Annotated in this window: 30 protein-coding genes (1 of these 30 only partly in view); 21 read left to right on the top strand and 9 right to left on the bottom strand. The window is 69.7% G+C overall.

Annotation, left to right across the window (positions count from 1 at the left end):
- Nucleotides 1–57 precede the first annotated feature (57 nt).
- Nucleotides 58–1,356 (bottom strand): ABC transporter substrate-binding protein, encoded by a 1,299-nt coding sequence (locus H9622_RS03240; RefSeq protein WP_191764180.1) that lies wholly within the window; start codon nt 1,354–1,356, stop codon nt 58–60.
- Nucleotides 1,357–1,531: 175 nt separating this feature from the next.
- On the opposite strand from H9622_RS03240, the gene H9622_RS03235 reads away from it, so the two are divergent.
- Complete coding sequence (locus H9622_RS03235; protein ID WP_318247013.1) at nt 1,532–2,557, top strand: LacI family DNA-binding transcriptional regulator; 1,026 nt, start codon at nt 1,532–1,534, stop codon at nt 2,555–2,557.
- Between the two features lie 118 nt (nt 2,558–2,675).
- Here the strand turns inward: H9622_RS03235 and H9622_RS03230 are convergent, their stop codons facing one another.
- Both H9622_RS03230 and H9622_RS03225 read right to left on the bottom strand, forming a co-directional pair.
- The gene (locus tag H9622_RS03230; protein ID WP_191764176.1) at nt 2,676–3,239 is read right to left on the bottom strand and encodes a DnaJ family domain-containing protein; all 564 of its coding nucleotides are present in this window, start codon (nt 3,237–3,239) and stop codon (nt 2,676–2,678) included.
- 78 nt (nt 3,240–3,317) lie between these two features.
- The gene (locus H9622_RS03225) at nt 3,318–4,166 is read right to left on the bottom strand and encodes an NAD-dependent epimerase/dehydratase family protein (protein ID WP_191764174.1); all 849 of its coding nucleotides are present in this window, start codon (nt 4,164–4,166) and stop codon (nt 3,318–3,320) included.
- A 169-nt stretch (nt 4,167–4,335) separates the two neighbouring features.
- Here H9622_RS03225 and H9622_RS03220 point away from each other — a divergent pair, with 169 nt between their 5' ends.
- The 3 genes from H9622_RS03220 (at nt 4,336) to H9622_RS03210 (ending at nt 13,577) form a co-directional block, all read left to right on the top strand.
- Nucleotides 4,336–9,054, top strand: coding sequence for a galactose-binding domain-containing protein (locus tag H9622_RS03220; protein ID WP_225221536.1), 4,719 nt, complete (start codon nt 4,336–4,338; stop codon nt 9,052–9,054).
- 196 nt (nt 9,055–9,250) lie between these two features.
- Complete coding sequence (locus H9622_RS03215) at nt 9,251–11,560, top strand: glycoside hydrolase family 127 protein (protein ID WP_191764172.1); 2,310 nt, start codon at nt 9,251–9,253, stop codon at nt 11,558–11,560.
- A gap of 25 nt (nt 11,561–11,585) precedes the next feature.
- A complete protein-coding gene (locus H9622_RS03210) occupies nt 11,586–13,577 on the top strand; it encodes an Ig-like domain-containing protein (protein ID WP_191764169.1) in 1,992 nt (663 codons plus the stop codon).
- Nucleotides 13,578–13,631: 54 nt separating this feature from the next.
- Here the strand turns inward: H9622_RS03210 and H9622_RS03205 are convergent, their stop codons facing one another.
- The 3 genes from H9622_RS03205 to H9622_RS03195 all read right to left on the bottom strand — a co-directional run bounded on the left by H9622_RS03205 (nt 13,632) and on the right by H9622_RS03195 (nt 21,377).
- The gene (locus H9622_RS03205; RefSeq protein WP_191765579.1) at nt 13,632–14,618 is read right to left on the bottom strand and encodes an oxygenase MpaB family protein; all 987 of its coding nucleotides are present in this window, start codon (nt 14,616–14,618) and stop codon (nt 13,632–13,634) included.
- Nucleotides 14,619–14,753: 135 nt separating this feature from the next.
- Entirely contained in the window at nt 14,754–17,627 is a 2,874-nt protein-coding gene (locus tag H9622_RS03200) for an immunoglobulin-like domain-containing protein (protein ID WP_191764167.1), read from the bottom strand.
- Nucleotides 17,628–17,939: 312 nt separating this feature from the next.
- A complete protein-coding gene (locus H9622_RS03195; RefSeq protein ID WP_191764165.1) occupies nt 17,940–21,377 on the bottom strand; it encodes an immunoglobulin-like domain-containing protein in 3,438 nt (1,145 codons plus the stop codon).
- 220 nt (nt 21,378–21,597) lie between these two features.
- On the opposite strand from H9622_RS03195, the gene H9622_RS03190 reads away from it, so the two are divergent.
- The 4 genes from H9622_RS03190 to H9622_RS03175 all read left to right on the top strand — a co-directional run bounded on the left by H9622_RS03190 (nt 21,598) and on the right by H9622_RS03175 (nt 34,409).
- Nucleotides 21,598–25,104, top strand: coding sequence for a LamG-like jellyroll fold domain-containing protein (locus H9622_RS03190; RefSeq protein ID WP_191764163.1), 3,507 nt, complete (start codon nt 21,598–21,600; stop codon nt 25,102–25,104).
- 17 nt (nt 25,105–25,121) lie between these two features.
- Nucleotides 25,122–28,007 carry an immunoglobulin-like domain-containing protein gene (locus tag H9622_RS03185; RefSeq protein ID WP_191764161.1) on the top strand — a complete coding sequence of 962 codons (2,886 nt, stop codon included), beginning with the start codon at nt 25,122–25,124 and terminating at the stop codon, nt 28,005–28,007.
- Between the two features lie 73 nt (nt 28,008–28,080).
- Complete coding sequence (locus H9622_RS03180; RefSeq protein WP_191764159.1) at nt 28,081–30,999, top strand: immunoglobulin-like domain-containing protein; 2,919 nt, start codon at nt 28,081–28,083, stop codon at nt 30,997–30,999.
- A gap of 14 nt (nt 31,000–31,013) precedes the next feature.
- The gene (locus H9622_RS03175; RefSeq protein ID WP_191764157.1) at nt 31,014–34,409 is read left to right on the top strand and encodes a family 43 glycosylhydrolase; all 3,396 of its coding nucleotides are present in this window, start codon (nt 31,014–31,016) and stop codon (nt 34,407–34,409) included.
- A 486-nt stretch (nt 34,410–34,895) separates the two neighbouring features.
- On the opposite strand, the gene H9622_RS03170 is transcribed toward H9622_RS03175, so the two are convergent.
- Nucleotides 34,896–37,523 carry a LamG-like jellyroll fold domain-containing protein gene (locus H9622_RS03170; RefSeq protein WP_191764155.1) on the bottom strand — a complete coding sequence of 876 codons (2,628 nt, stop codon included), beginning with the start codon at nt 37,521–37,523 and terminating at the stop codon, nt 34,896–34,898.
- A 560-nt stretch (nt 37,524–38,083) separates the two neighbouring features.
- Between H9622_RS03170 and H9622_RS03165 the strand changes: the two genes are divergently transcribed.
- From H9622_RS03165 to H9622_RS03105, 13 genes are all read left to right on the top strand, one after another.
- Complete coding sequence (locus tag H9622_RS03165) at nt 38,084–38,704, top strand: hypothetical protein (protein ID WP_191764152.1); 621 nt, start codon at nt 38,084–38,086, stop codon at nt 38,702–38,704.
- Nucleotides 38,705–38,782: 78 nt separating this feature from the next.
- A complete protein-coding gene (locus tag H9622_RS03160) occupies nt 38,783–39,865 on the top strand; it encodes a DUF916 domain-containing protein (RefSeq protein ID WP_225221535.1) in 1,083 nt (360 codons plus the stop codon).
- On the top strand, nt 39,862–40,281 hold the full coding sequence (locus H9622_RS03155) for an LPXTG cell wall anchor domain-containing protein (protein ID WP_191764148.1): 420 nt from the start codon (nt 39,862–39,864) through the stop codon (nt 40,279–40,281). The genes H9622_RS03160 and H9622_RS03155 overlap by 4 nt, the downstream gene beginning before the upstream one ends.
- Before the next feature lie 8 nt (nt 40,282–40,289).
- Complete coding sequence (locus H9622_RS03150) at nt 40,290–41,309, top strand: LacI family DNA-binding transcriptional regulator (RefSeq protein ID WP_191764146.1); 1,020 nt, start codon at nt 40,290–40,292, stop codon at nt 41,307–41,309.
- A gap of 252 nt (nt 41,310–41,561) precedes the next feature.
- Entirely contained in the window at nt 41,562–42,581 is a 1,020-nt protein-coding gene (locus H9622_RS03145) for a substrate-binding domain-containing protein (protein WP_191764144.1), read from the top strand.
- Nucleotides 42,582–42,697: 116 nt separating this feature from the next.
- Nucleotides 42,698–44,305 carry a sugar ABC transporter ATP-binding protein gene (locus H9622_RS03140; protein WP_191764142.1) on the top strand — a complete coding sequence of 536 codons (1,608 nt, stop codon included), beginning with the start codon at nt 42,698–42,700 and terminating at the stop codon, nt 44,303–44,305.
- The gene (locus H9622_RS03135; protein ID WP_191764140.1) at nt 44,302–45,387 is read left to right on the top strand and encodes an ABC transporter permease; all 1,086 of its coding nucleotides are present in this window, start codon (nt 44,302–44,304) and stop codon (nt 45,385–45,387) included. Before H9622_RS03140 ends, H9622_RS03135 begins: the two co-directional genes overlap by 4 nt.
- The gene (locus H9622_RS03130) at nt 45,384–46,454 is read left to right on the top strand and encodes an ABC transporter permease (protein ID WP_191764138.1); all 1,071 of its coding nucleotides are present in this window, start codon (nt 45,384–45,386) and stop codon (nt 46,452–46,454) included. Before H9622_RS03135 ends, H9622_RS03130 begins: the two co-directional genes overlap by 4 nt.
- On the top strand, nt 46,454–47,170 hold the full coding sequence (locus tag H9622_RS03125) for an L-ribulose-5-phosphate 4-epimerase (RefSeq protein ID WP_191764136.1): 717 nt from the start codon (nt 46,454–46,456) through the stop codon (nt 47,168–47,170). The genes H9622_RS03130 and H9622_RS03125 overlap by 1 nt, the downstream gene beginning before the upstream one ends.
- Complete coding sequence (locus H9622_RS03120) at nt 47,167–48,804, top strand: xylulokinase (protein ID WP_191764134.1); 1,638 nt, start codon at nt 47,167–47,169, stop codon at nt 48,802–48,804. The genes H9622_RS03125 and H9622_RS03120 overlap by 4 nt, the downstream gene beginning before the upstream one ends.
- A 41-nt stretch (nt 48,805–48,845) precedes the next feature.
- A complete protein-coding gene (araA, locus tag H9622_RS03115; protein WP_191764132.1) occupies nt 48,846–50,357 on the top strand; it encodes an L-arabinose isomerase in 1,512 nt (503 codons plus the stop codon).
- A 134-nt stretch (nt 50,358–50,491) separates the two neighbouring features.
- Nucleotides 50,492–53,377, top strand: a complete 2,886-nt coding sequence (locus tag H9622_RS03110; protein WP_225221534.1) for an immunoglobulin-like domain-containing protein — start codon at nt 50,492–50,494, stop codon at nt 53,375–53,377.
- A gap of 94 nt (nt 53,378–53,471) precedes the next feature.
- Nucleotides 53,472–54,416, top strand: a complete 945-nt coding sequence (locus tag H9622_RS03105) for an aldose 1-epimerase family protein (RefSeq protein ID WP_191764128.1) — start codon at nt 53,472–53,474, stop codon at nt 54,414–54,416.
- 70 nt (nt 54,417–54,486) lie between these two features.
- On the opposite strand, the gene H9622_RS03100 is transcribed toward H9622_RS03105, so the two are convergent.
- On the bottom strand, nt 54,487–55,062 hold the full coding sequence (locus H9622_RS03100) for a hypothetical protein (RefSeq protein WP_191764125.1): 576 nt from the start codon (nt 55,060–55,062) through the stop codon (nt 54,487–54,489).
- Between the two features lie 11 nt (nt 55,063–55,073).
- On the bottom strand, nt 55,074–55,090 hold the 3' end of the coding sequence (locus H9622_RS03095; protein ID WP_191764123.1) for a DUF4383 domain-containing protein. The gene runs 403 nt beyond the window's last position; 17 of the gene's 420 nt are visible here — the last part of the coding sequence; its start codon lies beyond the right edge, outside the window — the gene reads right to left on this strand; the stop codon is at nt 55,074–55,076.

Raw genomic sequence — 55,090 nt, 5'->3', positions numbered from 1 at the left:
GCAGAGCCCCGCACCGGGCGACGGCAGCGTCCCCCCCCCCCCCCCCGGCGAGTGGGGTTACTGGCTGAGGATCGCGGTGATCTCGTCGTTGTCGGCGTCGACCGTCTCGCCGTCGCCGAGGACGGCGTTGCGCACCAGCGTGATCCACGGGCTGCCCGGCGCGTTGTACGCCTGCTGGAAGTTCAGCGCGACCGGGGTGTCGCCCATCGCGGCGACTTCGTTGATCGTCACGAGACGCGGGTCTTGCGCCGCGTACTCGTTGTCGGCGAGGTCGGAGCGGGAGACCGCGTTTCCGGCCTTCGCGAGCACCTGGACCTGGGTCTCCTCCGACATCATCCACGAGAGGAAGTTCCACGCCTGGGGCGACAGCTTCGAGTCCTTCGAGATGCCGATGCCGTCGCCGCCGACGAACGTCGACTCGCCGCCGTCGACACCGGGGATGCCTGCGACGCCCGCGTCGAAGTCGAGGGCGGGGAGGAGCGTGGCCGGGTACGGCATGACACCGACCTTGCCCTCCTGGAAGCCGGCCACCCAGGTGGCGCCGGTCTCGTCGGCCGAACCGGGCGCGACAGCGCCGTACGACTCGAGGTCCTGCCAGGTGGAGTAGACCTCCTTGGCCGTGTCGCTGGCGAGCAGCGCCTCGGTGCCGTCCTCGTTCATGACCTCGTCACCCGATGCCCAGATCGAGGGGAACCACGTGAAGACGAGGCATCCGCCGCAGTTCAGACCGGTCGAGGTGCCCGACACGCCGTCCTTGCCGAGGTCCTGGACCGCCTTGGCGGCGTCGGCGAACTCCGCGAGGGACGCAGGGGCCTTCTCGGGGTCGAGACCGGCCTCGGCGAACAGCTCCTTGTTCCACATCAGCATCGACAGGTCGAGCACGAACGGCAGCACGTGCTCGGCGCCTTCGTAGGTGCCGGCGCTCAGGTGGCCCTGGTTGATGGTGTCCTTGTAGTCGAGGCCGTCGATCTGCTCGGTGATGTCGGCGAACAGGCCCTGCTGCACCCAGTTGGGCACGTACACGATGTCGGCGGCGAACAGGTCGGGCAGGCCGCCCGAGCCGGCGGCCGCGCCGACCTTCGCGACGTAGTCGTCGTTGGGGACGACGGTCAGCTCGACCTGGTTCTCATGCGACGCGTTGTAGGCGTCGACGAGCAGGTTCGCCTGTGCTTCCATCGGAGCACGCGTCCACAGCGTCAGCGTCGAGCCGTCATCCACGCCCTCGGCGGGGATCGACTCGGCGGGCGTGGGGGTGTCGCTGCCGCCGGCGCACGCGGTGAGGCCTCCGACGAGGGCTCCCGCAGCGACGAAGGCCGTGGCTGCACGCAGTGCGGCACGGCGTCGGGTGGTGAACATGCAACTGTCTCCTTTAGCTCTTCTTCGAGCGGATGACGCCGACCCCGGGCCGGCACCGCTGCGTTGGTGGGGAATGAAGATCGAAATCTACGAAATCCCTTTCGGCACGCTATCGTGTGTTCTGTCGGAGGGTCAAGTACCCCCTCCGATAACCTTTCCGCAGAAGGAGGTCGACGTGACAACGAGTGACACCGGGTCGCGCGCCGCGACCCTCAGTGACGTGGCCAAGCGTGCGGGAGTCTCCGTCGCCACGGCCTCGAAAGCGCTGAACAACCGCGACGATGTCGCCGTCGCCACGCGGCAGCGCGTGCTGCGTGCGGCCGATGAGCTCGCCTTCACCCCGAACGCCATGGCGAAGGGCCTCCTCGCAGGACGCACCGGCACCGTCGGACTTCTCACGAGCGACCTCGAGGGCCGCTTCATGATCCCGATCCTGATGGGTGCCGAAGACGCTTTCGGTGCGGGGCAGATCAATGTCTTCCTCTGCGACGCCCGCGGCGACGCGATCCGCGAGCAGCACCATCTGAAGGCTCTGCTCAGTCGCCGGGTCGACGGCATCATCGTCGTCGGCCGGCAGACCGACCCTCGGCCGTCGCTCGGCCAGGAACTGCCGGTCCCGGTGGTCTACGCCTACGCGCCGTCCGACGATCCGCGCGACCTCTCCCTCACTCCCGACAACTACTCCGGCGGCAGGCTCGCCGTCGAGCACCTCCTCGCGTGCGGTCGCTCCCGCATCGCCCACATCACGGGCGACCCGGCCTACGCCGCCGCGCAGGATCGACTGGCCGGCGCCCGCGCAGGTCTCGAGGCCGCCGGGCTGTCGCTCGTGGGCGAGCCGATGTTCTCGGAGTGGACCGAGCACTGGGGGAGGGATGCCGCGGCCATGCTGCTCGAGCGTCACCCCGACGTCGACGCGATCTTCTGCGGCTCGGACCAGATCGCGCGCGGCGTGCTCGACACGGCGCGCGACCTCGGCCGCCGGGTGCCCGACGACCTCGCGGTCATCGGCTACGACAACTGGGAAGTGCTGTCGACGAACTCCCGGCCTGAGCTCACGAGCATCGACGCGAACCTGCAGATGCTCGGACGACAGGCGGCGCAGCGCGTGTTCGACGCGATCGACGGCGTCGACATCGGCAGCGGCGAGCACCACTCGCCTGTGCGCCTGGTCATCCGCGGCTCGACCATCCCGCGCCGCTGAGCGCCCGGGCGCACAGAATCGGAGACTTCGGCCGACACGCCGGCGGGGGCGGGCATCGACCGGCGTGCCGCGCGAGATCTCCGATGTTGCGTCGTCGAGGGGAAGAGCGCCTGCCGCGTCAGCGGCCCCGCAGGCGCCAGCGGCGCCGGCGGGTCACGGGCGGCGGGGACGCGGCATCCGTCTCCTCCACCCTCGTCGCGCGTCGCGCGTTCCAGGCCGCCACTTCGTCGTCGACCTCTCGCGTCGAGGTCACCACCGGCGGGCCGCCGAGCAGCTGCCGGCGCGCCTCGACGACGCGGCGATTGAAATCCTCGACGGCTTCGCGCACCTCGGACTCGCTCCGCAACAGGTCGAGGCGCTCCTCGAGCTCCGCGTCCTCCACGCGCAGCATGAGCGCCGGCGGCCCGAGCCCGCTGAGCTGCTCGGACTCGATCTTGCGGCGGATCCACCAATCCGGATCGTGGCTCTCGCCCAGGCCGGGGATCGGCTTGCCCGCGCCGGGGAGGTCGTCGAAGTCGCCCCGGCGGATCGCCTGCTGCAGCGCGGTCTCGACGTAGGCGGCCCGATCGACGGCACGCGCCGCGGACGCGCGCCCCTCATCGGGCTGGGCGGCGGCGTCCGCGTCCTCCGACTGTCGCTCCTGGCGATAGCGGGCGGCGGCCACCCGGGGATCTTCGGTCATCGGCACCTCCGAGTCGCCTTTCGAGCCTACGACGGCAGCGGAGCGGACGGACCGGGAAGGCTCCGAGGCGTCGCGGCGTCAGCCGACGTGGTCGCGCCAGGAGTGCCGCGGGTCGTAGCCGAGCAGGCGCCTGGCCTTCGCGATCGACAGGAGGGTGTCATGCTCGCCGACGTCGCCGGTCACCTCGACGCCGGGGAAGACCTCGGCGATGAGCTCGGCGTTGGGCCGCGACATGACCGTGTCGGCCGCGGCGATGATGAACTGGTCGAAGCCGGCCGGAGCGACCTCGAGCGCGCGCTGCACCGCCTGCGCGCCGTCTCGCGCGTCGATGTAGCCCCACAGGTTCCACTTGCGCAGGAGTGCGTCGGAGTCGAACGAGGGGAACTCGGCGTAGTCCTCGGGCACCATCACGTTCGAGAACCGCAGCGCCGTGATCGAGAGGTCGGGGTGCCACCGGACGAGCTCCACCGCGAGCTGCTCCTCGAGGGTCTTGACGAGCGAGTACACCGACTCGGGACGCGGCGGGTACGCCTCGTCGACCGGGATGTAGGGCGGCGGTGCATCGAAGGGGAGCCCCTGCACGGTCTCGCTGGAGGCGTAGACGATGCGACGGATGCCGAGGCGCACGGCTGCCCAGAACACGTTGAACGTCGCCGCCATGTTGTTGTGGAAGGTGGCGATGTCGGAGCGGATGCCGGGAGCCGGAATGGCGCCGAGGTGAACGACGGCGTCGATGCCGTCGTGGCGGTCGCCCACTCCGCCGAACGCGTCGATCACCTGGCCGTAGTCGGTGAGGTCGACCTGGACGAACGACGGACCCCGCGTACCGACGAGATCCATGCCGATGACGTCGTATCCGGCTTCGCGGAGTTCGCGGGCGACGACGGTTCCGAGCTTGCCGGTCGAGCCGGTGAGAGCGATGCGCATGTGTCCAGCATTGCAGTCCTCGCGGTCGTCGGGCTCGTTTCGAAATCATCGAAAAGGATTGCGGAATTGCACGACGGCTGATTAACTGTGGCCCGACTCGCGGAAACGCGGCATCCCGTCCTGGTGCGACCTGCCGAGTCACCTGGTTCCCCAATGGAGAGGATGGGCGATGTCGCCTGTGAACTGGAGAAGATCCGTAGCCGGAGCGGCGATATGCGCCCTCACGGTCACGACGATGGCGCTGGCGCCGACGGCTGCTTCGGCGGACGTCATCCCCGGCAACGAGTCGGACGTCGGGGTGTACACGAACGGTCAGACCGACTCGATGGACATCGGCGACCCGACGTACCTGAACGTCGACGAGGTCGCGCAGAAGCTGGCTCCCGGCGTCGACTGGACGGCCGGCAGCATGCACGGCCGCATCTTCGACAAGGACCTCGCCGCCGGCGGCACCGACTTCTACCTGGACCGCGTCCTCGGGGTGTCGGGAACGGCGAACAACACCGTGCTGCAGACGCGCGGCCGCTCGCTGTACATGCGCGGCGGAAGCAACTGGGGCGTCATGGGCTTCGCGGGATCGGCGTTCGCCGGCGGCCCGAACAACCTCGGCAACTTCTACACCGTCGCCGTTCCCGGGCAGACGGTCGCGGAGGTCGGCGCCCAGCGGTTCAACGCGCCGAGCCACGCGAAGTCGCGCTTCACGATCGGCACCACGGGTGTCGTCGCCGACCAGCGGAAGTTCATCACGCACGAGAACGCCGCGGTCACGGTCATCACGTTCTCGAACCCGGGCGCCGAGGCACGCACGTTCACCGTTCGCGCGGCCTCGCCGCTGGCGACCGGCGCGGGCGAGGCGGGCGACGAGCTCGTCGGCACGCGCACGCTCACGAGCGGCGCGAACAACGGACTCGTCGACACGCCCTGGTCCACGGTTCGGATCGGCCTGAAGGCGGACGGCTTCACGCGCTCCGGCGCCAACCTCGACCGCGAGATCACCGTCCCCGCGGGCGGATCGGTCGACGTCTCGGTCGTCGGCGCCCTCTACAGCGACGGCATGCCCGCCGGACGCGAAGAGCTTGAGCAGTATGCGGAGCTCGCGCCCGCCGAGGCGTTCGCGGCCGGCGTGACGGAGTTCAACCGCCGCTGGGCCGAGGACATCCCCTACATCGACGTCCCCAGCGACGCGATCGAGAAGGCCATCGTCTACCGCTGGTGGGGCGAGCGCTACAACGTGCTCGACACCAACGAGGCCGGGTACGTGTACCAGTACCCCACCACCATCGAGGGGGTGAATCTGTACCAGAACTCCGTCGTGCTGACGCAGCCGATGCACCTCCAGGACACCAAGTGGATCCGCACCCCGTACCTCCCGTACGGCCAGATCCTCAACGTCGGCGAGCTCTCGGGCTCATCGGCGTTCCTGGACAGCCCCGGGCACACGAGCTGGAACAACCACTACTCGCAGTACATCGGCACGGCAGGGCTCGAGGCCTACAACGTGCACGGCGGCGGCGCCGATGTCGCCGAGCGTTTCGCCCGCTACTTCGAGGGCGACGGCGTGGGCCAGCTGGAGCACTACGACGGCAACGACGATCTGCTCATCGCCTACGACACGAACTACATGCCCGGCAACGACTCCGATGCGATCACGTTCGGCTACCCGCGGGTGAACGCGTCCGCGCCCGGTGCCCGCACTATCGAGCGCCCCGAGTCCGCCTACGTGTGGGGTGCGTTCGACGCGGCGCGCCAGCTCTACGACATCGCCGGCGCCGACGAGCAGAAGGTCACCGAGATGGGCGACACCGCGGACGACATCCGCGACGCCATCCTCGGACGGCTGTGGAGCACCGAGATGCGGTCGTTCCTCGCGGGCACGTCGCACGGGGCGCAGTCGGCTGCCTCCTCCGGCAGCGGAACCAACCCGCTGTCCGAGGCTGAACGTGATCTGATCCCGGCGAAGGAGTCGAACCTGTTCGACATCTACGCCGAGGGCCTGATCCCGACCGAGGACGCCGAGACCTATGTCGACGGCCTGCGGTTCCTCCGCTACGGCGACAACTTCCCGATCTTCCCCTTCTACACGGCGAACCAGTACGACCGCGCCAAGTTCGGGATCGGCGGGTCGAACAACTTCTCCAACATCAACTTCACGGTGCAGTACCGGGCCGTGCGAGAGGCGCTGCGCCACTACGACCCGGAGGGCAAGTACATCACCCCCGAGTACGCTGCCCGCCTGCTCGACTGGATGGCATGGAGCATCTACCCCGGCGGCGATGCGCGGGTGGCGAACCAGGCGGAGTACTACTCCAACTGGAACGCGACGGCGAAGACGTACAACCGCAACAACCCCAACCACGTGATGCTCGGCAACATGAACTACATCTATGTCGAGGACATGGGCGGCATCCAGCCGCGGTCCGACGACAAGGTGGAGCTCTGGCCGATCGATCTGGGCTACGACCACTTCATGGTCAACAACCTGCGCTACCACGGGCACGACCTGACGATCGTGTGGGACGAAGACGGCTCGCACTACGGTCTCGGCGAGGGCTACAGCCTGTTCATCGACGGTGAGCGCAAGGCTGCCGCCGATGCTCTCGGCCGGTTCGTCTACGACCCCGCGTCCAACGAGGTCGTGGAGTCCGACGAGGGGCTGACCGTCGAGGTCGTCTCCGACGCGGGCGCCGACCTGCCGACTGCTGCCGGGACTCCCATCGAGGACGAGCGCGTCGTCGAGTACCTCAAGACGGCCGGCATCGACCTCGAGGAGGACGCCTCCAACCTCGCGGCCGACGCGACCCTGTCGTCGTCGTTCACGCAGTCCGGAGCGCGCCCGACGCCGTGGCGCAATTTCCACACGCCGGGATACTCGACGAGCTCGATGAACTACACGCCGGGTGCGATCAGCGAGACCGAGCGGCCCGTGTCGCTCGACGCGGTGTCGGACGGTCTCACGACCAACGAGCCCTACTGGGGCAACTACGGCACGACGGACGCGAACGGCTACGTGGAGCTCGACTTCGGAGCCCCGAAGCAGTTCGACAACGTCAAGATCTGGTTCGTGAGCGACCGGCAGGCGGGCGGCTACAGCCAGCCGCAGCGGTACTCGGTGCAGGTGCAGAACGGATCGGGTGAATGGGAGACCATCCCCGAGACCTTCAAGTCGCCCAAGATCGTGCAGCCGAAGTTCAACGAGGCGCTGTTCGAGCCGGTGACGGCCAGCAAGGTGCGGGTCGCGTTCGTCAACACGCCCACGAAGTACACCGCGATCTCCGAGATCCAGGTGTTCGACTCTGGGCGCGACGTGCCCGCGGTGGTCAACGACGCCCCCGTCGTCTCGGCCGCGGCGGACCGCTCACGCGACGGCAACCTGTCGACGACCCTCACCGGCACCGCGACGGACGACGGCATCCCCGAGGACGGCACGCTCACGGTCGGATGGTCGACGGTCTCGGCGCCGGCCGGAGCAGGGGTCATCTTCAGCAGCCCGACGAGCCTCACCACCACCGTCACGGGCACCGAGGCAGGCGTCTACGTCTTCCGCCTCACGGCCACGGACGGACAGCTGACGACGCAGCGCGACGTGGAGGTGGAGCTGCGCGAGAAGGCCACGTCGGCCGAGTTCGGCGCTGTGGCGACCATCACCACCAGCGGCACGTCGTCGTGGGAGAACCACCTGCGTGTGAACGAGGCCACGACTCCGGCGAGCTCCTCGCCGGGTGCGGGCAACGGGTGGGGCAACTGGGGTCAGCCGCTGAACGGCACGTCGCCGGCTACCGCGGCGTGGATCCGCTATCAGTGGCCGTCCGAGGTCCGTCTGCAGTCGACGGAGATCTACTGGTACGACGACAACGGCGGAACCCGGATGCCGCGGCCTGACACGTACGTGTTCGAGCACTCCGACGACGGCACCACGTGGACGCCGGTCACCCTGACCGGGTCGTCGACCTACGCCGGCGCGCTCACGCGCAACGCCTACAACCGACTCGACTTCGAGCCGATCGAGGCGAGCCAGCTGCGCATCCGGATCACGGGCGTGCAGGGTTCCGGCGCAGGCACGGGCGTGCTGCGGTGGCGGGTGAACGGCGAGACCGCCTCGTCGGTCGACGCGCCCGTCATCATCCGCACCGTGGTGGGCGAGATCCCCGAGCTGCCCGAGCAACTGGATGTCGTCTACGCGAGCGGTCACCGCGGGTCGGTGCCGTTCACATGGCAGCCGATCACGGCCGAGCAGGTGGCCGAGACCAACGTGGAGCCGTTCGTGGTGTACGGCACGAACAGTGCCAATGGGCTGATCGCCCAGGCGCAGATCTACGTGCGGCCGGAGAACTCGCAGGGCGGCATCTCGATCCAGGGTGCGGAGCAGTTCGAGCAGACCGTCGAGGTCGGCGAGCTGCCGGTGCTCCCGGAGCGGGTCGAGGTGTCGTACAACGACGGCTCTCGCGACAACCGCGCGATCGGGGTCGAGTGGGACTTCGACGAGTCGGTGGTCGAACGACCGGGCGTGTACACGATCCGAGGTGACCTCGTGCTTCCGTCGTATGTGAGCACCGCGGGCACCACGTCGACCACGCTCACCCTCACCGTGGGTGACGGGATCCCGACCGGTCCGGCCATCACCGCGACGGCGACGACGCGATGCATCGCCGGCAAGATCAGCCTCGTGGTCACCGCCACGAACGCCGACGACGAGCCGCTCACGCTTCAGCTGACCTCGGCGTACGGCACGAAGAAGGGCGTCACGGTGCAGCCCGGCAAGTCGGTGAGCCAGGCATTCACCACCCGCGCCATCGGCATCGCGGCGGGCGAGGCGCAGGTCACGGCCACGACGGCCGGTGGAGACACCGCCACCGTGGACGCGGCCTACCCGGCAGCCTCCTGCGGCTGAGGCAACACCCCGGAGGCGGCGTCGCTCGCGACGTCGCCTCCGGGCATGCGCAGAGCGACCTGCGCACCACGGCGCGGGCCGGCGGGCCCGTCCCACACCAGCATTGTTCTCGCTAACTGTTAGCGCTATCGTCAAACGTGATGCGACCGAAAGGCTTTTCGCATCACTTCGATCCGTGTACGAGGAGGTCACGATCATGACACCCGCATCCGAAACCGGAATCTCGCGTCGCAACGTCGTCGTCGGAGGAGGTGTGGCGCTCGCCGGCATGGCCGCCGCCGTCGCGCTCCTCGACCCGACGCAGGCGCGCGCGGCCACGCCGGCGCACAAGAGCGGGGCCGCCTTCCGCATCGCCGGACCGGCGCGCTCGGCACAGGTGGTGCGCGCCGGGCAGACCCACGTGTACCCGGACGCCTGGAGCGTCCGTCCGTTCCCGCTGTCGTCGGTGAAGCTCGGCCAGAGCGTGTTCACCCGCGCCCTCGACCAGCACCTCGTGCTCTACCGCGCGTACTCGGTCGACAAGATCCTCGCGGTCTTCCGTCGCAACGCCGGTCTTCCGACGAACGGCGCGACCCCGCCCGGCGGCTGGGAGGAGTACGGACCCAACCCCGACGCGCAGCGGTGGGGACCCCGCGAGTACACCCGCGGCCAGAACACCGCGGGCGCGGGCGGCTGCCTGCGTGGGCACTACGGCGGCCACTTCCTCAGCGGCGTCTCGATGGCCTACGCCGCGACCGGTGAGCTCGCGCTGCTCAACAAGGTGAACGCGATCGTCGACGGCCTCGAGGACTGCCGCGCGGCGCTCGCCGCGCAGGAGTTCGAGGGCGCGCCGCGCTACTCGCACCCCGGCTTCCTGTCCGCGTACGGCGAGTGGCAGTTCTCGGCCCTCGAGGAGTTCGCCCCCTACGGCGAGATCTGGGCCCCGTACTACACGCTGCACAAGATCCTCGCGGGTCTCCTCGACGCCCACGCGCTCGCCGGCAACGCGAAGGCGCTGCAGCTCGCCGAGGGCATCGGGCACTGGGTGTACAGCCGTCTGTCCACGTGCACGCCCGCCCAGCTCGCGCGCATGTGGGGCTCGTACATCGCCGGTGAGTATGGCGGCATGAACGAGGTACTCGTCGAGCTGTACTGGCGCTCCGCCGACCCGCAGAAGAGCGAGTTCCTCGACGCGGCGAAGCTCTTCACGCTGCACACCCTCGTCGACGCGTGCGCCGCCGGAACCGACACGCTCAACGGCAAGCACGCGAACCAGCACATCCCGCAGTTCCCGGGGTACGTGAAGCTCGCCGCCGAGACCGGCGACGACCACTTCCTCGATGCCACGAAGGGCTTCTTCGACATGGTGGTCCCCGGCCGCGCCTACGCGCACGGCGGCACAGGCGAGGGCGAGCTGTGGGGCCCGGCGAACACGGTCGCGGGCGACATCGGCCCGCGCAACGCCGAGTCGTGTGCGGCCTACAACATGCTCAAGGTCGCGAGCCACCTGTTCTTCAACGAGCAGGACCCGAAGTACATGGACTACTACGAGCGGACGGTGCTGAACCACATCCTCGGCGGCCGGCGCAACCAGGAGTCCACCAACGGTCCCGAGAACCTGTACATGTTCCCGGTGCACCCGGGGGCGCGCAAGGAGTACGGCAACGGCAACATCGGAACCTGCTGCGGCGGCACCGGGCTCGAGAGCCACGTCAAGTACCAGGAAGGGATCTACTTCCGCTCCGCCGACGCGTCCGAGCTCTATGTGAACCTCTACATCGCTTCGACGCTCACGTGGGACGAGACCGGGCTCGAGCTGGAGCAGGTGTCGTCGTACCCCGAGGGCGACACGTCGACGCTCACGATCACGTCGGCGCCGTCGGGTCCGCTGAAGGTGCACCTGCGCATCCCGGTGTGGTCGCGCGGTGTGGAGATCGAGGTCAACGGCACGCCCGCAGGCGTGGCGATCGAGCCCGGCACGTACGCCACGATCGACCGCACATGGGCGGCCGGTGACACGATCACCGTGCGCATCCCGCTCTCGGTGCGCGTGGAGGGGGCGGTCGACCGCGCCGACATCCAGACGCTCCTGTACGGCCCCGTGGTCCTGACGGCGACGAGCTCGTCCACGAGCTACCTGAAGGTGTCGCTCGCCGACCGGCTCGACCTCGGCGGAAACGTGAGCCGCGGCATCTCCAAGACGGCGGCGAACGTGTTCACGATCGGCGGCGTCAGCTACGAGCCGGCCTACAACGGACGGGATGTCGCGTACCACATGTACTTCCAGCGAACCGAGCCGACCGTGACCTTCGCCGGCCAGAACTCGGGGGTCGCGAACCCGCGTCGCGCGGGCAGAACGCTGCTCGACGAAGTGTGGGCACAGGCGCCGTTCGCCGATCGGAGCGCCTTCCTGGACGCCGTCGGGGAGGTGTCGGCGGCGTACGTCGCCGCCGGGCTCCTCACCGCACGCAACCGCCAGAAGATCCTCCTCGCCGCAGGACGTGCGCCGATCGACGGGGGCAACTGACATGACGACGATCGAAGGGACATCCATGCACACGCTCCGCTCCGGCCGCACCGGTCGCCCCGGTGTCAGGAGGATCGCGGTCGCGGTGGCGGCCGCCGTGGCGCTCATCGCCGGCGGTACGGCGATCGCGTTCCCCGCGACCGCCGCCGACGAGCCGTCCAACGTGGCGCTCGCGTCGGGCGACAACGCGCCGACGGTCGAGGTGAGCTACGTGCCTGGCTGGAACTCGGCCGCGGCGCTCAACAACGGCGTCGTCGGGCCGACGAACACGCTGTCCGCGATGTGGGGAACGTGGGGCGCGCCGGGCAATCCGACGCAGGACATCGCCACCTACACGTGGGAGAACCCCGTCACGGTGAGCTCATCGAAGCTCTACCTGTGGCAGAACCACCTCACGCCGGGCGGTGACTCCGGCGTCATGATCCCGGCGGCGTGGAAGGTCGAGTACCGCAACAGCGCGGGCGAGTGGACCCCGGTCACCGGCGCGGATCTGAGCTACCCCCTGCCCGTGCTCGACTCCGCGGCGCCCATCGCCTCGCAGCCGGTGGTGCAGGCGAACTGGGATGCGGTCACCACGACCGCGGTCCGGCTCGTGCTCGACCGCGTCGTCTTCCAGAGCCAGCGCAAGGCCACGAGCGTCATCGAGTGGGAGGTCTGGGGTGTGGACGCCCCGATCGTCGAACCCGAGCCGGAGGACCCGAACGCGTTCATCGACGCGCAGGCGGTCGCCGTGCGCACGGTCACCGGCACAGCGCCCGAGCTGCCCCAGCAGGTCTGGGTCATCGGCGAGAACGGCCCGCTGACGTACGTCGACGTGGAATGGGCGCCGGTCGCGGCATCCGCCTACGCAACCGCCGGTGAATTCGAGGTCGTGGGCGATCCTGCGGGCTACGACGGCCAGACCGTCTCGGCGGCGGTGTACGTCGCCGACGAGTTGTCCGACGAGATCGAGGGCGTGGACTACACCGCCACCATCACGACGCCGGGCGTTGAGCCCGTGCTGCCCGACACGGTGCGCGCGACGTACGGCGACGGCACCGCGAGCAGCGCTGTGGACGTCGAGTGGGATGCCGTCGAGCCCGAGCTGTACGCCGAGGTCGACGCGATCTTCGACATCGAGGGCGCCGTCGCCGGCTACGCTCCCGGGGCGATCGCGACCGTGTTCGTCGTCGAGCCGCTCAGCCAGGCCGAGCCGATCGTCGCGATCGAGTTCGACTCCGCTCCGCAGGGGTCGGGCTGGTACACCACCGCGCCGACCGTCACCGTGACCGCCGAAGAGACGGCCAGCCCGATCGCGAGCGTCGAGTACAGCGTCGACGGCGAGACCTGGACGCCGTACGACGAGCCGTTCACGGTGGATGCCGAGGGTGAGGTCACTGTGAGCGCCCGGGCGACGAGCGAGGATGACGCGGTGGGTGAGGCATCCGAGACCATCAAGGTCGACACGATCGCCCCGACCACCGGCATCGACTGGGTCGTCGTCGACGGCACGTCGGCCACGGTCACGCTCACGCCGTCCGACGCCGAGCCGGGGTCGGGCGTCACCCGCACCGTCTGGTCGGACGGCCCCGATGCCTCGCCGACCGGCGAGACCAACAACATGTACGCCACGTACGAGGAGCCCTTCTCGGTGCAGCTCACCGAGGAGCCGCGCTACGTGCACGTGCAGGCGCAGGATGCGGCGGGCAACGTCGAGCAGCACGTCACAGTCGAGCTGCCCACGCTCGTCGGCGGCGGCCTCGATCTGCAGCCGTCGATCTCGCAGCGCTGCGTCGCGGGCAAGGTGGCCCTCGTCGTCTCGGTGAAGAACGTCGACGACGTCGCGGCCGCCATCACGGTGGAGTCGGCCTACGGGTCGAAGACCTTCCCCGCGGTGAAGGCCGGCGGTACCGCGTCGATCGCGTTCTCGACCCGCACGGTCGGCATCGGCGGGGGCGATGTCGAGGTGACCGGTTCGGCCGCCGACGACACCACGTACGAGGGGAGCACCGCCTACGCGGCGTTCAGCTGCGGCTGATCGCTTCCCGGAACGGCCCGCGGTCTTCGGATCGCGGGCCGTTCCGTATGGGGGTCAGTCTCCCGCGGCGAAGGGCCGGGCGTCCTCGGACGACGGGGCGGGCGGGCCCGCGGCATCCGCTCTCCCGAGCCGGCGCAGCCGACGGCGCGCGAAATCCTGCGCCCGCGGCCCGGAACCCAGTGCGTTCTCGGTGACGGCGAGGATGAGGCGCGTCGCCGTGATGACGGGCAGCCACGTGCGCCGCAGGCCGAGCAGCGCGCGGTAGCGGTGCGGAATGGTGGCCACGGCGCTGGCGAAGAGCACGCGGTAGGCCAGTGACATCGCCCGCGAGTCGCGGAACGGCGGCCGGCGGAGGAAGCGCACGACGTCGTCGACCCGCTCGTCGCGCCGCAGGACGCCGCCCTCGAGCAGGGCGTCGATCCGGCGCCGCAGCTCGGCCTCGGTGCGCGGCGGATCCGCGACGTGCATCAGCCGTCCCGCCGTCGCCCACTCCGCGACGTAGGCGTCCGGGCCGCCGGGGATCGGGCGACCCCAGGTCTCGTGGCACGTGAGGAATGCGTCGGTGAAGGCGAGGTGCACCCACTCGACGAGCTCGGCGTCGGAGGCGGAGTACGACACCTCGTCGCCCTGCCCTGTGACGTAGGTGCCCGACACCCGCTGGTGGAACCGGCCGACCCGTGCCGTCTCGCGCTCGGCCTGGGCCTTCGAGCCGTACGTGAGGCAGATGACCCAGCGCACCGTGCCCGTGAGGCGTCCGATGGGGTCTTCGCGGTAGCGCGACCAGTCGTGCACGCCCGCCAGCGCGCCCGGGTGGAGCGCCTGCATCAGCAGCGCGCGGATGCCGGCGACCATGGTCCCCATGCCGGCATGCACGGTCCATGCGGGGCCGCCGTCCGCGAACCAGCCCGTGTCGTCGCCCTCGGCGAGCTCCCGCACCCACGCCGGCGTGCCGTTCGGGTCGCCCGACAGGGCGGTGAGCAGCCGCGCCCGCAGCCGCTTCAGGGGCCGGCGGGGCAGGGCGGCGGTGCCGCCGGGAGCGATCCTGGTCACACCACCAGCGTGCCATGGGGGAGGGATGCCGCGGCCGGCCTGTCGACGACACGATGAGGCCCCCCGCGCGCTGCGCCGGGGGCCCGATCCGTCACCGCGGCTCAGTGCCGCGGCATCCGCTCACTCTCATCCGCAGGTGCGGACGGCGTATTGCGCGGTCACGGTGCCCGACGTGTCGCCGTCGACGACCGCCACGCTCACCTGGCCGGCGTCGATCGATGCGAGACGCGTCGTGAACGCGTACGACACCGTCTTGCCCGCCGCGATCGTGGCGGACTTCGCACCGTACGGCGTCGAGACCGACACGTCGGCGAGCGAGTCGCCGCCGTTCGCGAGCACGGCCGTGAGGACGACCTTGCCCGCGACGCAGCGCGTCTGCGCGGTGACGGTGACCTCGATCGCGGGCTCCACCGTCACGGTCGCCTCGACCGGCATGCGCGAGTCGTCCTGCGCGACGCCCGACACCGTGAAGGTGCCCGGTGCAGCGTACTTCGACGGGGCGACGGTCTCCCAGATGACGGCGACGGTCTGCTCCGAGCCGTCCGCCTTCGTCAGGTGCGCCTGCGGCAGGACCGGTGCGACACCCGCCCCGGTCGTCGTCTCGATGGCACCGACCGACGAGACCGCGATGTGCGGCGCGTACGCCTCGAGCACCTTCTGGTACTCGGCGCGCGTCACCGGGATCACCGTGCCGTGGCGCGGCTTGCCGCCGTCGGAGTTCTGCGGCAGATTCGCCCGCAGCTTCGCGCCGAGCGGCACCCACGAGTCCCCGTTCGCGAGGTCGTTCGACCCGAACGGGATGTAGTAGTTCGGTCCGCCGTGGTAGTTCGGCTGGTCGATGAAGAGGAACCAGTCGAGGTTGTTCACGTCGCCCTCGTTCGCCGGGAAGACGCTGGGACCCTCGCCGCTCGTGTAGGTGCCGCCGGGCTCGCCGTTGGGGAGGCCCGAGGCGACGCGCTCCTTGATGAGGGTCCACTGGTCGGCCGGTCCCGTGGTGCCCGGCAGCGTGCCCGTGATCTTCGCCAGGAGGTTCGTCGACTTCTCGGCGCGGAGAGTCATCGACGCCTCGTCCTTCGTGAACCGGTAATACGTGCCGTCGACTTCGGCGACCGTCGAGTCGATAAGGCCGCGACCGGTGCCGCGCTGGACGTCGCTCCAGATCTGCGGCTCGGAGAACGTGCGGAAGTCGTCGGTCGTGGCGTACATCATGCGGTTGTAGGTCACGGCCGTGCGGTCCGCGGCGTTCGGCGTCGGGTAGAGGTTGGAGGCCCAGAACACCACGAAGGTGTCGCGCTCCTCATCCCAGTACGCCTCGGGCGCCCACGTGTTGCCGGCGTAGTCGGACGAGACCTTGACGTGCCGCTGCTCGGACCAGTTCACGAGGTCGTCCGACTCCCACACCTCGATGTAGCGCGAGCCCGAGATCTGGGCGGTGTTGAAGCCCCCTGCGAGACCGTCGATCTTGAGGTCGGTCGCCAGCATGTAGAACCGGTCGCCCTCGGGCGCGCGGATGATGAACGGATCGCGCAGACCCTTCGTGCCGAGCTCCGAGGTGAACAGCGGTTCGCCGTCGTTCAGCGTGTTCCACGCCAGCGCGTCGTTGCCCTTCGACGCGGCGAGGCTGACGCGCTCGGCGCCGGCTCCCTCGCCCGTGAAGAAGGCCCACACGTACGCCTCGCTCTCGGCGTCGCCGGCGGGCATCGGCTGCACCTGCACGCGGAACTCGCGCGAGCGCTGCGCCGACCCGTTGGTCGCCGTCGCGGTGAGCACGACCTCCGCAGCCTCCGCGCCCGCTGCGGGACGCTCGACCTCGACGGTGAGCGATGTGTCGACGACGCCGTCGCGGAGGTCGGCGTTGGCGGCGCCCGACGTCACCGCCCAGGCGATCGACGAACCCTCGGCGCCGGTCTGCGGCACCGAGAAGTTGGTGCGGATGTTGTCGGCGTTCGCGATCTCGATGGCGTCGAGGTCGTTCTGCGCCTTGACGTCGTCGGCGAGATCCTGAGGCACGGTGACCGCGTACGTCTGCGTCCGCGAGTCCGAGCCCACGGTGAACGTCGCGGTGAGCGTCACCGTCGCGTCGCCCTCGCCCGCGGCCGGACGCGTCACGTCGGCGGAGCCGCCGGTGACGGAGATCGCAGCGTTGTCGGACGCCCAGGACACCTGCACGCCATAGCTGCTGGTGGGGAGCGTGAAGTCGCTGATCGCCGTCTCGGGCACCTCGATGCCGCTGATCGCGCGGTCAAGCGCTTCGCCGGCGAAGAGCGCCTGCACCTCGGCCTGGTCGAGCGCCTCGCCGTAGACGGCGAAGTCGTCGACCTGGCCGTTCCAGTGGGGGTCGTTGTAGGTCGAGCGACCCAGGTACGCCACCAGCGACGAGCCGAACGAGGCGACGTTGCGCGCGATGGCGGTCTGACCGATCGGCGCGCCGTTGACGTACACACGCAGCTGGCCGTTCGTGCCGTCGATCACGGTGGTGTACAGCGACATGCCGGCGGGTGTGCGGATGCCGGTAGTCGAGGTGTTCGTAGCGCCGGGCCCGACCTCCGTGCCCCAGGGTGCACCGGCGTTCGTCGAGTTGGTGACGACCGACTTCACATATCCGCTGGGGTTCGTCGGGTTGAGCAGCCAGTAGCCGGACGAGTACGACGCGCCCGAGGCGACCGGCGCGCCGATGAACGCCGAGGCGACGTTCGCGGGGCCGGTGCGGTTCGACATCCAGGTCGAGATGGTGAGGTCGCTCTTGCCGACGAGCGGCGCCGACGGGATCTCCACATAGGCGCTGGTGGCACGAGCGCCGCCGGGGAGGCTCAGGACGCCGTCGCTCACCTCGGCGCCGGACTGGCGGACCGTCGCGTTGTGGCCGTTGCCGCTGACGTCGGGGATCGACGTGCCCGAGACGGCGTCGAACGTGTAGTGGATAAGCGGCTGGGCGTCGATCGCGGCGTGCGCCGCGGGCGCGACGGCGCCGGTAAGAGCGAGGGCGACGGCCGTGGCCACGGCGCCGCCTCTCGCGAGGTTTCGGTTTCTCTGGCGCGTTCTCACGCTGATTCCTCGCTTCTCGGCGACGGCGCACAGGCGAGGGATGCCTCGGGGCCGACGTCACCGTCGGTTCGAGGCGTATGTGCGTCATCGCGCAGATCAGACCGTCGGTGTCGACGGCGTCGGGTGCTGTTACCGGAAACATTTCCGGTGGGATTCACGCTACGGTCGCGCTCGCGTGCCTGTCAAGGGGGAACGTTATCGGTAACACCTCGTCGCGACACGCAAGGGGCCGGCCCGCGAACGGACCGGCCCGTCGGGTGTGCGGGATCAGCCGCAGCTGGTCGCCGGGTACGCGATCTGCTGGTCGACCGTGACGGGCTGGCCGCCGACCGTCGCCACCGCCTTGAGCGCCACCGAGCCGCCGGTCACGGTGAGCGTGCGCGTGGTGAACGACGCCGACGCGCTCTTCCCGGCCGCAACCGATCCGAATGCCTTCGTGCCGTACGGGCTGGTCGCCGTCAGCGTGACCGGGAAAGCCTCGCCGTTGGTCACGGTGACCACCTGCACCACCTTGCCCGCGACGCAGCGGGCCGTGACGACCCCCGAGACGTCGAGCTCCGGACCGACCACGGTGACCTTCAGCGACACCGTGCGGTTGGCCGGCGCCACCTCCTCCTCGCGAGTCTGGTTGAGCACCGCCGAGCCGTCGGCGGCGAAGTGCACCGTCTTCACACGCGCGTGGCGGCTCGGGTCGTTCAGGCCGCCGTCGGCGCCCGGGATCCACTCCGAGATCGGCGGGCGTGCGTGGTAGACGATCACCGGGTTGCCGTCGGCGTCGAGCGTGAACGAGTTGTGACCCGGCCCGTTCTGCTGACCGCCGAAGTCATCCGACGTGAGCAGCGGATAGCCGGTCTTGGCCCACGTGGACGGCTTCATGAGGTCGCCGTCGATCGGCGCGCGCAGCATGCCGATCGAGTACGTCTCGTTCACCTCGGAGGCGGAGAAGAACACGAAGACCTCGTCGTCGCTCTTGATGACCGCCGCGCCCTCGTTGATGACCTGGCTCGCGGTCCGCTCCCACGCGTAGTTCGGTGTGGAGAGCAGGATCGAGGGCGTGATCAGCTGGCTCGGGTTGGCCGGGTCGATCTCCGCCATGCGCAGGTCGGAGCTGCCCGGCTTCTCGGCCCACACCATGTAGTGCTTGCCGTTCGCCTCGAAGTACGTCATGTCGAGCGAGAAGCTCGTGAACGCCGACGTGTCGCCGGGTGCCGCCTTGACGTAGCCGAGCTCCTCCCAGTTCGACGCGACCATCGGGTCGCTGTCACCGGGCGCGCGCATGATCGCGGGGCGGATGTTCCACACATCCGTGCTGCGGCTCGACGTGAACAGGATGTACCAGTCCCCGTTGATCTTGTGCAGTTCGGGCGCCCAGAAGTAGCGGTAGGCGCCGGTGGCGATCTTCGAGCCGTTGGAGGTGTTGGGTGCAGCCGCGTTGCGCGACCACAGCAGCACCTGCTCCTGCGCGGTGGTGAGCCCGTTGATCGTGCTCGCGCGGCGCAGCACGATGCGGTCGTAGCCGACGCCGGGGTTGGCCTGCGTCGTCGGGTACGAGCCGGTGAGGTAGTACTCCGCCTCACCCGTGCGCTCGTCGTCGCGGAACACCCACGGGTCGGCTCGCTCGGGCACGAGGATGCCCTTGCTGTCGCCGTAGACCGGCTGGTTCACGGTGCCGGTCACGGTGTACTCGCCGGGCGTCTCGAGGTCCACGCTGCTGGTGTCCCAGTTGACGCCGAGCTGCTTGGACGAGCCGTCGGAGTATCCGAGCTGCACCTTCTCGGGCAGTTCGAGCTCGCCGCCCACCTCGACCTCGACGTCGTCGCCGGCGTCGACGGTGGTGTTCACGATGCGTCCGAGCGACTTCTGCAGGAGCGCGAGCTCCGCGTCGGTGAGGGGGAGAGCGGATGCCTCGATCGCACCCGTCGGCAGACCGGTCAGCGTCGGCGCGGCCGGAGTCGTGATCGACTGCGGTGCGCTGAACGTCGTGAAGTCGGGCGTGGTCACTTCGTAGGCGGCGCCGGCAGGTGTGCGCAGCACGACCCGGTAGGCGCGGATGCCGTTGTCGTACGCGACGTCGGCACGCGCCACCGTGATGCCCTGCGTGTTGGTGGTGGCGAGCTTCTGGCCCGTGAAGGTCACGAGATCCTTCGACGTGTAGACGAAGATGCGGCCGTTGGCGGCGTTGTCCGCGGCGACGAGACCGAAGGTGCCGTCGGGCTTGCGGAAGAGCGTCGGGTTCGCGAACTGAGAGGTGCCCGTGCCGAAGGTCGGGTAGAGCACGCCCTTGTTGTTGTTCAGCGCGACCAGCGGGTCGCCGTCGGCGCCGATCGCGAGGTGGAGCACCTCGGTCTTGGCGGTGCCGCCGGTGCGCACGTACGCGACGGCGCGACCGGCGTCCTGGGCCCTGACCGTCACGGTGTAGGTGCGCTCGGTGGTCAGTCCCTCCCGCGAGAACGTCGCCGTGAGGTCGACGTCGGTCTCGGCGGCCGGGCGCGTGACGCCACCGGTCGCGGAGACGACGCTCGGCGCGGACGACTCCCACGACACATCGATGTCGTCGACGGCGTCGCGCAGCACGATGTCGGCCGTGACGACCTCGATGCCGAGGTCGAAACCGTCAGCGCTGCGCTCGAGGTCGCGCTGCGGGTCGATCGCGGCCACGGTCACCTCGTACGAGCGGGTGAGCGTCTCGCCGCCCAGCGCGAAGGTGGCCGTGAGCGTCACTGCGGCGTCCGGCTGGCCGGCGGCGGGTCGGGTCACCGTGCCGTCGGCGGCGATGACCTCGGGAGTCGACGACGACCAGGTGATGCGCGACTGGTTCGCTCCGGTCGCAGGCAGCGCGAGGTTCGCGATGGTCTCATCCGGCAGTGACACCGCGTCGGCGTCGGCCGCGAGCGCGGCCTGCGTCTGGGCGGGCGTGGTCCGCTCGCTCAGGTGGTAGAGCTCTGCGATCTGAGCGGGGGTATAGGCCGACGCCGAAACGATCACGTCGTCGACACCGCCCTTGTAGAAGACGTCCGGGTAGGAGGAGCGGCCGATGTATCCGACCAGTCCGGTGCCGAACTGCGTCACCGTGCGGCTGGTCGCCACGGTGCCCACGTGTGTGCCGTTGAAATAGCCAGAGATGGAGGTCGGCGTGATGACCGTGGTGTACATGCCCCACGCCGTGCCCGTCGTCGGGCCCGCGACGCCCTGCGCGGCGTTGGTCGGCGAGATGCCGTATTCGGTGCCCCACGGCGCCGTAGGCGCGCTGCCGTTGGTGACGACCGTCTTGAAGCGGCTCTGCGGGTTGCGGGGATTGAGCAGCCAGTACTGCGACGGCGGGTTGGCGGCGGAGCCGAAGAACATCGCTGCGTAGTTGCCCGCCGCGGTCTCGTTGCGCAGCCATGTCGAGATCGTCAGCGTGTCCTTGCCATCGAACAGGTTCGCCGGGAAGCGCACATAGCCGGCGCCGCTGTTCGAGGCGCCGCCCGGAAGGGTCAGCACGCCGTCCGCGACCGTCCCGCCGGTGCCCAGCAGCGTGCCGTTGTTGCCGTTGCCGGTGACGTCGGTCACCGCCCCGGGAGAGCTGAAGTCGTAGTGGAGGATCAGGTTCGGGTCTTCCGGAACCGGATCCGCGTGTGCTGCCGGGGGAGCGAGCACGCCGAGGGCGAGTGCCGCGATCGCGGCCCCCGCCACACCGACGCGTCGCCAGGACTTCGTCGCCATCTCAAACCTCTTCATCGCGGCCTGCGGCCCGCGCGGGTTCGCGGGCATCGTCGGTCACAGTATCGCGTTACCGCTCACATTCCTAGAGTCGATATGCGACACGACATGTGCGTTCTTTGGACATTGACGCGATCAACAGTGGCGCGATTCGTTTAGTTACCGCTAACGTGAGCGATAACACCCGTTCGACGATGTTCGGCCTCACTTGATGGAGAGTGGAATGAGAGTGTCCTCCCGCACCCGGAAGACAGCGATCGCGGCAGCTGCGATCGGCGCGATGATGCTGGGCCTGGGGGTGAGCAGCGCGACCGCCGCCGTGCCCGACGAAGGCCTCGTCGCCGAGTATCTCTTCGACGAGGCGTCGGGTTCGACCGTGCCCAACACCGCCGCCGGATCGGCACTCGGGGCGGCGACCGTGCGCAACGTGCAGGCGGCCGACTGGACCGGGTCGTCGCTCACGATGCGCGGCGGGTCGAAGACGTCCACCGGAAACTGGGTCGAGCTGCCCGACGACATCCTTTCGGGCGCCCCGTCCGCGACGGTGACCGCAGAGGTCAAGGCGTCCGCGGCGATGCTGAACAGCTTCCACTTCCTGTGGAACATCGGCAACGACTCTTCTGCGACGGAGTACTTCTTCGCCTCGCTGAACTGCGGCTCGAGCCGCGCTCCGCTCGTGGGCATCAAGTCCGGCGGCGTCGAGCAGCTCGTGCAGTCGGGATCCTGCGGCGTGACCGCGAACCAGTGGGTCAACGTCACCACGGTCCTCGACGGCGCGGCGGGAACGGCCTCGCTCTACATCAACGGCGTGCGCACGGCGCACGGCGACGTCGGCTTCACGCCGGCGAACGTATTGGACCAGTCGCTCAACACGATCGGCCGCGCGCCGTGGCCCGACCCGCTCTTCCAGGGTGCGATCTCCGCCTTCCGCGTCTACGACCGCGCTCTGAACGCCGCCGAGGTCGCCGGAGTCTCGGCCGAGGACGCCCTGCTGAACGAGGCGGAGCTGCAGGCCCAGGCCCAGGCGATCCTCACCGGACTGGCCCTGACCGACCGCGAGACCAGCGGCGACATCGATCTGCCGACCGCGCAGGGCCGCGTGACGTGGACCTCGAGCAACCCCGCCGTCGTCTCGCCGACCGGTCAGGTCACGCCTCCGCTCGCCGGCCAGCCGGCGGTGCCCGTCGAGCTCACCGCCACGGCGTCCCTCCGCGGCATCACCGTAAGCCAGACGATCACGGTCACGGTGCTGCCGTCGACCGAGAGCGCGGAGGACCGCGCCGCGCGCCTCGCACAGCGTTTCGTGATCCCGTCCGTCGTGCGTTCGGGCGCGGCCGTGCCGACTGCTCCTGAGGGCACCACGCTGGAGATCACCGGCGTCGAGGGCCCCGTCGAGGTGGCTGCCGCCATCACCTCGTCGTCGGACGAGCCGGTCGACGCCGACGTGTCGGTGCGCATCACCGACGCTTCCACGGGGGTGGGCGTCAGCCGCACCTTCGCCGTGCGCGTGCTGCCGGCATCCGCTCCCCAGCTGCTCGCCTACAACCGCAACCCCACCTCCGTCGCCGAGGCGAACAACGCCGACGTCGCGCTGAGCATGCACCTCGCGCTGTCGGCCGACGGAGGCTGGACCCCGCTCAACGAGAACTACGGCATCTTCTTCCCGAAGACTTCGTCGGCCGTGCCGGCGAACGGCCCGGCCGAGAATCTCATCCGCAGCCTCCGCAACCCCCACATCTTCTACCTGGAGGACGGCACGTTCGGCATCGTCGCCACGCGCACCGCGCGCAACGGCGGGGCGGACGGCACGCAGACCAACCGCATGCTCTTCGCCCGCAGCACCGACCTGCTGTCGTATCAGGAGGTCGGCCTGGTCGACGTCGGCGTCACGAGCGGTGTCAACGACCCCGCTGTGGTGTGGGACTCTGCGGCCGAGCGCTACCTGGTCAGCTGGACGTCGGACGCGGGCGCCGCGATGTACACCACGTTCGGAAGCCTCACGGATGCCGCGACCCGCGGCGCAGTGGAGCGCGGCGTCGTGGCCGCCACCGCCGGAACCACGAGCACGGGCATCCCGAACTACGCCACCGGCAACACGATCGCCGTCACGGCGGCGGTCGCCGAGGCACTCGAGGTCCGTTTCGGGCGCATCGTCAACACCGGCGTCACGGCGCTGGACGGCGTCGAGGTGGAGACCGGAGCGGAACTCGCAGCCTCCGGACTGCCGCAGCGCGCCGAACTGAGCTACAACGACGGCTCGGTCGCGACGCGCGCCATCGAATGGGACGCCGACTCGATCGCCGCCGTCAACACCTCCGCTCCCGGCACGTACGAGGTGACGGGCTCGATCAAGCAGCCGCAGTACGCGACGCCTTTCGCCGACGAGCGCGCCGACCCGTCGGTGTTCAAGTTCGACTGGAACGGCGAGACGAAGTTCCTCATGATCGCCACGGAGGACCTCAACCTCAACCCGATCAACCCGGCCAACGGACCGCACATGCCGATCCGCATCGCCGACAACATCGAGGACCTGTCGGACGACGCTCTGCGCGCCGGCCGCAACGTCGAGATCGACTTGCTCAAGGACGGCGACACCGACGCGGACGGCGGGATCATGACCGGATGCTTCTGGGCGCCGGAGTTCCATCTCGTCGGCGACACGCTGACCATCTTCTTCATGCCCTGCTACGACGGCTCGAACGGCCAGCCGGACATGTGGACGGGACGCGCGAGCATCATCCAGCTGGAGAAGGACGCCCAGGGCAACGACCTCGACCCCGCGGTCCCGGCCAACTGGACCAAGGCCGAGAAGGTGCTGCGCGCCGACGGCTCGATCCTCAACCCGGTGCAGAGCATCTCGCTCGACATGACCTACTTCGAGGACTCCGGCCAGTCGTACTACGCCTGGCAGATGCTCGGCTCGGTCTTCATCGCGACGATGGACCCGTCCGACCCGACACGCCTGACCTCGGCGCCGGTGCGCATCCTGCCGCCGGAGTTCGCGTGGGACAACGTGATCGCGGAAGGCCCGAACGTCCTCGCCAAGGACGGGACGCTGTACATGATCTACTCGGGCTCGAGCGTGGGCGACTCCTACACCACAGGACTCATCACGGCGAAGGCCGGGGAGGGCGTCGACCTGCTGTCTCCGGCAGCCTGGACGAAGCTGAACTACCCGATCCAGAAGTCCGGCATGTTCAACGGGGCCTGGCAGCTCGGGACCGGCCACGGCATGTGGTCGATGGACGAGGACGACAACATCCTGTACGTCTTCCACGCCCGCACGAGCAACCGCGGACTGACCGGTCGCGACATGTTCGTCCGCCGCGTCCACTTCGCCTCGGACGGCATGCCGGTCTTCGACATGGAGTCCGATGAGGAAGTGGCGCCCGACAACCGCACGGTGACCGTGACGGTGACCGTCGTCGGCGTCCCCGAGCCGCAGCTCGACGTCTCGGCCGTCGTGGCCGCGCGCTGTGTCGCAGGCAAGGTGGTGCAGACCGTCTCGGTGACGAACGGCGAGACCTTCCCCGTGGCCGTGAAGACGACGTCGCCGTACGGCGCGAAGACGGTGTCCGTTGCGGCGGGCAAGACCGTGTCGCAGGCCTTCACGACGCGCCTGCCGTCGGTCGAGGCCGGGGTCGTCGATGTCGACGCGTCGGCGGCCGTCGGTGGACAGTTCCTCGAGCACGGAGTCGACATCGCATTCGATGCGGCGAGCTGCCGCTGAGCTGAAGGAATGACCCGATGACAATTCGCAGAACAGCACTCGCCGGTGCGGCGGTGGCCGCCCTGGTGCTCGCCGCACTCCCCGCGGCAGCCGCGTCGGCCGACCCGCTCGCGGGCGTGCCGACCGACGGCCTCCTCGCGGCGTACGACTTCTCCGCCACGACGGGCACGACGCTGGCCGACGCTGCGGCGGCCGGGGGTGCCCAGAACGGCACCGTCGTCGGTACCCCGGCATGGCAGAACGGCGTGATGCAGTTCACCGGGTCCAATCACGTCAAGCTGCCCGACAACCTGCTCGTCGGCAGCACTGCGGCGACGGTCGCCGTCGAGGCCAAGCCCAGCGCCGGCTCGCTCAGCGGGAACAACTTCCTCTGGAACATCGGCGGGTCCGGCGAGGGGGCCACGGGTCAGTTCTTCGTGCACACCCCTGGCCACCGTGCCACGATCTCGCGCACGAACTGGAGCGGCGAGCAGAACGCCGTGTCGCCCAGTGCCTTCGCAGCCGACCGCTGGCAGTCCATCGTCGCGACCATCGAGCCCAATGCCGGAGCCTCGACCTCGACGATCACGCTGTACGTCGACGGCGTGCAGGTGGCTCGCAAGGCGGACTCGACCACGGGCATCGCCGACCTCGCCGTGCAGACCAACAACGTCATCGGAGCGTCGGCGTACACGGCCGACCCGCGCTTCACCGGAGCGATCAGCAGCTACCGCCTCTACAACCGGGCACTGACGGCCGCCGAGGTGGCGACGGTGTCGTCGACGGATGCCGTGACCTCCGCGTCCGAGACGCTCAGCGGCATCTCGCTCGGCGACCTGTCGGCCGTGTCTTCCGACCTGACGCTCCCCACGTCGGGCGGAGTGACGTGGGCGACGTCGGACGCGAGTGTGGTCGCGGCCGACGGCACGGTCCATCAGTCCGAGAGCGGACCGACCAGCGCGGTGCTCACCGCGACCGCGACCGTTCGCGGCAAGAGCAGCACGCGGGAGTTCGCTGTGACGGTGACGCAGCTGCCCGACGCCGGCGCCCGCGCGGAAGCCGACCTCGCGGCGATCGCCCTGCACGGTCTGGACGATGTGCGTGATAACCTCACGCTGCCCGAGACCGGGTCGGTCCACGGGTCGGAGATCGAGTGGTCGGCGGAGCCGGCGGGCGTGATCTCGACCGAGGGGGACCAGGGCCGCGCTCCCGGCATCGTGACCCGCCCGGCACACGGGAACGACGACGCCGAAGTGACGCTCACCGCGCGCGTGCCCGGCGCCGAGGCATCCCGCATCTTCTCAGTGACCGTCCGAGCACTGCCGGAGCAGGAGGAGAACGCGGCCTACCTGTTCGCCCACTTCACCGCCGGCCGCTCGCCCAGCACGATCAACGAGCAGATCTACTTCGCCACGAGCGAGGACGGCGCGGACTGGACCGATCTCAACGCCGAGCAGCCTGTGCTGCGGTCGACGGTCGGGGAGACGGGTGCCCGCGATCCGTTCCTCGTGCGCGCCCCCGGTGGCGACAAGTTCTACCTGCTGGCGACGGATCTCAGCACCGCGCTGTACGGGTGGCGCTTCACGCCCGACAACCCGGGCAGCAAGAGCCTCGTCGTGTGGGAGTCCACGAACCTCGTCGACTGGTCGGAACCGCGGCTCGTCGACGTCGCATCCGAGATCCCGCAGGCCGGCGCGGCGTGGGCGCCCGAGGCGACGTACGACCCGGCCACAGGGGAATACCTCGTGTACTGGGCCACCGCGTCGGGCGCCGGGGCGGAGCATCCGCTCGGCAATGCGCTCGGCGACCCCATGAACATGTACTACGCGACCACCCGCGACTTCGTCACGTTCTCCGACCCCGTGAAGTGGATCGACCGCACCAACTCGATCATCGACACGACCATGCTGGAGATCGACGGCGTCTTCTACCGCGCTTCCGGCGACGGGCAGATCACGATCGAGCGCAGCTCCGACCCGTACGCGGTCACCGTCAGCGGCACCGCACCGACGAGCAATCCGGACGGCTGGGAGCGCGTGAGCACCCTCCGGGACATCTTCAACGACAACAACTACGCAGGGACGACGCTCGAAGGACCCGAGCTGTTCGCCTACAACCCGCAGGACTGGCAGAAGAATGCGTCTGGCGAGAGGGTCCCGACGTGGGGCCTCATGGCGGATCGCTACGGCGGCAGCATCGGACGGGGATACCTGCCGTTCCGCAGCACCGACCTCGCGAGCACCGCGCCCGCGGCGCAGGGCGGCGGCTGGTCCGTCGGCACCGATATCGACTTCGACGCCGTGCTCAAGCGCCATGGCACCATCCTTCCGGTCACGAAGACGGAGTACGACCGGCTGACGCAGGCGTTCGGTGATCCGACCGCGAAGATCTCGTCGATCGCGGTCACCAGCCCGCCCGCGCGGACCTCCTACGCGATCGGTGACGAACTCGACGCGGCGGGTCTCGAGATCACGGCGACCACCGCGAGCGGTGCGACCCGCGTGCTCGCCGCTCGTGAGTACACGCTCACGGGGTTCGACTCCTCCGAGCCGGGAGTGTCGCAGGTCACGGTGTCGCTGGATGCCGCACCGTCCATCCGCGCCTCGTTCGCGGTGTCGGTGACCGCAGCCCCTGCGCTCGAGGTGTCGGCCACCGTCACAGCCCGGTGCATCGCCGGGAAGGTGGTGCAGGTCGTCACCGTGACGAACGACGACGACAGCACACTGGCCGTGACCGCTGCGTCGCCATACGGCACCAAGACGTTCGCGTCGCTCGCGGCCGGCAAGTCGGCGTCGGCTTCGTTCACCACGCGTCAGCTCGGCATCGGGGCGGGGTCGGTGTCGCTCACCGCTTCGGCGACGGTGGACGGTGCTCCGGTGACGGTCGAGGAGACCACCTCGTACGCGGCTGCGAACTGCGGCTGAAGCCACGCGGCCCGGGTGTGAGCGCGCCCGGGCCGCGGCATCCTTCCCCTCGACCCGAAAGAGGACATCTGTCGTGACTGCACCCACCCGCATCCGCCGGCGTGTCCTCGGCGTCGTCGCAGTGGCGAGCGTCGTCGCCGCGGGCCTGCTGCCCGCCGCCGCCGCAGCCACCGCGTCGGAGCCGCTGCGCGACCGCCTCGTCGCCGAGTACCTGTTCGACGAGGCCTCGGGCGACGCCCTGCGCAACACCGCAGACGGCGACGCCGCGCCCGGCGACCCGCTGGATGCGGTCGTGCGCAACTACGTCGCCGATCAGCGGTCCGAGGCGGGCACGCTGCGGCTCACCGGCGGCGCGAAGACCTCGACCGGCAACTGGGTCGAGCTCCCCGACGACCTGCTCGCCGGAGCAGGATCGGCCACCGTGTCGATCGACGTGAAATCGGACCCGACGATGCTCACCTCGAATCACTTCCTCTGGAACATCGGGAATGACGCGACGCAGCAGTACTGGTTCGCCAACGCGCGCGGACCGCGGTCGGCGATCACCGTCGGATCCGCGACGGGGGAGAAGAACGCCACCGGCTATGGCGTCACGGCCAACCGCTGGCACAGCCTCACCGCGGTCATCGACGCGGACGCCGACACCCTCACCTTCTACACCGACGGTCAGCGCGCGGGCGTGATCAAGACCACGCTGACGCCGGCCGACATCACGCAGACGCTCAACACGATCGGCCGAGCGCCCTGGCCCGACACGCTCTTCAAGGGATCGGTCGGCGCGTTCCGCGTCTACGACCGCGCCCTCAGCGACATCGAGGTCGTCGCGCTGTCCGAGCTCGACGCGGCGCCGCACGCTGCCGAGCTCGCATCGGCGTCGAGCGCGAAGCTGGCGTCCCTCGACCTCGGCGACACCTCCGCGGTGACTACGGACCTCCAGCTCGTGACGCTGCACGGCGTCCGCTGGGCGTCGTCCGACCCTGCGGTCATCGCTCCCGACGGCACAGTCACCCGTCCCGCTCCCGGTCAGCCGGCCGCGGTCGTGACGCTCACCGCATCGGCGACCACGCGTGGCCAGGCTGCGTCGACCCCGCGCACCTTCACGGTCACCGTGCCCGCACTCACCGCCGCCGACCTGGCAGCCGACCGCAACGCGCTGCGCCTGCCCGAGCAGGTGCGCGGCAACCTGGCGCTTCCCGCGCGCGGCGTGGCCGGTTCGCCGATCCGGTGGGAGTCGTCCGATGAGGACGTGATCACGGATGCCGCGACCGGCGCCGCAGCGGCGGGCGTCGTCACGCGGCCGGCGTGGGGTGAGGCCCCCGCCGAGGTCACCCTCACCGCCACGATCGGCGACGGACCCGACGCTCTCACGCGCGCGTTCGCGGTCGACGTCCAGCCGCTGCCGCGCGCGGCGACCGACAGCCGCTATCTCTTCGCGTACTTCACCGCCGACACGGTCGCAGGCGAGAACATCTTCCTGGCCGCGTCGCAGGGCAACAGCGCCATGAGCTGGGACGTTCTCGGCGGCGGCGCGCCGCTCGTCACCTCGACCATCGGCGAGATGGGTCTGCGCGATCCGTTCATTCTCCGCGCGCCCGAGGGCGACCGGTTCTATCTGATCGCCACCGATCTCTCGATCGGCCGCAACAGCAGCTGGGACCGTGCCCTCGACCAGGGCAGCACCCACCTCGAGATCTGGGAGTCGGCCGACCTGCGCACGTGGTCGCAGCAGCGGCACGTGAAGGTGTCGGGTCCGAACGCGTCGATGACGTGGGCGCCCGAGGCCTACTGGGATGCCGAGGCCGGCGAGTTCGTCGTGTACTGGTCGTCGCGCGTCTACCTCGACGGCACCCGCCCGTACGACAAGGCAGGCACGCCGAACTCGACCTACTCGAAGGTCATGTACGCCACGACGCGCGACTTCGTCACGTTCTCGCCCGCGAAGGTGTGGGAGGACGCGGGCGACCGCATCGACTCGACGATGATCGAGGACGACGGCACGTTCTACCGCTTCACCAAAGAGGTGACGGGCTGCGTCGACATCGTGCAGGAGTCGTCCGACGACATGCACGCACTCACGGTGCCCGGCGACTACGCCTGGCAGACCGACGCGAGCTGCATCTCGAAGACGGCCCGCAACACGACGCGCACCACCGAGGGGCCGACGATCTTCCGCGCGAACGCGGGTGACACGTCGCTCCCCGCGGGCGTCGACGAGGGCTTCTACCTGTTCGTCGACGACTTCACCGGCGTCGGCTACCTGCCGTTGTTCACCGAGTCGCTCGCAACCCCGCAGTGGCGCACCGTCACCGGTGCCCTGCCGAAGTCCCGGCACGGCAGCGTGCTGCCGGTCACCCTCAACCAGTGGGAGGCGGCGAAGGGCGCTGCGCTGACGAAGGTCGCGACGGAGATCGAGCTCGACGGCGTCGAGGCCGGTGACACGCTGCGTCCGGGCGATGCCCTCATCGCGACGGTCTCCGCCGCCGACGGGGGAGCCGTCGCCGGCTCCGTCACATTCACGGTCGGCGACCTGACGGTCGACGCCCCCATCGTCTCGAAGGACGGTGTATACGTTGCCGAGGCGGTCGTCCCCGACACGGATGCCGCGGGCGAGGCCGCCGAGCTCACGGCGGCGTACGCCGGGTTCGATGTGCTGTCCGGGTCCATCTCGGCCCCGGTTGCCGTGGTCGTCGGCGACGCCCCCGTGCTCGCAGTCGAGGCATCCGTCACCGCCCGCTGCGTGGCGGGCAAGGTCGTGCAGGTCGTCACCGTGACGAACACCGACGACGTCGCGATCGGGGCGACGGCTGCCGGCGCGTACGGCTCGAAGACCTTCGCCTCCATCGCCGCGGGAAAGAGCTCATCGGCATCGTTCACGACGCGCCAGCCGTCGATCCCGCTCGGATCGCTCACCCTCACCGCGACCGCCACGGTCGCCGGCGCACCCGTCACGCTCACGGCCGACGCCGCATATCCCGCCGCGACCTGCGGCTGAGAAAGGAAGATCCGGTGGATCGCACACATATCGACAGCGCGCGCGGCGCGGGGACCGCGCGGCGCAGGAAGCTCCTCGCCGGCGTGGTCGGAGCCGCGCTGGTCGCGGGCGGGATCGGCGCGACCGTTCCCGCCACCGCGGCCGAGCCGGCGTCGCTGCTGGCCTCGTACGACTTCTCAGAGTCGAACGGCACGGTGCTGCACGACGTCTCCGGGGCGGGCAGAGACGCCGCCGTCGTCGGCGGCGCGGCCTGGCGCGGCGGATCCATGCAGTTCACCGGTGCGAACCACGTGCAGCTGCCGAACAACCTCCTCGCGGGGCAGAGCGCCGCGACCGTCGTGATCGAGACGAGCCCGACGGCGCTCTCCGGCAACAAGTTCCTGTGGAACATCGGCGGATCGGGTGACGCGGCGACCGGGCAGTTCTTCATCCAGCCCGTCGCGCCGCGCGTGGCGATCTCGAAGGCCAACTGGTCGGGTGAGCAGTCGGTCACCTCGGCCACCAAGCTCGTGCAGGGCCAGTGGCAGTCGGTCGCGGCGACCATCGAGAAGAACTCCGGCGCGACCACCTCCACTCTGAAGCTCTACATCGACGGAGCGCTCGTCGCGCAGAAGGCGGACTCCACCGTCGCACTGAGCGATCTCACGACCCACACGATGAACTACATCGGCAAGAGCGCCTACGCGGGCGACAGCCTCTATCAAGGAGGTGTCTCGGCGTTCCGCGTCTACAGCGCGGCGCTGACGGCGGCGGACATCGCGGCCGCATCGGCGACAGATGCTGCGGCCACCGCCGCTGAGGTCGCGAACGCGATCGACCTCGCCGCCGCGAACGTGCAGGACCTCGCGCAGGTCGAGTCCGACCTCGTGCTGCCCACGGCCGGCGGTGTAACATGGACATCTCAGCCGGCGGGCATCGTGGCGTCGAACGGTCAGGTGACCCGGCCCGCCGCCGACACCGTCGTGACGCTCACGGCGACCGCCACCGTGCGCGGCCAGTCCGCGACCCGCGACTTCGAGGTCACGGTGCTGCAGGCGCCGACCGCGGCCGAGCAGGCCGCGCGCGCCGCCGAGACGCTGCTGCTGCCGTCGGTGCTCGAGGAGGGCTATGTGCTGCCCCCCACGGCGCTCGGCCTGCCGGTCGTGTGGTCGCACGTGTCGGGTGCCGGATCCGTCGTGGACGGCGCGATCGCCACCGCTCCGGCCACGGGCCTGGGGGCCGCCACGCTGCGGGCCGTGGTCGGCACCGGCTCCGATGCCGCGACGACCGAGCTCGAGGTGCGCATCGCCGAGACCGGCGCGTCGCGCCTCGCCGCCTACACCACGTCGAAGAACACGCGCGGCGGCGATGACCCCGAGGTGACCCGGTCCGCCCACCTCGCGGTGAGCGCGGACGGCACCTCCTACACCGCGTTGAACTCCGGCGCCGGAGTCGTGTTCCCGAAGCACAGCGGCATGACCGAGACGGACAACGGCACCAAGCGCTACCTCGCTCAGCCCTACGTCTTCCGGCTGTCGGGCGATGAGGGCTTCGGCCTCATCGCGCGTCGCACCTCCGACACGGGCGTCGCCGACGCAGCCGGTGCGCTCGTCTTCACCTCTCCCGACCTCGTGGACTGGACCGAGGTCGGCCTCCTGGCGCTTCCCGGCCAGGGTGCGACGGGAGCGGTCTCGGCTGAGTGGGACTCGCGCGTGGACGCGTACCGGCTCGCGTGGACGAGCACGTCCGGCTCGACGCTCACGGGCACGACGCCCGACTTCGGCGCTGTGGCATCCGTCAAGGTCGGTCAGCAGCCGACCGGCCGCGTCGGCACGATCAACGTGGCCTACGCCGAGACCGCGTCGGTCGTGCCCGTCACGGTGGCCGAGGCGCGCGTCGCGGAGCAGCTGCTCGGACGAGTGCAGAACACCGGCCTGCAGGTGCCTGACGACGTGACGATCACGGCCGGCGGCGAGGTCGAGCTGCCCGAGAAGCTCACCGCGGAGTACTCGGACGGCGGCACCCACGACTTCCGTGTCGACTGGGATACTTCGGGGGTCGACCCGTCGACGCCCGGCGAGTACACCGTCACCGGCGCACTGGAGCGGACGGACACCATCTTCCCGCTCATCGCCCGGCGCGCCGATCCGCACGTGCTGCGATACACGCTGCCGAACGGTGAGAAGACGTGGTTGTTCATCTCCACCGACGACAACGGCCAGGACGAGTTCTTCGTGCGCCAGTCGAGCACGATCGCGGGCATCGCGAGCGCGGCGGACAACCGGATCCTCGGACCGGGCCTGTCCGGGACGAGCACCAACGCGCAGTTGTGGGCGCCCGAGTTCCACGTGCTCGACGGCGACCTGTACATCCTCTTCGCCGCGAACCCGAACAGCGAGAACGCGTGGAACGGCGTGCAGTCGTTCACCATGCGGCTCAAGCCGGGCGGCGACCCGCTCGTGCGCGCCGACTGGGAGGCACCGCAGCGCGTGCTCGACGCCGACGGTCAGCCGCTGACGACGTACGGCGCCGGGATCACGCTCGACATGACGCATTTCGAAGACGGCGGTGTGGACTACGTCTCGTGGTCCGAGCGCGCGATCACCCCGGTGACCGGCCCCGCCGTGCTGAAGATCGCCGAGGTCGTTCCCTCGACGACAGGCAGCTGGCGCCTCGCGGGTCCGCGCTCGACGATCGCCTACCCCGATCGAGGCTGGTCCAACAACACGACCCAGGTCGTCGAAGGCCCCTTCGTGATCAAGCGCGACGGCAAGATCATGATCACGTTCTCGGGCTCGGGCGTCGACTGGACGTACGCGGTGGGTCTCGCCACCGCCGAGTCCGGCGCCGACCTGCTCGACCCCGCCTCGTGGCAGGTGCGCACTTACCCGATCTGGCACTACGAGGGCGCTTTCGCGAACAACTGGGGACCCGGACACAACTCGTACACCTATGACGACGACGGCAACCTGCTGAACATCTTCCACGCCAAGCTCACCTCTGGAGGCACCCGCGACTCGGGGGTGAGGATGGTGTACTTCCGCAAGGACGGCAGTCCCATCCTCGACATGACCGACACCGAGTGGCTCGCCTCGGGTAACCGCACGGTCACCGCGACGGTGACGGTCACCGCGCCGGAAGGCCTCGAGGTCGAGGCATCCGTCACCGCACGCTGCGTCGGCGGCAAGGTGGTGCAGGTGGTCACTGTAGCCAACGGCGAGGACGTGCCGGTGTCCGTGACGGTGACGGGCGTTTACGGCACGAAGACGTTCGCGTCGCTCGCGGCCGGGAAGAGCGCGTCCACGTCGTTCACGACGCGCGCGCCCGGCATCCCCTCGGGATCGATGACCCTCAGCGCCTCGGCGACGGTAGCCGGCTCGCCGGTGACCGATACGACGGAGGTGAGCACCGCGCCCGCCTCGTGCGGGTGATCTGACCACGGTCGCAGCAGCGGCCGTCGCGACGCGCGCCGCGGGTGTGGACGGACCCCGCGGCGCGCTGTCGCGCCCGCGCGCAGTGGCGCCTCGGCGCTTCTCCTTGGGAGGCGTCGCCCAGATCAGGAGATCTGGCGGAGACAGGATGCTTTCGCCGAGATCGTCCTGTTCTCGTCGGATCTCCTGATCCGGTGCAGCGGCGACGGAGGGAGTGCCTGGTCCTCGAGGGAGTCCCTCGTCGTCGAGCGAGGACAGCGGCGGGGCACAACGCGTCCCCACGGGAGGCGTCGCCCAGATCAGGAGATCTGGCGGAGACAGGATGCTTTCGCCGAGATCGTCCTGTTCTCGCCGGATCACCTGCCCCGAGCAGCGGCGACGGAGTGTCCTCGCCGCGCTCGGCGCCCGCCGCCCCCCGCCGCCCACGACCCTCGTACGAAAGAGCCCCGCCGGATGGGGGCCGGCGGGGCTCTTCTGGGGGAGGGTCTAGCCGCAGGTCGCGGCGGCGTAGGAGGCGGATGCCTCGGCGCTGTCGCCCCCGGCGGTCACGGCCACACCGACCGTGCCGCCGGTGATCGAGCCCTGACGCGTCGTGAAGGCGGCTGTCGTGCTCTTGCCCGGCTGCACGGCGGCGATCGACTTCGAGCCGTAGGTGGTCGAGACGGCGAGCCCGACCGGCGCGTCGCCGTCGTTCGTCGTCTTGACCGTGAGCGTCACCTTGCCCGCGACGCAGCGTGTGTCGGCGACGACCGTCACCGGCAGCACCGGCGCAGCGACGACCACGTCGGCCGTCACGATCACCGCGGTCGAGCTGTACAGCTGCTTGCCCGGGGCGTTCCACGCGGTCGATCCACCCGTGCCGACCCACTGGTTGAGGTTGGCGCCGATCGTGCGCACGGTGCCGGTCACCTCGTAGGTGCCCGGCTCGCCGGTGTCGACGTCGGAGAGGTCCCACGTCACGGGCTGCGACGCGGTGCCGCGGCCGTACGCCAGAACGACCTCAGCCGAGCTCGGCAGCGCGTCTCGCACGTCGGCCTCGGCCGCATCGGCGCCGACCTCGACGGACCCGAGGTCGCTCGAGACGGCGGTGGCGGCATCCGCTTCACGGATCTCGTCGTACTGCGCCTTCGTGAGCCCCACGATGCCGCCGTGCTTGGTGCTCGGCGCCATGGAGAACGAGCTGCTCGCGAGCTGCGTGAAGCCCGCGTCGAGGTTCGTCGTCTCCATCGGCCGGTAGCCGGTCGACGGGATGACGTCGACGTAGAGGTACCACTTCTCCTCGCCGTGCCGCTGGAAGATCGCGGGACCCTCGACACCGCCGGCGTTGCCGCCGGACCAGATCGCGCCGATACGCGTCTGCAGCTGCGTCCAGGTCGCCGACGGCTTCCACCACTCGGCTGCCGATGTCGATTCGAGGTAGATGCCCTTGCCCGCGGAGTTGTCCTTCGTGATGCGGTAGGTCTTGCCGTCGTTCTGGATGATCGTGGTGTCGATCGTGTTGCCGCCCGCGTCGATGAACGCGCCGCCGTATTCGTACGTCTCCTGCGTGAAGTCGGGCGTCGCGCCCCACAGGATTCGCGAATACGTCGAGCCGGTGTGCTCGGGGTTGGTGTAAACGTTCGACGCCCAGTAGAGGACGAACCCGCCCTCACCGGGGCCGTAGTAGTCCGGCACCCAGGTCGCCTCGGGCGCCCACGCCATGCCGAACTCGCCGACCTTCGCGCCGTCCGTCAGCGCGACGTCGAACTGGCGCAGGTCGCTCCAGCTCACGAGGTCCTTCGACTCCCAGACGTTGAGCTTCGTGCTGCCCTTCGAGCTCCAGTAGCACCACTCCATGCAGCCGGAGACGCCGCGGTCGCCGCCGAAGACCCGAAGGTCGGTGGCGATGATGTAGTACGTCCCGGTCTCGGGGTTGTAGGTGAGGTAGGGATCGCGGATGCCGGTGGTGCCGAGGTCGGACGCCAGGATCGGCCGGCCCGCATTGAGCGGATCCCACTGCTCGGGGTTGTCACCGCGCGAGACATCGAGGTAGATCTTCTCGGCGTAGCCCGCCGAGTCCTCGATGAAGTGCACCATCGCGTAGCCGAACGCGTCGGTCGCGGCGGCTTCGGGCTTCACCGTCACGGGCACCTGCTTCGTGGCCGTCGCGCCGCGCACGGTGGCTGTCGCGGTCAGTGTGGTCTGCCGCGGGTCCTCGCCTGCCGCGGGCTGGTCGGCGGTCGCGGTCACGCCGTCGGCGCCGATCGTGATCGCCGGGTCGGCAGACGACCAGGAGACGCGACCGCCGTAGGTCGGCAGTGTCGTCTGCGCCTCGTCGAACGTCACGGCGGCGACCCCGTCGGCGACGGTCTGTGCGGCCTGCTGGAAGGAGGCGGCGTGGATCGCGGCATCCGCCACGGACACGTCGTTCACCTCCGCCGCCGTCAGCGCGCGGTCGTACACGCGGAACGTCGACACCTCGCCCTTGTACATGGGGTCGGGATAGGGCGCTCGGCCGATGGCGTTGAGGGTCTGGTCGGTGATGGATGCCGGCGTCAGAGCGGTGTTCGTGCGGGCGACCTGCACGCCGTCGACGTAGAACGTGATGTGGCCGGCGGCGCCGTCGATGACCGACGTCAGGCTGTACCAGCGGTTCGCGTCGAGCGCCGTGCCCGATCGGGCGTTGACCTCGCCCCCGCCGCTGTTCGTGGTGATCGCGGTGCGCGGATTGTCACGCACCGAGGCGAAGTAGTACTGCGTTGTCGAGTCGCTGCCGATGTTCCAGAGGAAGTTCCAGTTGCTCTTCATCGTCGGGTCGATCTTGGTCTCGATCGTGACGGTGGCGGAGGTCTTGCCGCTGAGGATGCTGTCGGGCAGGCGCACCCAGTTGGCCGAGGTGCTGGTCTTCGCGCCGCCCGCGAAGACGAGGGATGAACCCGTCCACTGGCTGTCGGTGCCGTTCACGACAGTGGCTGCCGCGCCGCCGCTGACGCGGTTCGGGATGCTCGCGCCCGTCGCCTGGTCGAACACGTACTCGGCGAGCAGGCCGTTGATGGGAACGGATGAGCTGGCGCCCGCGGCGGCGGAAGCCCCGACGGGAGCGAGCGCGGTGGCCATGAGGGCGGCGCTCACCATGGCGGCGACCACGGTGCGTGGACGTCGCCGAACGCGGGGGCCGCTCACCGAGGCTGTGGGTCGGGGAATGCGATTCACTCCAGCTCCTTTGCTGTGCGCTGCCCAGGGTGTGCGGGATCCGCATGAGGCACGCCGTGGGAATGTTAGCGCTCACGCTATCGGCGGGCAAGAGTTGTGAGTTGAATCTCGAGAAGTTTCAAGGACGGTCGGCACCGAATTTGCCGAAACCGATTTCGGGTCTTGTTCTCGCTAACTGTTGCCGGTAACATCCAAGGCGAGCCAAGTCGATCCACCGCCGGATCCGAGAGCAAAGGTGCAAAAATGCTCAGTCACTCCCTCAGCCGTACGGCGCAGACCGCGATCGCGGTTGCGCTCGTCGTGGCGGGGAGTATCCGGGCGCCGCGCCGAGAGGCGGGCGCACTTCGCGCCGGCCACCACCCATGTGAGACGGGGGCGCTCGGCAACGGCTGAGGCTTCCAGCGAGTCCCGACGACCGGATGGACCGGTCGCTCGCGAGTTCGGATCGGCAGAGGTGCCGACCGGGAAATTGGAGAGAACGAATGAACAAGCGAGGACTGTTCGCACGTACCGCCGCCGGTGCGTTCGGCGGGATGCTGCTGATCGGTGTCGCAGGCGCCGCCATCGCCGACGAGGTCGGCAACGACCAGGTCGACGTCAACGTGAACATCGAGGCGCTCGAGCCCGTGGGCGCGCTGACGATGACCGTCGGCGCCGACGCCGCGACGCTGACCGAGGTCGAGTCCACCGATCCCGAGGTCCGTCAGTTCGACGGCACCCTCCCGACCGTCACCGTCACCGACGACCGCGCCGAGGTCCCCGAGGGCGTCGCCTGGTACGTCACCGGTCAGTCGTCCGACTTCGTCTCGGGCGCGAACTCCATCTCGGCCGGACACCTCGGGTGGTCGCCGCAGCTGCTCTCGGAGGAGGGCAACGGCGAGGTCGCGGTCGGCCCGGACGTCGACACCGTGCTGGATGAGGGCCCCAACAACGTGGGTCTCGAGGGCGAGGAGTTCCTCGCGCTCTCGCTGGACTCGGGTGAGGCCGCCGCGGCGGGCGCCTGGTCGGCGAACGCCAACCTGTTCCTCAAGACGCCCGTCGACGTCGCGCCCGGCAGCTACGCCGCGACGCTGACCCTCACGCTGTGGGAAGACGCGTACTGACACGCGAAGTCTGACTCGTGTTGAATCGGGTCGGGGCCGTCGTCGGCGGCCCCGACCCTGACGTCTGGATTGTCCTTGTTGTCACTCACTTCCCGCTTCCGGCCGGCGCGTCATGCGCTCGCCGGCCTCGTGCTGGGCTTGGCGCTGGTCGCCGGTGTTGCGGTGCCCGCGTCCGCCGACGCCGACACCGACGACACGCCCGACGTCCGCTGGTCGGTGACTCCGGCGAACGAGTCCGGACCCGACGGGCGGACGTTCGTCGAGAACGAGCTCGATCCGGGTGAGTCGGTCGACGACTACTTCGCGGTCCGCAACGTGAGCGACCAGACAGTCGAGTTCGCGCTGCTCGCAGCCGACGGCTTCTACACCAGCACGGGTCGATTCGACATCCTTCCGGCCGGCGAGGAATCCGTCGACGCGGGCACCTGGATCTCCGTCCCGGAGACGGTCACCGTCGATGCGGGCGAGACGGCTGTCGTTCCCTTCTCGATCACGGTCCCCGAACAGGCCGAGCCGGGCGACCACGCCGCCGGCATCACGGCCTCCATCGTGTCCGTCCAGGAGAGCGAGGACGGCACGGCGGTCGGCGTCGAGAGCCGCGTGGGCTTCCGCGTGACCACGCGGGTGACAGGAGAGATCACGCCCTCCGCGACGGTCGACGTGGTGTCGGGCGACTACTCCCTGTCGTGGAACCCGTTCCGTCCCGGCGAGGCGACGATCACGTTCCGCGCCGAGAACACCGGGAACACCATTCTCCTGGCCGAAGGCACGGTGTCCGCGGGGGGCGGATCCACCGTGTTCCCCGCCGAGGGGGAGCGCACCCTCGAACTCCTTCCCGGCGACTCGCGCGACATCACCGTCGTCGTCGACGGCGTCTGGCCGTTGTTCGTCGTGCCCGCGTCCGTGGTCGTCACACCCACGGTTGTGACGATGAACGGCGACAGCTCCACGATCGAACCCGTGACTGCTGACACAATCGTCTGGGCGGTGCCCTGGCCGCAGCTGCTGCTGCTGACAGGAATCGCCCTTCTCATCCTTGCGCTGGTCTGGGGCCGCCGCCGATCGAAGAAAAGGCTCCAGGTAATGCTCGAACAAGCTCGTGAAGAAGGCCGGCGTGCGAACGACGCGCCGGTGACCGACGTCCCGGCGGACGCCTCGTGACCCGCGCACGACGGCTGGCGGCGGCATCCGCCCTCATCGTGGCGGCGGTCCTCGCTCCCAGCCCGGCTCTCGCCGACGAGATCGAGACGGGATCGGACGGGGTGGTCGTCACCGTCGAGATCGAGCCGCTGCGCTGCGTCGTGGACTGCGGCGCCGGCGTGCTCCCGACCACCGGCGCCGACTACCCGATGCTCTTCGTCTGGCTGGCGCTGGTGCTGGTCGCGGCAGGCGCGGCCCTGCTGTTCGGACGGCGGGTTCGCGCGTTTTCCAACGTTATAGGTCGCGAGCCGGGCGCATCCCCCTACTATGTGGTCAGCGGTCGGCATGCCGACGACGCGGCCGAGGGACTCCCGTCCACGGACGCGACGGTTCCCTCGCGGGGTGACGCCCCCGGCCGCCCACGTCGAGCGAGGTAGGTCGCACCATGTCGGAACAGATCGCCAGGGGCTGGCAGCGCCCGAGCATCTACGACGTCGCCAAGCAGGCCGGCGTCTCGCATATGACCGTCTCGCGCGTGCTCAACGGGCACCCCAACATCCGCGAGTCGACCCGGGAGCGCGTGCTCCAGGCCATCGACGAGATGAACTACACGCGCAGTTCCATCGCGCGCGCCCTCGCCACGCGGCGCGCCATGCGCATCGGCATCCTCGTCGACAGTCCGGTGCAGTGGGGGCCGAACAGCACGCTCCGCGCGATCGAGAGCGCCGCGCGCGATGCCGGCTACGCGATCAGCGCGTTCTCGATCTCCGACGACGAAGAGTCACAGATCGACACCGGCGTCGTCGAGCTCGTGACGCAGGGCGTGGACGCGCTCTGCGTCATCGCCCCGCGCGCTTCGTCGCTCGATCTGCTGCGCCAGCAGAGCACGGGCCTTCCCACCCTGGTCATCAAGGCGGAGTCCGACCCCGAGATGCACACCGCCGCGGTCGATCAGCGCGCCGGAGCCATGGCCGCCGTGATGCACCTGATCGAGCTCGGTCACCGCTCGATCGCCCACCTGTCGGGGCCGCTGGACTGGTACGACGCGCGGGCCCGCGAGCAGGGCTGGCGGGATGCCCTCGCCGACGCAGGTCTGCCGATCGCGCCCCCGGTGGTCGGCGACTGGACATCGGACTACGGCTACACCTTCGGCAAGACCTACGACTTCGCCGACGCGACGGCGGTGTTCGCGGCGAACGACCAGATGGCACTCGGCCTCGTACACGGGCTGTCGGAGCGCGGGCTGAAGGTGCCGGACGACATCAGCGTCGTCGGCTTCGATGATCTTCCCGACGCGCGGCACTTCCTGCCGCCGCTCACGACGGTGCGGCAGGATTTCGCGGCCCTCGGCGCGCTCGCCCTCCAGATCATCATCGCGGCGATCGAGGGCGAAGAGGTCACCGAGCACGACATCATCGAGCCGCGATTGATCGTCCGCGGCTCGACCGCGCCGCCCCGCTCCTGACGCTCGATCGAAGGGACTCCGCCGCTCGAGGTGGGGCGCCTTTCGCGCGCGTACCGAAAAGGGGTATGTTGCCGCTCACGCGAAAGTGTTAATGTTCGCGGTAACGGAGAAATAACGAATCTGATCGAACTAGTTGCGCACAAGGTTGTTAGCGCGCACAATGGACTCGCACACACCCGAGAGTGTCCCGCTGGGGCACCGGCACTTCCTCGCCGACCAAGAAGCGTCGGGGAGTCTCAAGGAGGAGAAGAGATGGCAAACAAGAAGCGGATGCTCGGCCTGATCGGCTTCGTCGGCGCGGGGGCGCTCGCCCTCGGTCTCGCCGGCTGCGCAGGCGGCGGCAACGACGGCGGCGACAACGGCGACGGCGGCAACGCGGGCGGCGACGGCGAACTGACCACGGTCGGCTTCGTCGCGGTCGGCCCCGAGGGCGGCTGGCGCAACGCGAACGAGCAGGCGATCAAGGACGCGTTCACGCAGGACGCGGGCTTCGACCTGAAGTACGCTCCCGCGGCGAGCCCGACCGACCAGAAGTCGCAGATCGACGCCTTCGCGACGTTCGTGAACGACGAGGTCGACGTGATCCTCCTCACCGCGACCGAGGCTTCCGGCTGGGAGGACTCGCTCGAGCTCGCCCAGGAGGCTGAGATCCCCGTCATCCTGCTCGACCGTGGTGTCGACGCCAGCGACGACCTCTACGTCACGCGCATCGCCCCCGACAACGTCAACGTCGCCGGCACCGTCGGCGAGTGGGCCGTCGAGACCTTCCCCGAGGGCGCGAACTACTTCACGCTCGAGGGCGTTCCCGGCCTCTCGGTCGTCAACGAGCGCAACGAGGGCTTCGACGCGGCCATCGAGGGCGCTTCGGGCTGGAACAAGATCGGCGCGCAGACGGCCAACTGGACCGCTGACGAGGGCAAGTCGGTCATCGAGACCGTGCTGAAGGAGAACCCGGACCTCCAGTTCGTGTTCGCTCAGAACGACGAGATGGGCATCGGCGCGGCCGCTGCCGTGACCGCCGCCGGCCTGGTCCCGGGTGAGGACGTCAAGATCGCCACGATCGACGGCACCACCCCGGCGCTCGAAGCACTCGCCGCCGGTGAGCTGAGCTTCGTCGCCCAGTACAACCCGTTCTTCGGCGACCTCGCCGTCGACGCGGTCAACTCCGCACTGGCGGGCGACAGCGTCGAGAAGAACATCATCGTCCCCGGCGAGACGTTCGACTCGCCCGAGGCCGCTCAGGCCGCGATCGACGAGGGCAAGGGCTTCTGATTCGACTCTGTCGACGAAGCGAGAATTGATGCGAGCGGGGGTCGCCGTTCCGGCGGCCCCCGCTCGTGCTCGTTTCCCTCAGAACGCTCGCCCTGCAGCAAAGGATCCACGCAGCCATGATTGAACCGATTGCGATCGTCGAGGTCCGCAACGCGTCCATCACCTTCCCGGGAGTCAAGGCACTCGACGACGTCAGCTTCCGGCTGCTTCCCGGAGAAGTGCACACCTTGATGGGTGAGAACGGCGCCGGGAAGTCCACCCTGATCAAGGCGCTCACCGGCGTCTACCAGATCGACTCCGGCGAGATCGTCGTGGCCGGACAGGTGCGGCACTTCAACGGGACCGCCTCCGCCCAGGCTGCGGGGATCTCCACCGTCTATCAGGAAGTCAACCTCTGCACGAACCTCACCATCGGTGAGAACGTGATGCTCGGGCACGAGGTCCGAGACTGGACCGGCATCAACTGGCGCAAGACCCACGCCAAGGCCAGCGAGGCGCTCGCCCGCATGGGGCTCGGCGACCTCGACCCCCGCGCGCCGCTGTCGTCGATCTCCATCGCGCTCCAGCAGCTCGTCGCCATCAGCCGCGCGATGGTCACCGACTCGAAGGTGCTCATCCTCGATGAGCCCACCTCGAGCCTGGACGCGAACGAGGTCGAGGTCCTCTTCGACGTCATCCGCCGTCTTCGCGACCAGGGCGTCGCGATCCTCTTCGTCTCGCACTTCCTCGACCAGGTCTACGCGATCAGCGACCGCATCACGGTCCTGCGCAACGGCGCCTTCGTGGGCGAGTACCTCAAGCGCGACCTCGACCGCACGCAGCTCATCTCGAAGATGATCGGCAAGGACTTCGAGTCGCTCAAGGCGCTCGGCTCCAACCGGCAGACCCAGCAGCGAGACCGCAGCGTCACTCCGCTCTTCTCCGCCGAAGACCTCGGCCGCAAGGGCGCGATCGAGCCCACCGACCTCGACATCCACGCCGGCGAGGTCGTCGGCTTCGCCGGACTCCTCGGAGCCGGCCGCACCGAGCTCGCGCGTCTCATCGCCGGCGCGGACAAGTCCGACACGGGCACGATCCGGCTCCGCGGCAAGAAGGTCTCGCTGAACTCCCCCGTCGCCGGGCTCGCCCACGGCATCGCGTACTCGACCGAGAGCCGCCGTGACGACGGCATCGTCGGCGACTTGAGCGTCCGCGAGAACATCATGCTCGCCGTCCAGGCGCGACGCGGGTGGTTCCGTCGCGTTCCGGCCCGTGAGGTCGACCAGCTGGTCAAGACCTACATGGAGCGCTTCAGCGTGCGGCCGAACGACCCGGACCGTCCGATCCGCCTCCTCTCGGGCGGGAACCAGCAGAAGGTGCTGCTCGGCCGGTGGCTCGCCACCAACCCCGACCTTCTCCTGCTCGACGAGCCGACCCGTGGCATCGACGTCGGCGCGAAGGCCGACATCCAGGAGACCGTCGCCGAGCTGGCCGAGGGCGGCATGAGCGTCGTCTTCGTCTCGTCCGAGCTCGAGGAGGTCGTGCGGCTCTCCGAGCGGATCGTCATCCTCAAGGACCACCAGAAGGTGGGCGAGGTCGTCAACGGACCCGAAGTCACCGCCGAGAGCATCGTCTCCGTCATCGCCAGCGAGTCGGGCGATCAGGCCGAGAAGACCGCCGGCGCCCTCGCCGAAGAGGTCGCCACCGGCGAAGCATCCGCCGACCAGGAAGGGAGCGCGTCATGAACCGCGTCAAGATCGCACTGCGCACGCCGTGGTTCTGGGCCATCGTCGGCATCGCGCTGCTGCTGCTCATCAACACGCTCAAGAACCCGGCGTACCTCGCCGTCAGCGTCAACCCGACGACGGGGATGCTCACGGGCAACGTCCTCGACATCCTGCGCGTCTCGGCGCCGATCATCATGATCGCGCTGGGCATGACGTTCGTCATCGCCACGGGAGGCATCGACCTCTCCGTCGGCTCGATGATGGCGGTCGGCGGCGCGGTAGCGATGGAGACGCTGTCGAGTCTCAACGGGTCGTCGCCCATCGGCGCCATGCTGACTGCGGTCGGTCTCGCGCTCGCGCTCGCGATCGTGCTCGGCGCCATCAACGGCTTCCTGGTGTCGGTCATCGGACTGCAGCCCTTCATCACGACGCTCATCATGATGCTCGCGGCACGTGGCATCGCGCGCGTCATCACCGGAGGCCAGAACACCAACGCCACGAACGAGCCGTTCCGCCTCCTCGCGAACGGCCAGATCTTCGGGATCCCGACGAGCTTCGTGCTCGCCATCGCGATCGTGGCGCTCATCGCCCTGGCCATGCGGCGCACGGCGCTCGGCCTCATGATCGAGTCGATCGGCATCAACCCGCACGCAAGCCGGCTCGCCGGCATCCGTCCCCGCCCGATCCTGTTCGGCGTCTACATCCTCTCCGCCGCGCTCGCCGCTGTCGGCGGTCTCTTCAGCGTCTCGGAAGTGATGACGGTGAGCGTCGGCGGCACGGGCAACCTGATGGAGCTCGACGCCATCCTCGCGGTGGTCATCGGCGGCACGTCGCTCGCCGGCGGGAAGTTCTCGATCGTGGGCTCCACGGTCGGAGCGCTCCTCATCGCGACCCTGAACAAGACCGTGCTGTTCCTCGGCATCCCCGCTGCGGCGACCCCGGCGTTCAAGGCCATCGTCATCATCGTCCTCGTGCTGCTCCAGTCCGAGCGGGTGCGCTCGTGGGCGCTCGTGCGACGGAAGTCGCCGGGCACCCCGCCCAGCGGACCCGCGCCGACCGTGGAGCAGACCGCATCCGTCTCGAAGGAGGCCGTCGCATGAGCGCCTCAGGCACGCTTGTCGAAGCAATCCCCCCGGTTCCCGACCTCCCCGAGGGCAAGCAAGCTGCGCGCAGCGGTCGCATGGCGCGGCTGTGGGAACGCAACCAGACCCTGATCCCGACGCTGGCCGCGCTCGTGCTGCTGTTCGGCATGCTGATCTACGCCGAGGTCGCGTACGGCCGGGTGTTCCACGCCGGCACCATGTCGAGCCTCCTGATCAGCTTCGCCCCGACGATCATCCTCGCCGTCGGCATGACCATCGTCATCGTGTCGGGGGGCATCGACCTCTCCGTCGGCGCGGTGGTCGCGTTCAGCTCGGTCGCCGGCGTGATGCTCATGAACATCGGCATCAACGGCTGGGCCTCGATGCTGCTCATGATCCTGTTCGGTGCGCTGTTCGGTGCGGTCGCGGGCGTCATGGTCCAGTACTTCAACGTGCAGCCCTTCATCGCCACGCTCGCGATGATGTTCCTCGCCCGCGGACTGGCGTCGATCCTCTCGACCACGCCGGTCCAGGCGCCGGAGGACTCGCCGATCCACCTGCTCGCGACCGACTGGAAGCTCTATGACGGGCCGAAGGTCAACGATCTGACCGTCACCCCGGGCCTCATCATCGCGGTGCTCGTCGTGCTCGGCGGGATGTTCTTCCTGCACCGCAGCCGCAGCGGGCGCACGGTGTACGCGATCGGCGGCAACGAGGGCTCGGCCGGACTGATGGGTCTGCCCGTGGCGAAGACCCGCGTGGGGATCTACATCATCTCCGGAGCGCTGTCCGGCCTGGCCGCGGTCGTCTACACCGCGGAGGTCGGCGGCAAGGCGCAGAACGTCACCGGCATCGGCTGGGAGCTCGACGCGATCGCCGCCGTCGTCATCGGCGGGACGCTGCTCACCGGCGGGTACGGCTACATCCTCGGTTCGGTCGTCGGCGTGTTCGTGATCGCGGCCATGCGCCTCATCATCACGAAGGACGGCACCATCAACCCCGAGTACCTGACGATCATCACCGGCGGCGTCCTGCTCGTCTTCGTCCTCCTGCAGCGCGTGCTGACGAGGCGGAGGGCGAGCTGATGGATGCCGAGCTCCAGGCCGCGATCGACGCGGTGCGCGCCGACGTGGCGAAGCTCCACGCCGAGCTGGTGCGGTACAACCTCATCGTCTGGACGGGCGGGAACGTCTCCGGCCGCGTGCCCGGTGCCGACCTCTTCGTGATCAAGCCGTCGGGGGTGTCGTACGACGACCTGACGCCCGAGAACATGATCCTGTGCGACCTCGACGGCAACGTCGTTCCGGGCACGCCCGGCAGCGACCGCAGCCCGTCGAGCGACACCGCCGCCCACGCGTACGTGTATCGCCACATGCCCGAGGTCGGGGGAGTGGTGCACACCCACTCCACCTTCGCCGTGGCATGGGCGGCGCGCGGCGAGGAGATCCCCTGCGTGATCACGGCGATGGCCGATGAGTTCGGCGGGCCGATCCCGGTCGGTCCGTTCGCGATCATCGGCGACGACTCGATCGGGCGCGGCATCGTCGAGACCCTGTCGGGCCACCGCTCGCGCGCGGTGCTGATGCAGAACCACGGCCCCTTCACGATCGGCGTCTCGGCGAAGGACGCGGTCAAGGCCGCGGTCATGGTCGAGGACGTCGCGCGCACCGTGCACTACGCACGCGAGGCCGGGCCGCTGATCCCGATTCCGCAGGAGGCCATCGACCGCCTGTTCGACCGGTACCAGAACGTGTACGGGCAGTCGAGTGACGAGCGTCGCGACGCGGAGGACCAGGCATGACCCCGGATGATCTCCACACCTCCGCCTCGCGGACACTCGATCCGGCGGCCGCCGCCCAGGCGATCCGCGACGGCCGCACGGCGCTCGGCATCGAGCTCGGCTCGACGCGCATCAAGGCCTGCCTCGTTCTCGCCGACGATCCGTCCACGGTGCTCGCCGTCGGCAGCCACGCGTGGGAGAACCGGTTCGTCGACCGCCTGTGGACCTACGCGATCGACGACGTGTGGGCCGGCCTGCAGGCCGCCTACGCCGACCTCGTCGCCGACGTGCGCGACCGCCACGACGTCGCACTCGAGACCGTGGGCGCCCTGGGCGTCTCGGCGATGATGCACGGCTACCTCGCCTTCGACGCCCACGGCGAGCTGCTCACCGAGTTCCGCACCTGGCGCAACACCAACACCGATCGCTCGGCGGCCGTGCTCTCCGAGCTCTTCGGCGTGAACATCCCCCTCCGATGGTCGATCGCGCACCTCTACCAAGCCGTGCTCGACGAGGAGCCGCACGTCACCGACGTCGACTTCTTCACCACGCTGGCCGGTTACGTGCACTGGAAGCTCACCGGGCGCAAGGTGCTCGGCATCGGCGACGCGTCGGGCATGTTCCCGATCGACGCCGAGACGCGCGACTACGACACGCGCATGCTGGAGAAGTTCGACCGTCTCATCTCCGAGCGCGCCTACGGGCTCGAGGTCGCCGCTCTCCTCCCGGAGGTCGTCGTCGCCGGGGGGTCTGCCGGCGAGCTCACGGCCGAAGGGGCAGCCCTGCTCGATCCGAGCGGCGCCCTGAAGCCGGGCGCCCCGCTGTGCCCGCCCGAGGGCGACGCCGGCACCGGCATGGTCGCCACGAACTCGGTCGCGCCCCGCACCGGCAACGTGAGCGCCGGCACGAGCATCTTCGCGATGGTGGTCCTCGAGCGGCCGCTCGCGCAGGTGCACCACGAGCTCGACGTCGTGACGACCCCGGCCGGCGATCCGGTGGCGATGGTCCACTGCAACAACGGGGCCAGCGAACTCGCCGCGTGGGTGGGTCTCTTCGACCGGTTCGCCACCGTCAGCGGCGGAGACCTCCACGCCGACGACGTCTTCGAGGCCCTCTTCCGCGAGGCGCTCGACGGCGAGCCGGACGCGGGCGGCCTGCTCGCCTACAACCACCTGGCCGGCGAGCCGATCGCGGACCTTCAGGAGGGTCGCCCGCTCTTCGTGCGCACGCCCGAGAGCCGTCTGACGCTCGCGAACTTCATGCGCGCCCAGATCTACGGCGTCTTCGGCACGCTCGCGCTCGGCATGCGCGTGCTCGACGGCGAGGGTGTCGCCCTCGACCGCATGTTCGCGCACGGCGGCATGTTCCGCACCGCGGGCGTCGCCCAGCGGTTCCTCGCGGGTGCACTGGACGCCCCCGTGGCGGTGGCCGAGACGGCGTCCGAGGGTGGTGCGTGGGGCATCGCGGTGCTCGCGGCGTACCTCGCCGAGGCATCCGATCTTCCCCTCGATGCCTACCTGCGGGACCGCGTGTTCGCCGATGCGGAGTTCGACGTCGTCGAGCCCGACCCCGAGGACGTCCCCGGGTTCGCCGCCTACCTCTCGCGCTATCGCGCCGGACTCGCCGTCGAGCGAGCCGCCGTGCCGGCCCTCTGACCCCACCTCCCCCCACCTCGAAAGACCCAGAAGGACTCCCCATGACCCGTCAGCCTCTCGCCACCAGCCTCGATTCGTACGAGGTGTGGTTCGTCACAGGCAGCCAGACCCTCTACGGCGAGGAGACGCTGCGGCAGGTGGCCGAGCAGTCGCAGGCCGTCGCCGACGGGCTCGGCGGGCTCCCGGTCAAGGTCGTGTGGAAGCCGGTCCTGAAGGACTCCGACTCGATCCGCCGCCTGGCGCTCGAGGTCAACGGCCGCGACGACGTCATCGGCGTGATCGCCTGGATGCACACGTTCAGCCCGGCGAAGATGTGGATCTCGGGCCTCGACGCGCTGCAGAAGCCGCTGCTGCACCTGCACACGCAGGCCAACGTCGAGCTGCCGTGGGGCGACATCGACTTCGACTTCATGAACCTCAACCAGGCAGCCCACGGCGACCGTGAGTTCGGGTACATCCAGACGCGCCTCGGCGTGGCCCGCAAGACGGTCGTCGGCCATGTGTCCAACCCGGCCGTGGTGCAGCAGGTCGACGACTGGCAGCGCGCCGCCGCCGGCTGGGCCGCGGTGCGCACGCTCAAGCTCGCGCGCTTCGGCGACAACATGCGCTATGTCGCGGTCACCGAGGGCGACAAGACCGAGGCCGAGATCCGCTTCGGCGTGCAGGTCAACACGTGGGGCGTCAACGAACTGGTCGAGGCCGTCGATGCCGCGAGCGACGCCGACATCGACGCGCTCGTGCAGGTCTACCTCGACTCGTACGACGTGGCCGACGAGCTCCGGCCCGGTGCCGAGCGCCACCAGTCCCTGCGCGACGGCGCCGCGATCGAGCTCGGACTGCGCTCCTTCCTCGAAGAGGGCGGCTTCGGCGCCTTCACCACGTCGTTCGAAGACCTCGGCGCTCTGAAGCAGCTGCCCGGTCTCGCGGTGCAGCGCCTGATGGCGGAGGGCTACGGCTTCGGCGCCGAGGGCGACTGGAAGACGGCGATCCTCGTGCGCGTCGCCAACGTGATGGGCGCCGGTCTGCCCGGCGGGGCGTCGCTCATGGAGGACTACACGTACGACCTCGTGCCCGGCTCCGAGCGCATCCTCGGCGCTCACATGCTCGAGGTCTCGCCGACCCTGACGACGACCAAGCCGCGTCTCGAGGTGCACGAGCTCGGCATCGGCGGCAAGGACGACCCGGTGCGCCTGGTCTTCACGGCCGATTCCGGCCCCGCCCTCGTCGTCGCGATGAGCGACATGCGCGATCGCTTCCGCCTCGTGGCGAACGTCGTGCAGAACGTGGATGCGCCCGACCTGCCCAAGCTCCCGGTCGGCCGCGCGGTGTGGGAGCCCGCTCCCGACTTCGCGACCAGCGCTGCCTGCTGGCTCGCCGCCGGCGCCGCGCACCACACCGTCATGACGACCGCCGTCGGCATCGACGTGTTCCGTGACTTCGCCGACATCGCCAAGACCGAGCTCGTCGTGATCGACGAGGACACCACCGTCCGCGGCTTCCAGCGCGAGCTGCGGTGGAACCAGGCGTACTACCGACTCGCTCAGGGCTTCTGAGCACAACCACCACCCGACCCGAGGGGGCCTCACCGATGAGACCACAACCGACAACATCCACTCGCGTACCGCGCCGGCGCTCCCTGCGCCGCGGGGTCGCGGCATCCGTCGCCGCAGTCCTCGCGGTGTCCGTCATGGGCGTCACGGCCCCGCTGGCCGCGAACGCCGCCGACGTCCCGGCGCCGAGCGCACACTACGACATGTCCCACTCGGGCACGTCGCTGCTCGACGTGTCGGGCAACGGCCGTCACGCGACGCTGTCGGGGCTGACGGACGCGTCGTTCGCCGCAGCGGGCTCCGATGACGTGCTGCGGTTCCGCGCCGACGGATACGCATCGCTGCCCAAGGGACTGGTGACGGGGACCGACAACGACTTCACGGTCGAGTACACGGTGTCGACGCAGACCGCGGCGAACACCTTCGGCTGGGTCATCGGCGACGGTGTGGGGGCCTGGAACACGACACAGCTCGGCAACCACATCTTCCTGAGCCCGCGCTCGGCGCAGGGCGGGTACACCAACCAGGTGCTCGCGGCGATCCGGGTGAAGACCGACGGCAACAACGGCGAGAACCGCATGCCCGCCGGTGGCGGACTGAACGCCGGGTTCACGACGCTCACCATGGTCGGATCGGGAAGCACCCTGACGCTCTACCGGGACGGCGTTGTCATCTCGACGCTGACCCACACCCGCTCGCTGAGCTCGATCATCCCGAGCGGCAACGTGCTCGGCTACCTCGGCCGCCCGCTGTACCAGGGCGACTCGCTGCTGCGGGCCGACGTCTCGGACGTGAAGTTCTGGGACGTCGCGCTCACCGCCGACGAGGTCACGAGCAGCATGCCGGCCGCCGCCGACAAGACGGCCGCGACCGCGGCCCTGCTGCGCGGCGACGTGCTGGCGAACATGCTGGGGTCGAACCCGTCGCTCGATCAGGTGTCGAGCAACCTCACCCTCGGGGCGTCCGTCAACGGCGTCGCGCTCACGTGGTCGTCGTCGAACCCCGCGGTCATCTCGACCACGGGTGTCGTCTCGCGATCGATCGTCGATGACACGCCCGTCACGCTGACAGCGACGACGTCGCTCGGCACCACCCTGACGTTCGACGTGACCGTGCTCGCTCCGACCCTCTCGGCCGACCTCGACGCCATCACCCTGGCCGACCGCTCGACCGAGCATCTTCCGCTCGCCACGAAGGGCACAGTGAACGGCGCCGACATCACGTGGACGTCGTCGAACCCCGCCGTCGTGACGGCGACGGATGCCGCGTACCAGGCGCCGGCCGTCGGCGCGGCCGACCCGTTCCGCGGCGGCGGCCTCGTGACGCGTCCCGCCTACGGCGAGGGCGATGTCGAGGTGACGCTCACCGCGCACGCGACGCTCAACGGCCAGACCGAGGAGCGCTCGTTCGACGTGACGATCGCCGAGCAGGGCCGCTGGGCGCCGGACGCGGGCTACGCGTCGGCGTACTTCAAGTCCGACGGCGACGAGAAGATCTACCAGGCCGCGACGTCGGGCAACGACTTCTTCACCTTCTCGCCCGTGAACGGCGGAAACCCGGTGATCACGTCGACCGCTGACACCAAGGGCCTGCGCGACCCGTACATCCTCCGCTCCAAGGACGGCGACAAGTACTACATGGTCGCGACCGACCTCTGCATCAGCTGCGGCACCGGCTGGGGCCCTGCGCAGTCCGAGGGAAGCCTGAAGATCGAGGTCTGGGAGTCGACCGACCTCGTCCACTGGGATCGCACCAACGGCGAGAACACCGGCATCACCGTCAACCAGCCGGCCGCCGGCATGACGTGGGCACCCGAGGCGTACTGGGATGACGAGCTCCAGTCGTACGTCGTCTTCTTCGCCTCCCGCCTGTACTCCGACGCAAGCCACACGAACAGCGACAAGCTCTATGCCCGCATGTTCTACGTGCTGACCCGCGACTTCCAGACCTTCACGTACCCGCCCGCCACGTGGCAGGACACCGGGTATGCGCGCATCGACTCGACCGTCACGAAGATCGGCGACTACTACTACCGGTTCACCAAGAACGAGGAGGGCGGCGCCGCCGGCATCCTCGAGGCGGGCAAGGACATCTTCATGGAGCGTTCGAAGGCGCTGACCGCGCCCACGACGCAGTCCAGCTGGACGGCCGACCCGAACACGACGTGGCAGCTGACCGACACGCGCATGACGAGCCTCGAGACCGGCCAGGCGGGCGAGGGCCCGGAGATCGTCAAGCTCAACGCCGGCGACCCGAACAACAACGCCGTCGGCGACGGCTACGTGTTCCTCGTCGACAACTACGGCGCGGGCGGCTACCGCGCGTTCGTGACGAGCGAGCGGGCCATCGCCTCCAGCCAGCAGTCGGACCGTCTCTCGCAGCGCGCCGAGTGGGCCGTGCGCCCTGCCGGCGGCCTGCCGGCGAGCCCGCGTCACGGCGCCTTCGTGAGCGTCACGCAGTCGGTGCTCGACGCGATGCACGAGTGGACGGAGGTCGCGGCCGTGGCATCGACCACGACGCTGACGGCCGAGGACCGAACGGTCACCGCCGCCGTGACCGCGGAAGACGACGGCGACGTCGTCGGCACGGTCACCTTCTCGGGCGGATCGTGGACCCAGACGGTCGACCTCGAGGACGGCTCGGCCTCCGCGATCGTTCCGGCGGGTGTCGGCTCGGTGACGGCGCACTACGACGGCTACTCCGACGGGCTCGTGAGCCCCTCGACGTCGTCGGCGGTGTCGCTCGGCCTCCAGCTGTCCGCGACGGCCTCGACGCGCTGCGTCGCGGGCAAGATCACCGAGATCGTCAGCGTGACCAACGCCGACGACGTCGCGGCAACGGTCGCGATCGCGGGCGCCTACGGCAGCAAGACCGTCACGGTTGCCGGGGGCAAGACCGTCTCGGCCTCGTTCACGACCCGTGCCGCATCGATCGCTTCGCACGACGTGACGATCACGGGAGAGGCCGCCGGCGGCCTCACCCACTCCTCCACGGTGACGGTCGCGGCCGCCACCTGCCAGTAACCCGACGACGAGGGCCCGCGACGCAGGTCGCGGGCCCTCGCTCTGTCGCGGGATACTGGGACTCTCCCAACAAATCACCTGAGGACCTCGACCCATGGCACGCACTCCCTCGTCCGGCATCCAGCACGCGCTCCGCGCGGGCGACTACGAGGCGGTCATCGCCAGCGTCGGGGCGACGCTCCGCTCGCTCACGTACAACGGCCGCGACCTCGTCGTGCCGTTCGACGCCGACGAGGTGCGCCCCTCCTACCGCGGGGCGACCCTCGCTCCGTGGCCGAACCGCGTGGTCGACGGCCGATACACCTTCGGCGGTGCCGAGCACCAACTCGCCCTCACCGAGCCCGCGCGCTCGCACGCGCTGCACGGCCTCGCCGCGTGGCTGGACTTCGAGGCGATCGACAAGGGCCCCGACCATGTCACCCTCGCCGCCGTCGTCCAGCCGCAGACGGCGTACCCGTGGCGCATCGTCGTCACGACGACCTTCTCGCTCGGCCCCGACGGGCTGACGCAGACCGTGACCGCCCGCAACGACAGCAGCGAGCCCGCGCCGTGGGGAACCGGGCCGCACCCGTACCTCGTCGCCGGCGAAGGGCTCGTCGACGAGTGGACCCTCGAGCTCCCGGCGGCCGAAGTGCTGGCGGTCACCCCTGACCGGCTCATTCCGACCGGACTCGTCGCGGTCGATGCCGACGAGCCCGAGCGCTTCGACTTCCGCTCCGCGCGCCGCGTCGGCGCGGTCGAGATCGACCACGCGTACACGGCGCTCGCCCGAGACGACCAGGGCATCGCGACGGTACGGGTGACCGACGACTCCGGTTCCGGCGTCGAGATGGCGTGGGATGCCGCGTGCCCGTGGGTGCAGATCCACACCGCCGACAAGCCCGACGCCGCGCTGAGCCGGCTGGGGCTGGCGGTCGAGCCGATGACCTGCGCCCCCGACGCTTTCAACGCGGCGAACTACGCGTACGACGCGGGCCTCATCGTGCTCGAGCCGGGCGCGTCCGCCGAGGCGTCCTGGCGCATCGCGGCGATCGGCTGAACCGGCGCGCAGAGCCGAGCCCGCCGAGGGCGCGGCGGCGCCCTGCACCCTGCGGCCGGCTCAGAATCCGTCAGTGATGCCCGGGGTCTGTGATCCCGTGCCGTCCGTGGGGCACGGCGCTGCGTCCTGCGTCCGTCGCCGCCAGCGCCGGTGTCACCAGTGCGGCGACCACGACCGAGGCCGCAAGGATCGCCCAGACGCGCGGGGGAGCGGCATCCGCTCGCCCTCCACGTCTGCGCACGCGCGAGGCGCACGCGAGAGCGGTGACGAGAAGCAGGACGGCGAGCGCACCGATCGCCGCGAGGCTCGTTCGCACAGGATCGGCCGCGAGTGCCGCGACGGCGGCGGCGAGACCGGCCAGGCTTGCCGCGACGCCCGTCCGCGGGACGATGATGCGTCCGCGGACGAGCGTCGCAGCCCCCCATACGAGCGCGGCGGCGCCGAGAGCGACGAGGGCGGCGCCGGCCCCCCGGGCGGCACCTCCGTTCGTCAAGGCTCCCGCGCCCAGCGCGAGCTCGATGAGGCCCGCGCCCCACGCCGCGACAGCGGCACCGGAAGGCACGACGCCGCGGAACCCCGCGCGGATCGACCGCGCCCGCGGAGAGGCGTCCGGGCCTGCGTCGGCAGTCGGGATCGCGGTGGTCATGGTCTTTCCCGTCAGGCGGTCCGGCCCG

Source organism: Microbacterium gallinarum (genome assembly GCF_014837165.1).
Taxonomy (GTDB): Bacteria; Actinomycetota; Actinomycetes; order Actinomycetales; family Microbacteriaceae; genus Microbacterium; species Microbacterium gallinarum.
This window is presented reverse-complemented; position numbering and strand designations above follow the sequence as displayed.

Bases quoted from the DNA above. Each gene is read 5' to 3' on its own strand.
- H9622_RS03240 (WP_191764180.1), bottom strand. From the start codon at position 1,356: ATGTTCACCACCCGACGCCGTGCCGCACTGCGTGCAGCCACGGCCTTC.
- H9622_RS03230 (WP_191764176.1), bottom strand. From the start codon at position 3,239: ATGACCGAAGATCCCCGGGTGGCCGCCGCCCGCTATCGCCAGGAGCGA.
- H9622_RS03225 (WP_191764174.1), bottom strand. From the start codon at position 4,166: ATGCGCATCGCTCTCACCGGCTCGACCGGCAAGCTCGGAACCGTCGTC.
- H9622_RS03220 (WP_225221536.1), top strand. From the start codon at position 4,336: ATGTCGCCTGTGAACTGGAGAAGATCCGTAGCCGGAGCGGCGATATGC.
- H9622_RS03215 (WP_191764172.1), top strand. From the start codon at position 9,251: ATGACACCCGCATCCGAAACCGGAATCTCGCGTCGCAACGTCGTCGTC.
- H9622_RS03210 (WP_191764169.1), top strand. From the start codon at position 11,586: ATGCACACGCTCCGCTCCGGCCGCACCGGTCGCCCCGGTGTCAGGAGG.
- H9622_RS03195 (WP_191764165.1), bottom strand. From the start codon at position 21,377: ATGGCGACGAAGTCCTGGCGACGCGTCGGTGTGGCGGGGGCCGCGATC.
- H9622_RS03190 (WP_191764163.1), top strand. From the start codon at position 21,598: ATGAGAGTGTCCTCCCGCACCCGGAAGACAGCGATCGCGGCAGCTGCG.
- H9622_RS03185 (WP_191764161.1), top strand. From the start codon at position 25,122: ATGACAATTCGCAGAACAGCACTCGCCGGTGCGGCGGTGGCCGCCCTG.
- H9622_RS03170 (WP_191764155.1), bottom strand. From the start codon at position 37,523: ATGGTGAGCGCCGCCCTCATGGCCACCGCGCTCGCTCCCGTCGGGGCT.
- H9622_RS03165 (WP_191764152.1), top strand. From the start codon at position 38,084: ATGAACAAGCGAGGACTGTTCGCACGTACCGCCGCCGGTGCGTTCGGC.
- H9622_RS03150 (WP_191764146.1), top strand. From the start codon at position 40,290: ATGTCGGAACAGATCGCCAGGGGCTGGCAGCGCCCGAGCATCTACGAC.
- H9622_RS03145 (WP_191764144.1), top strand. From the start codon at position 41,562: ATGGCAAACAAGAAGCGGATGCTCGGCCTGATCGGCTTCGTCGGCGCG.
- H9622_RS03140 (WP_191764142.1), top strand. From the start codon at position 42,698: ATGATTGAACCGATTGCGATCGTCGAGGTCCGCAACGCGTCCATCACC.
- H9622_RS03135 (WP_191764140.1), top strand. From the start codon at position 44,302: ATGAACCGCGTCAAGATCGCACTGCGCACGCCGTGGTTCTGGGCCATC.
- H9622_RS03130 (WP_191764138.1), top strand. From the start codon at position 45,384: ATGAGCGCCTCAGGCACGCTTGTCGAAGCAATCCCCCCGGTTCCCGAC.
- H9622_RS03125 (WP_191764136.1), top strand. From the start codon at position 46,454: ATGGATGCCGAGCTCCAGGCCGCGATCGACGCGGTGCGCGCCGACGTG.
- H9622_RS03120 (WP_191764134.1), top strand. From the start codon at position 47,167: ATGACCCCGGATGATCTCCACACCTCCGCCTCGCGGACACTCGATCCG.
- araA (WP_191764132.1), top strand. From the start codon at position 48,846: ATGACCCGTCAGCCTCTCGCCACCAGCCTCGATTCGTACGAGGTGTGG.
- H9622_RS03110 (WP_225221534.1), top strand. From the start codon at position 50,492: ATGGGCGTCACGGCCCCGCTGGCCGCGAACGCCGCCGACGTCCCGGCG.
- H9622_RS03105 (WP_191764128.1), top strand. From the start codon at position 53,472: ATGGCACGCACTCCCTCGTCCGGCATCCAGCACGCGCTCCGCGCGGGC.
- H9622_RS03100 (WP_191764125.1), bottom strand. From the start codon at position 55,062: ATGACCACCGCGATCCCGACTGCCGACGCAGGCCCGGACGCCTCTCCG.